Below are 55,676 nucleotides of genomic sequence, written 5' to 3' on the forward strand. Positions count from 1 at the left end.
GCTGTGGGGCAACGCCGTCGAGGAGGTGCTGCGGTACGACCCGCCGGTCCTGCTGACCGGCCGCGTGGCCACCCGCGCGACCGAGGTCGCCGGCGTGCCGCTGCCGCGCGGGGCGCTGGTCACCACCGTGCTGGCGGGCGCCAACCGCGACCCGCGGGTGTTCGCCGAGCCGGGCGTCTTCGACGTCGCCCGCAGCGGCGCGCGCGACCACGTGACGTTCGGCGCCGGCCGCCACCACTGCCTGGGTGCGTCGCTGGCGCGGATGGAGGGCGAGATCGGGCTGCGCACGATCTTCGACCGGTTCCCCGGCCTGCGCGTGCTGCCCGGCGGCCGGCGCCGGTCGACGCGCATCCTGCGTGGCTACGAGACCCTGCCCGCGGTGCTCGCGCCGTGACCCGGCGGGGCCGTCCACCCACGGGCGTCCTGTCGCGGGAACGGATCCTGCTCGCCGGGCTCGCCCTGGTCGACGAAGAGGGTTTGGACGCGGTCGGCATGCGCAAGCTGGCCCGGCGGCTCGGCGTCGACCCGATGAGCCTGTACAACCACGTCGACGGCAAGGACGCGTTGCTGGACGGGATCGCCGAAGTCCTGCTCGCCGGGGTTCCCGCGCCGCCGGCGAACGCGGGCCTGCGGGAGACGATGTCGGCGCTGGCGCGCGGGTTCCGGGCCGCGCTGCTCGGCCACCCGCGCGCGGCGCCGCTCGTGCTCACCCGCCGGCTCGCGTCGATGACGGCGCTGGGGCCGGTGGAGGCGGTGCTCGCACCGCTGCTCGCGGCGGGTGTGCCGCCCGAGCGCGCGGTGCACGGGCTGCGGGCCGTGCTGGCGTTCCTCATCGGCACGCTGATGCGCGAGGTCGGCGCCGCGCCGACCTTCGGCGGCAGCGCCCGCCGGCTCGCGGACCTGACGGCGTCCGGGCTGCCCGCGGTCGCCGCGGCGGCGCCCTACCTGGCCGTCTGCGACCACGAGGCCGAGTTCGAATTCGGCCTGCGGATCATGCTGGACGCCCTCGGCGAGCCCTAGCGGATCCGCTCGTACAGCGAGGCCATCCGGCGGTCGAGGTCCGCGGCCGTCCTGGCGGCCGCGGCGAGTTCGCCGGCGAAGTCCGGCGGGACGCTGTCGCGGTACTTGTACGACAGCTTGTGCTCCACCGCCGCCCAGAAGTCCATGGCGATGGTGCGCAGCTGCACCTCCACCTTGACCTTTTCCACCCGGTCGGACAGGAAGACCGGGATGCGGACGATGAGGTGCAGGCTCCGGTAGCCGTTCGGCTTCGGCCTGGCGATGTAGTCCTTGGTGCGCAGCAGCTCGACGTCGTCCTGCGCGGTGAGCATGCGGGCAACCTCGTGGACGTCGGAGACGAACGGGCAGACGACCCGGATGCCGGCGATGTCGTCGAGCGCGGCGGCCGCGGAGACCCAGTCGCCGCCCAGCCCCCGGCGGCGCACCTTTTCCTTGATGGCCTCCGGCCGCTTCACCCGGCTCGTGATGTGCTCGATCGGGTCGTGGCGGTGGACGAAGTCGAATTCTTCGGAGAGGATCCGCAGCTTCGTCATCAGCTCTTCGATGGCGAACTTGTACATCAGGAGGAAGCGCGGGAGCTGCCCGGCGACGGCGAGCTCGTCGGCCGCCTCGCGCAGATCCTCGGCCGCCGGGTCGGTGGTCACTGAAGCCTCGTGCTGTCGTCGGACAAGTTGGCGGGCGCCAGCGTACTGCGCACCACCGGGTCAACGAACGGCGACGGGCCGGAGTTCCCGCCGGTCACCGGTTCGGGTGGGGCGGGGTGGCTCGGGTGCTCGCCCGAGCCGGGCCCGGACCGGGGCGTGGGGCCGCCGGTCCGGGGTCCGGTGCCGCTCAGTGTCCTGCCGGTGCCTTTCCGGCTGCCGCCACCGCGGCGGCTACGCACTGCGTCGCGGCCGCGCCGGCTGCGTCGGCTTTCTCGGCGGCCTTGTTCTGGGCCTTGTCGTCGGCCTTCTGCTCGGCCTTGTCGTTCTTGGCCTTCTGCTGGCCCTGAGCCTTCTGGTTCTCGGCCTTCTGGTTCTCGGCCTTCTGCTTCTCCTCGGCGGCCATGCCCTGCTGCTGCGCGACGGCCGCGGAATCGGCCTGGGCCACGCAGTTCAGGATGCCCGCGCAGTCCTGCGCGGAGAGGACGATCCGGCCGGAGCCCTGCTGCTCGCCCGCCATGCCGTTCTGCTTCGCCGCATCCTTCTGGGCGGCCTTGCCGTTGGCGTCGTTCTCCGCCGCCATGCCGTTCTGCGCCGCCATGCCGTTCTGCGCCGCCATGCCGTTCTGGTCCGCGTTGTTCTTGCCGGCCTTGCCGTTCTGGTCTGCGGCGCTCATGCCGTTGTGCTCGGCCATGCCCTGCTGACCGGCCATGCCGTTCTGGTCGGCCATGCCGTTTTCCTCGGCCTTGCCGTTCTGGTTCGCCATGGCGTTGGCGTCGGCCACACCGGCGGCCTGGGCCAGGCACTTCTGGACCACCTCGCAGGCCTGGACGGCCGCGGCGTCCTGGTCGGCGGCGTTCTTCCCGCCGGCCATGCCGTTCTCGTCGGCCGCGCCCTTCTTCGCCGCCTTCTTGTCGGCCGCACGGTTCTCGGCCGCCGCGCCCTTCTGGCCCGCCATGCCGTTTTCGTCGGCGGCCATGCCGTTCTCCGCCGCCATACCGTTCTCGCCGGCGGCGCCGCTGCCCATCGCCATGCCGTTCTCATCAGCCATGCCGTTTTCGCCGGCCGCGCCGTTGTCCGCCTTGCCCTTCTGCGCGGCCTTGCCCTTGCCGCCGGCCGCGTCCTCCGCCTTGGCGTCCTGGCCGGCCGCCGCGATCGCCGCGCACTGGGTTGCCACGTCGTTCGCCGCCACCTGGTTGGCGCAGCCGGATTCTGCTCGCTGCCGCTCGATCTGGTCGACCACCGGCCGGCGGTCCGCCATCCGGGCTGCCGACTGGGCGTCCGGTGCCGCGCGCTGGCTGGCGATGAACGTCAGGTTGTTCCGCAGTGCCGTGTCCAGCGCGCCACACCCGCCCGTGGCCGCGTTGCCCGCCGGGCTGGTCAGCGCGATCGCCGCCGCCGTCGCGCCCGCTACGCCCACCAGTGCGGCGAGTCCGATCGTCGCCGGTTTGCGGTGTCGTCCTGTCGTGCGCACCTGGGGCATCAGCCCCTCCTTTCGGTCGCCACCTCACCACGGCACACGGGCAAACCGGCGAAGTGGTTCATCGTCCACTATGGACGGAAAAGGTGGGACAGCCGGTAGTCGACGAGAGCGAAGGCCGATTCGACGGTGTAAGCTCCGCCGAGGATCCCGGTCACGAGGCCGGCCGCCATCATGGCGAGCGCGCCCGCCTCCGCGGCCGCGTCCAGCGCCGGGTCGACGCGCTTTTGCCGCTGCGCCAGGCGGATCCGGTCCGTCAGGCCCCGGATCAGGTGCGGCAGCAACGCTTCTTCGTCCGGGTGCGGGCCGCCGCGGGTGACGTCGGCGGCGAAGTACGCGATCTGCACCGCGGCCAGCAGCCGGCCGCGGTCGCCGGACGGCAGCACCGCGGCCAGGTACGCGCGCACCACTTCGCGTTCGTCGCCGGTCGCCAGTGCGCGGCCGACCTCCGCGGTCGCCCGTTCGACGCTCAGCTCCACCACCCGCCGCCAGGCGAACCGCAGCATGTCGTCCTTGGCCGGGAAGTAGTACTGGACCAGGTTCATCGAGATCCCGGCCTCGGCGGCCACCGCACGCAGCGTCACCGCCGGCAGGCCGCGCTGGGCGGCGATCCGGAACAGCGCTTCCGCGATCTCGCGGCGGCGCTGCTGGTGATCGACCCGTTTCGGCACGGCACCACTCTGCCACACTGTGTTATCGTGCATCTGCACCATGAAACCTGGGGAGGGTTCATGATCGGCAGGTTCAGGAACACCCGCAGCGAAGAGCGCTACCTCGCCGCCTACGACGAAATCGCGGCCCGCTGGCCCGTGCCGGTGCGAGACCTGGACGTCGAAACGCGTTACGGGCCGACCCGCGTCCGCGCGAGCGGCGACACCGGACCGCCGATCGTGCTGCTGCCCGGCCTGATGGGCACGTCGCTGTCCTGGTACCCGCACGTCGCGGACCTGGCCGCCCGGCACCGCGTGTTCGCCGTCGACACCCTCGGCGAACCCGGGCGCTCCCGCCAGACCCGGCCGATGCCCGCGGCCGGCGACTGCGCGGCCTGGCTCGCCGACGTCCTCGACGGCCTCGGGCCCGGGGAGGTCCTGCTGGCCGGGGTTTCGCGGGGCGCGTGGCTGGCCCTCACCCTGGCCGCCCGCACGCCCGGCCGGATCACGGGCGTGGTCGCCTTCGAACCGCCCGGCTTCGCGCCGACCGGACGGCGCTTCCTCGTCTGGAGCGTGCGGGAGGTCGCGACCTGGTTCGCCCCCCGCCCCGGCGCGGCGGTCCGGCGCACCCTGCGCCCGCTGCTGTTCGGCGGCGTGAAGTTCCGCGCGCACCACCCGGCGGAGTACCTGTTCACCGACGAGGAGCTGCGCGGGATCGCCGTCCCCGTCCGGCTGGTGCTGGGCGAGCGCAGCGTGATCCATTCCGCGCGCGAAGTCGAACAGCGGGTGAGAGCGCTCAACCCGCTGTTCGACGTCGAAATCGTGCCGCGCGCGACCCACGCCCTGCCGTTGCAGCGGCCGGAGCTGGTCACCGCGCGGATCCTGGCCGGCTAGCCGAAGTCCGCCAGCTGCGGCACCGCCGGGGCCATCCCCTCGATCCACGCCGCGGGCGAACCCGTGGTCGGGGTGACGATCACCGCCTGCACGCCGAGTTTCGCGTACGCCGCCATCGAACGGACGAAGTCGTCGCGGGTTTCCGGGGTCGGGCGCGGGTTGTTGGCCAGGATCGTCTTGCGGATCGCGGCGTAGTCGCGGCCGACGTCGTCGCAGTGGCGGCGCAGCACGTCCAGCTTGTGCTCGACGTCCTCCGGCGAGCTGCCGAAGAGGTTGCACGCGTCGCCGTACTGGGCGACCAGCCGCAGCGTCTTGCGTTCCCCGGAACCGCCGATGAGCACCTTCGGCCGGCTGATGGGCTGCGGCGAGCACAGCGTCTCGGCCAGCCGGTAGTGCTTGCCCTCGAACGGGCCGTTGTCCGCCGGGTCCCACATCTGCGCGCAGATCCGCAGCGTCTCCTCGAGCCGCTCGAACCGCTCGGCGATCGGCGGGAACGGCACGCCCATCCCCTGGTGCTCGCGCTCGAACCACGCGGCCCCGATACCGAGCGCGGCCCGGCCGCCCGAAAGGACGTCGAGCGTGGTGACGATCTTCGCCAGCAGCCCGGGGTGCCGGTAGGTCACGCCGGTGACGAGCAGGCCGAGCTCGATGCGGGACGTGTGCGCGGCGAGGAAGCCGAGCGTCGTGTAGCCCTCCAGCATGTTCGCCTCGGCGGGCAGGCCGGTCGGCTCGATCTGGAAGTAGTGGTCCATGAAGGACAGCCAGGTCGCACCGGCTTCCTCCGCCGCGGCGCCCACGCGGGCGAGCTCGCCCGCGATGGCGGGCGTTCCGCCGTCGATGTCGAAGATGGGCAGGTGGAAGCCGAGTTCCATGGGAACGCACTCCTGACGTGGTCGGTGTGCCTTCACGCTAGGACCTGGAGTGCGCTCCAGCGCAAGCCTCAGCCCACGGCCGCGGCGAGGAACTCCGCCACCTCGCGCTCGGAGACCGGCCCCTCGGTCACCGGCACCCCCGCCGCCCGCAGGCCGGCCGCGAGTTCGGCCGACTTCCGGCCGCCGTTCCCGAGCAGGAACGGCGGTGCGCCGGGGCCCACGTGGGTCAGTGGGCTCGCCGCGCGCAGCACCGACGGCGAGCGGCCCAGCGCCATGAGCACCGACGCGCGGGTGAGCGGATCCAGGCCCGCCAGGCCGAAATCCGCGGGGGCCGACAGCGCGGCCACCGCGCGGACCGTGCTGTCCTGCCCGCGGAACTGGCCGGTGTCCTGGCCACGCGCGAGGCCGAGCAGCGCCGCCAGGGTGCCGCCGGTGCCGGTACCCGCCACCGCGATCCGGGCCGGGTCCAGCGCCAGCGCCGCCGCGTTGGCCTTGAGGAACCGGACCGCGCACCGGGCGTCCTCGAGCGGGGCCGGCCACCGCGCCGCCGGCGCGAGCCGGAAGTCGATCACGGCGACCGCGAACCCGCGGGCCGTCAGCTCGTCGCGCAACGGGCCCAGCCGCGAGCCGGCGAGCAGCGCGCCGGGCCCGGTGGGCTTGCGGTTGCCGAGGACGAGCCCGCCGCCGTGCAGGAGGAGCACCACCGGGGCCGGTGGCCCGTCCTGGCTGCGCCGGTAGACGTCCATGGCCAGCGGGACCCCGTCGCCGCGGCAGTATTCGACCGTGCCGGGGCCGGGGGCGAGCAACGTCGACGCGGCGGGCCCGGTGCTGCTGTCGCCGGCCGCGACGGCGCCCGCCACGCCGGTCGCGAGCACCGCCACGAGCAGGGGGAACAGCACGATCCACGCCGTCACCCGGCGCGCCGTGGACGGCCACGGGTGCGCCCGGCGCCGGGCCACGACGAGGAACCCGAACAACGCGACGACCTGCAGCGCGGCGGCCACGTAGTCGGTGAAACCCACCACTGTGTCCGCCGGCTGCCACGGGTCGAACCGCGTCAGCAGCCCGAGCGGACGGCTGAGCACCCACAGGGCGAGCGCCCCGGCCACCGCGAGCGCGCCGAAGTGCGCCGTCTTGCGCGTCGGCCACCCGAGCACGGCGACGGCGGCGACGATCCCGACGGCCGCCACCGCGCCGAACAACATCGCGTACAGCTGCCAGACCCGCCACAGCGCGGGCAGCGCGGCCGCTGCGGTCACGGCACCGCCGAGGGCGGCGAATACGGCCGTGACCAGCAGCGGACCGCGGCGCAGCGCCGTCGGCGGGGTCGGCGGCGGGCGGCGCGTGCCGGGATACCCGTCGACGACCTTCATGCCGCCAGTGTCACCCTCGCCGGGCGAACGCGCACCCTACTTGCGGGCCGCCGTGTAGTTCCGGAACAGCAGGTAGGTGTCGAGGATGTCGGACGACGCGCTCTGGACCGACCGGTAGATCCCCCACTTGGGCCGCACGTAGTCGCCCTGGTCGGGGAGGTTCACGTTGCTCATGCTGCCCTGCGCGGCGACCGGCGCGCTCGCTCCGGTTCCGTTGCGGATGACGCACGCCGCCTTGCCCTTCGAGCCCGGTGTGAACGTCCACTCGATGGTGATCCACTTGTCCCGCAGCGGCGCCAGATCGGTGACCGCGATGCTCGGCGAACCCGAGTTGGCGTACGCGCGCGCGTTGAGCTGTTCCTTGCTGCCGCTGCGGGTCAGGTCGAGCGTGACCCACGGGCCGCCGTTGGTCGACGGCGTCTTCGTCTGGAAGATGTGGGTGAACTTGCTGGTGCCGTGCAGGGAGCCGGGGATGTACATCTCGTAGGAGAGCGTCCATGTCTCGCCGTTGTGCATCTTCAGCGTGGTGCCGTTCTGCACCATGCCCTTGGACTCGGTGCGCTGGCGGTCCCCACCGCCGGTGGTGTCGCGGTCGTCCTTCCAGATGTTGAACCGGTAGTGGTCGCCTTCGACGACGACGTACTTGCGGTCGGGGTGGTGGTTGCCGCGGTCGGCCTCGATCCCTTCGAAGGCCTTCAGGCCGTCGGTGGCGGGGTCCGGGTGCCACAGCGGGGCGGCGTGGGCGGGCAGGGCGGTGCCCAGCACGAGCGGGACGGCGAGAGCGGAGACGGCGAGCGAGCGCAAGGCCGTCCGGCGGGGAAATACGGGCATCGTCGGTGTGTCCTTCCTGGCCAGTGGTTCGGCAGGGGTGCACATCGGCCGGCGGACGGGCCCGAAAACCGGGCTGGACATCCGATGTCTTGCGTTATGAAGCTAGAAGAGACAGCGCTTTCTGTCAACGCCAACCCAGTTGCCGCAGTGGTTGGCCAACAATTCATCGGACCGCGGTACGTTCGCGGGCATGGAGTACTTCCACGCCCGCGACGGCCGGGAACTCGCCTACCGCACCCTCGGCAGCGGGCGGCCCCTGGTGCTCTTCCACGGCTTCACCGGCTCGGGCCGCGACTGGCTCGGCCCGGCGGTGGCCCTCGCCGACCACGGGCACCGGGTGATCATCCCGGACCTGCGCGGCCACGGGGCGAGCGCCGCCCCGCACGATCCGGCGGCGTACCCGCCCGACGTCTTGGCCGACGACGGCTTCGCCCTGCTCGGCCAGCTCGGCCTCGACGACTACGACCTGGGCGGGTATTCGTTCGGCGGCCGGGTGGTGCTGCGCCTCCTCGCCCGCGGCGCCCGCCCGGGCCGTGCGGTCGTGGCGGGCCAGGGCCTCGACGCCGTCCAGCGGGCGACGTCCCGGACGGGCGTCTACCACGCCGCCCTCACCACGCTGATCGACGGCGGCCCCGTGGCGCCCGGCTCACCGGCGTACTGGATCCGGCAGGCCGGCGGCGACCCGGTGGCGTTGCGGCACGTCCTCGGCACCCACGTGCCGACGCCGGGCCTGCACCGGATCACGACGCCCACCCTGGTCGTCACCGGCGACGAGGACCACGGCCACCCCACGGCCGAAGCCCTCGCCGCGGCGCTGCCGAACGGCCGGTTCACGCGGGTGCCGGGAGCCCACCACACGGCGATGCACAGCCCGGAGCTGACCGCCGCGATGGTGGAGTTCCTGGCTCAGGCGTAGCAGCCGGCCAGCGCGCCGAAGGCCGCCTTCGGCTCCCACGGGACGCCCGGGTACGTCTCCCCCGAACCTTCTTCGAGCACCTTGACCACGCCCCAGCTCGCCATGTCCAGGTCGGCGCGGGGATCGGCCCGGTGCACCAGGCCGTAGCAGACGAACGTGCAGGCGAAAGCCGCGTCGACGCCCTCCGCCTCGAAGATCTCCACCAGTTCGCGGAGGTAGGTCGCCTGTTCCTGTTCGTCGCGGACGTACTCGCCGTTGAGCCGGACCGGGACGCCGCCTTCGTACTCGAGGATCTCGCCGCAGCGGGCCCCCAGGTCCGCCGCACCCCGGTAGGGCGTCACGCCGAACTCCGTGATCGCCACCGGCTTGCCCGCCGCGACCAGGTTCCGGACGCCCTCGCGGTAGAGGTGCGCGACCTCCTTCGAGCGGTGCGCGTCCACCGAGACGATGTCGAAGGGCGCCCAGTCGACGCGCTCCAGGGGAATCGCCGCGTAGGTGATCCGGCCACCGAACCGGGCCCGGACCACCTCGGCCGCGCGGGCCAGGAAACCGTTGACCCGCTCCGGCAGGCCGGCCACGAGCTCCCGGGACGCCAGCAGGTTTTCCAGCCGTTCGGGCAGACTGTCGCCCGGCAGGAAGCCCGCGCAGAACAGGCTCAGTTCCGCGCCGGTGACGAACACGACCTCCGCGCCCGTCTCGCGGAGGCGTTCGGCGCGGGAAGCGCCGTCGGCGAGCAGGGCCAGGACCTCGTCCGGGGTGCGGTCCCACGGGAACGGCGAGAACCAGACCTCCAGCCCGAGCGCGGCCGCCTCGCGGGCGGCGAACTCGATCCGGTCGAGGTCGGTGCCGATCAGCCGGACCGCCGTGCAGTGCAGCTCGTCGCGGATGATCGCCAGCTCGCGGCGCACGAGGTCCGGGTCGAACGGGCGGTTGACGCGCCCGTCGAGCTCGAAACCCGTGTCGTAGCCGATGCCCTTGGCTCGCACTTCTGCCTCCCAGATTTAAGGTACGGACCGTACCGTACCGTACCTCGCTAGGATGGTTCCATGGCGACACCGAAGACCCGGCGCCGGGGCACCGAGCTGGAAGAGGCGATCCTGCGCGCGGCGGCCGCCGAACTCGCCGAAGCCGGCTACCCGGGCCTGACCATGGAACGGGTCGCGCAGCGCGCCGGCACCAACAAGAACGCGATCTACCGCCGCTGGCCGAACCGGGCCGCGCTCGGCGTCGCCGCCTACCGCCACCTCGCCGAAGACACCATGAAGCCGCCCGACACCGGCAACCTCCGCGAGGACGCGCTGACGTTGCTGCGGGCGATCAACTGCGGCCAGACGTCGCCCGCCGCGCGGGCCCTCCGCAGCCTCCTCACCGGCGTCGGCGACGAACCCGGACTCCGGGAGCAGCTGCACGAACAGGCCGCCGCCGGGGGCGCCGCCGCGTGGCTCACCCTCGTCGGCCGGGCGGTGGAGCGGGGCGAAGCCCGGCCGGAAGCCCGGCAACCACGCGTCGCCACGGTCGCCCTTGTGCTGCTGCACAACGAATACCTGGCCCACGGATTGACCACTGTGGACGACGCCGTGCTCGTCGGGATCGTCGACGAGGTCTACCTGCCGCTGGTGCGGGCATGACGCCGCGGTTCGATCGCCACGCCGGGCTCGCCGCCGCGCTGGCGGAAGCCGGCGACGACCTCCTGGCCGCGGCCCGCCCGCTCGGCACCGGCATCGGCGGGTCGTCCTGGCTGCTGCGGGTGGCCGGCGAGCCCGTCTTCGTCAAGCGGGTGGCGCTCACCGACGTCGAACGGGCGAACCCCCGCTCGACGGCCGACCTGTACGGGCTTCCCCCGTGGTGGCACTACGGCGTCGGTTCCGCGGGCGGCGGCGCCTGGCGCGAGCTGGAAGCGCACCTCATGACGACGGCGTGGGTCCTCGGCGGCGAGTGCGGGAACTTCCCGCTCCTGCACCACTGGCGGATCCTGCCCGGCCTGCCCCGCCCCAGCGCCGACATCGAGGCCGACGTGGCGTTCTGGCACGGCGACGCCGGGGTGCGGCGCCGGCTGGAAGCGCTGGCCGGCGCCACCGCCGACCTCGTGCTGTTCCTCGAGTACCTGCCGCACGACCTCGCCGGGTGGCCGGGCGACGACCTGCCGCTCGAAGAGGACCTCCGGCACATCACCGGATTCCTGGCCACGAAAGGCGTCCAGCACTTCGACGCGCACTTCGCCAACATCGTCACCGACGGCGAACGCCTCTACCTCACCGACTTCGGCCTGACGGTGGCCCCGGGCTTCGACCTCTCGGACGCCGAAGCGGAGTTCCTCGCCGAGCACGACGGCCACGACCGGGCCTACGTGCTGACCCACCTGGTCAACCGGCACGTCCGCGGCCTGCGCACGTGGCCGGATCCCCGCACCCGCAACGACTTCGTCCGCGCCTGCGCCGCCGGGGAGGTACCGGACCAGGCACCCGTGCTCCGCCGGTACGCGCCACTGGCCGCCGTCGTCAACGACTTCTACTTCGCGCTGCACACCGAGAGCCGGAAGACGCCGTACCCGCGGGACGCGATCGCCGAGCGGCTCGCCCGCCATCCAGAAGGCTCTTGACCACCGGACCACGCCGACCTAGAGTCAGCGTACCCCGGGTCATGTTAACGTTAACATGCGCCGGTCCCCGACGTGCCCCGAAGGAACCGACAACGATGAAGTTGTTCTCCCCACGCCGTTTCGGCGTCGTGCTGGCCGTCGCGGCCGCACTCGTCCCCCTCGGCAGCGCCGGCGCCGGTGCGGCGCCCTCCGGCGCGGGCCTCCGCGACGCCGCGAGCACGCTTTCCGTGCCCGGCATCGACGACGTCCGCGGCAACCTCACCCTGCCGGCGAGCGGCCCGGACGGCACGAACGTCGCCTGGACGTCGTCCGCGCCGTCGGTGATCACCCCGACCGGCGAGGTCACCCGGCCGCCGGCCGGCGCGGCCCCCGCGAAGGTCGTCCTGACCGCGAAGGTCAGCCTCGGCCGCGAAAGCACCACGCGGCGGTTCACCGCGACCGTCGTCCCCAAGCCGGTCCAGGAACCCTTGGCCGGCTACAGCTTCTTCTACTTCACCGGCGAAGGCACCTCCAACGGCGAGCAGATCTACTCGGCGCTGAGCAAGGGCAACGACCCGCTGAACTGGACCGAGCTCAACAACGGCCAGCCGGTGCTCAAGTCCAGCCTCGGCGAGCTGGGCGTGCGCGACCCGTTCATCCTGCGCTCCCCCGACGGCGACAAGTTCTACCTGCTGGCCACCGACCTGCGCATCTACGCCGGCCGCGGCTGGGACGCCGCCCAGCGCACCGGCAGCCGGTCGATCATGGTCTGGGAGTCGACCGACCTGGCGCACTGGTCGCGCCAGCGCAGCGTCCAGGTGTCGCCGCCGACCGCGGGCAACACGTGGGCGCCGGAAGCGTTCTGGGACGCCAAGCGCGGCACGTACGTCGTCTACTGGGCCTCGAAGCTGTACGCGGAGAACGACCCGAACCACCTCGGCGACAGCTACAACCGGATGATGTACGCGACCACGCGCGACTTCGTCACCTTCAGCGCGCCGCAGGTCTGGATCGACCCGGGCTACTCGGTGATCGACTCGACGGTCATCAAGGACCAGGACACCTACTACCGGTTCACCAAGGACGAGCGGAACAACACCTCCTCGACGCCGTGCAGCAAGTTCATCACCGAGGAGAAGGCCACCGACCTGCTCGACCCGCACTACGGCTTCGTCGCCGACTGCATCGGCAAGGCCACCGCGACCGGCCCGGGCCTGTCCGCGGGCGAGGGGCCCACCGGGTTCAAGTCCAACACCGAGAACAAGTGGTACCTGTTCATCGACGAGTTCGGCGGCCGCGGCTACGTCCCGTTCGAGACCACCGACCTGAACTCGGGCAAGTGGACGATGTCGGCCGGGGCGCACCTGCCCGCGTCCCCGCGGCACGGCACCGTCCTGCCGGTCACCCAGGCCGAGATGAACCGGCTCAGCGCGCCCCCGGCACCGGCCAAGGCCGACGCGAAGGGCCTGGTCGCGCACTGGCCGCTCGACGCGAAGTCGGGCCCGGTCGCGACCGACTCGACCGGGCACGGCTACGACGGCGCCCTCGCCGGTGACGTCTCCTGGGCCGGCGGCGCGCTCGCGTTCGGCGGCAAGAACGGGCACGTCCAGCTGCCGGACAACCTGCTCACCGGCGCGTCGGCGGCGACCGTGTCGGCCGACGTCCTGGTCGATCCGAACCAGCAGACGCCGTACTTCCTCTGGGGCCTGGGCAACACGGCGAAGGACGGCACCGGCAACGGCTATCTCTTCACCACCGGCGGGACCGCGAGCGGCGGCTTCCGCGGCGCCATCGCGACCGGCAACTGGACCACCGAGCAGGCGGTGGACTCCGGCGGCGGGCTGCCGCGCGGGGTGTGGAAGAACGTGACCCTCACCGTCGGAAACGGCGTCGAGGTGCTCTACCTGGACGGCGTCGAAGTGGGCCGCAACGCGAACGCCACGATCAAGCCGTCGGACCTCGGCGGCGGCGTCACGGCGGCGAACTACCTCGGCCGCTCGACCTACGCGAGCGACAGGACCCTGACCGGCAAGATGAAGGACGTGCGGCTCTACAACCGGGCGCTGTCCGGGGCCGAGGTCGCCACGCTGCCCTCGAACCGCACCGCGATCCGCTCGGTGCAGCTCGACGCGCTCAAGACGCCGGCCGTCATCGACTCCGGCGCCGGGACGGTCGTGCTGCCGGTCAAGCCGGGCACCGACCTGCGCCGGCTCGCGCCGCGGTTCGGCCTCGCGCCGGGTGCGACGATCAAGCCGGACAAGCCGGTGGATCTGAGCTCGCCGAGGCAGTTCACGGTGACCGGCGCCGGCGGCGACCGTCGGGTGTGGACGGTCGAGGCGCACGAGACCCGCAGCCCGGTGCTGCCCGGATACCACGCCGACCCGAACATCGTCGCGTTCGGCGACACCTACTACCTCTACCCGACCACCGACGGCTTCGACGGCTGGAGCGGCACGAAGTTCTCGGCGTGGTCGTCGAAGAACCTCGTGGACTGGCAGGACGAGGGCGTCATCCTCGACCTCGGCAAGGACGTGAGCTGGGCGGACAAGAACGCCTGGGCCCCGACGATCGCCCAGCGCGGCGGGAAGTACTACTTCTACTTCTGCGCCGAGGCGAAGATCGGCGTCGCGGTGAGCGACTCCCCCACCGGGCCGTTCACCGACTCCGGCAAGCCGCTGATCGCGAAGAACCCCGACGGCGGCCAGGCCATCGACCCGGCGGTGTTCCTCGACCACACCGGGAAGCCGTACCTGTACTGGGGCAACGGCAACGCCTACGTCGTGCCGCTCGACGACGACATGGTGTCCTACGACCCGGCGAAGATCACCCGTCTGACCGGCCTGGACGACTTCCGCGAGGGGTTGTTCATGATGGAGCGCAAGGGCACCTACTACCTCAGCTGGTCCATCGACGACACCCGCAGCCCGGACTACCGCGTCGGCTACGCCACCGCGCCGAGCCCCACCGGGCCGTTCACCAACCGCGGCGTCATCCTGAGCAAGGACGCCCACCTCGGCGTCCTCGGCACCGGGCACAGCTCGATGCTGCAGGTCCCGGGCACCGACGACTGGTACCTGGCCTACCACCGCTTCGGCATCCCGGGCGGCGACGGCACCCACCGCGAGACGACGATCGACAAGCTGACGTTCCGCCGTGACGGCACGATCGCCCCGGTCGTCCCGACGCTGGAAAGCGTGCGGCCGCAGCGGATCCCGTGGCACTGCGGGCGGGTGCACGCTCTCTGAGGCACCACTCGAAGCGGTGAGACGGAGATCACGAACGGCGGGTGTTTGCCCCGATGAGGGCCGGGTAAACCTCCGCCGTTCGGGTTGCTTCGACCGCTTTCCGCCTCAGGAGTCGTTTGATGACCAGCGTCCTGACCGACAACCTCGGGAATTCGCGTCCGGTCCCCCGGCCGCGCCCGCGTCCGGTCACGTCCGACACGCTCGCGGAGCTCGGCCGCCTCGCGGCGCTGGCCGAGCTCGCCCGGCGCTCCTCGCCGTCCCTGATGCACCACGCGATCCTCGCCGGCACGTCCCCCGCCACGGTGGCGGCGGCCGCGAAGATCGACGTGTCCGAAGCGCACATCCGCTGGCACGAATGGGCCGACACGGCGGTCGGCCGCGACGAGTACCTGCGCGTCCACGCCGCCTTCGCCAAAGCCGTCGTCGCCCGCCACGAGGCGGTGGAGGAAGACCCGTGCCCGTGACCACCGAAGAGACGACCCTGGCCGACCTGGCCGCGCTCGGCGACGCGGCCACCGAGCTGCTGGCGGAGCTCACCGAGCAGCTGGCGACCGCGGCTTCACGGCGCTGAGGGGAGCCGGCTTCACCCGGCCAGTTCGGGCAGGGCCAGGGTGTGGTTCGTGTGCCGGACCTTGGCGTCGAGGTACCGCAGGTTGTCCGGGGTCGCGTGCACGCCGGTGGGCACCGTCCCGGCGACCGTGACGCCCCGCTCGCGCAGCTGCCGGACCTTGTCGGGGTTGTTGGTCAGCAGGTCCACCTCGGTGACGCCGAGCGCGGCGAGCATCTGGGCCGCCGCGGTGTAGTCGCGGGCGTCCTCGGGCAGTCCCAGCGCGGTGTTGGCCTGGTAGGTGTCGAGCCCGGCGTCCTGCAGGGCGTAGGCGTCCAGCTTCGCGTAGAGGCCGATGCCCCGGCCCTCCTGGCGCAGGTAGAGCAGGACGCCGCCGGCGCCGTCGATCCGCTCCACGGCCTCGCGCAGCTGCGGCCCGCAGTCGCAGCGGGCGGACCCGAACACGTCGCCGGTCAGGCACTCCGAGTGCAGGCGCACCAGCGGCCGGACCGGGTCGCCGAACACCAGGGCGAGGTGCTCGGCGCCGTCCACCAGCCCGTCGAAGGTGACGACCTCGGCCGAGGCGGCGTAGCCGTCGGCGAAGCGCAGCGGGACGCGGACGCGGGTGCGGACGGTGGCGGCGGGGATCATGGCGACTCCAGTGCGTTCAAATTTGAACCTTGATCGCACCGTACCCCTTGAGTTCGAATTTGAACAACAGGTACCGTTGTGACATGGGTCGTCCGCGGTGGCTGAACGCCGAGGAGAAACGCGCCTGGAACGCGTTCCTCGGCACCTACGAGCTGCTCAACCGGCGGCTGGACCAGCAGCTGAAGCAGGACTCCGGGATTTCCCACCTGCAGTACGTGATCCTCGCCCGGCTCAACGCCGCCCCGGACCGCGAGCTGCGGATGGCCGAGCTGGCGTGCGCGGTGTCGAACTCCAAGAGCGGGCTGACCTACCAGATCGGCCAGCTGGAACGGGCCGGCCTGGTGCGCCGCCGCGCCTGCGAGAGCGATCCCCGCGCCGTGTACGCCGTGCTCACCGACGAAGGCGTGGCCCAGCTCGAGCAGGCCGCACCCGGGCACGTGGGCCTGGTCCGCGAGCTGCTCATCGACGTCCTGACACCAGACCAGCTGCACGCGCTGGCCGACGGGCTCGGTGAGGTGAACCGCCGCATGCTCGCCGCCGGCGAACCCACCACCGACTGCCGCTGAGTGACCTGCGTCACTTCCGCCGCCGATCCCGGAACCCGGCCCGCCCCGCTCGAGAACAGCCGATGACACCGGCTGGACCGAAAGGCGGGCGATGACCCCGGAAGAACCCGATTCCGACGACGACGCGAGCGTGATCGCGCGGTCGCGGCACGAGCCCAGCTTGTTCGCGGTCATCTTCGACCGCCACTCGCGGCACATCCACCGCTACCTGGCCCGGCGCCTCGGCCCGACGACCGCGGACGACGTCCTGGCGGACACGTTCCTGATCGCCTTCGACAAGCGCGCGAAGTTCGATCCGGCCCGGTCCGACGCCCGGCCGTGGCTCTACGGCATCGCCACGAACCTCGTCTCGCGGCAGCGGCGGGCGGAAGCGCGCGAGCTGAAGCTCCGGCTGGCCGTCGGACCGCCGCCCGCCGACGAAGGGCACGCCGACCGGGTCGCCGACCAGGTCAGCGCCCAAGCCCTCGGCACCCGGCTCGACCGGGCGCTGGCCGCCCTGCGGCCCCGCGAACGGGACGTCCTGCTGCTCGTCGCCGCGGAGGGCCTGGGCTACCAGGAAGTCGCCGAAGCGCTCGGCGTCCCCGTCGGCACCGTCAAATCCCGGCTCAACCGGGCTCGCGGCCGCGTCCGCGCCGAGCTCGGCGCCTTCGACCTCGTGAAGGAGACCTCGCGTCATGGATGACCTGGACCTGATCCGCTCCCGCGCCGAAACCGTCGGCTTCGCGCCGGCGGAGCGCCTCGCCCCGGCCCGCGAGCGGCTCTTGGCCGCCGCCCGCGGCGAGCGACGGCACCGGCCGCACCGCTGGTTCTGGCTCGCCGGCGCCTCGATCGGCCTGGCCGCGGCGATCACCGCCGTCGTCGCGCTGGCCCCCGCCGACCAGGTCGGCGGAATCGGAGCCGGCGTCGCGCACGCCGACCCGGTCAAGGTGCTCACCGCGGCGGCGAGCACCGCGCTGAAGGAGCCGGGAAAGCCGCCGCGCCCCGACCAGTTCCTGTACGTGAAGACCGAGCAGCCGGACCACCACTTCCGCGAAGTCTGGTTTTCGGTCGACGGGACCCGCGACGGCCTGATCGGCACCACCAAGATCGGTGGCTGCCGCGACGGCAAGGCGCCGAACTACGGCACGAACGACCCGCGGAAGGAAGGGATGCTCGAGGACTGCACGCCCAAGCCGGTCTACCGGACGGATCTGCCGACGACGGCCGACGCGATGCTGGCCTACCTCGATGCCCAGCCCGGCAACCAGAAGGACAACGTCAACGCCATGGGCAAGAGCGTCTTCGGCCTCGCCTACGAGCAGGTCCTCCAACCGGCGTCCTACGCGGCGCTGTTCGAGGCGGCGGCGAAGGTGCCGGGCCTGACGGCACTGGACCACGTCACCGACGGCGCCGGCCGTCCTGGTGTCGGGATCACCTGGCCGAATCCCCCTGGCTCGGGACCGGACGCCAAGCCGCTGGTGATCGTCTTCGACGCCACCACCTACCAGTTCCTGGGCACGACCGACAGTGCGGTGACGGTGAAGACCTACGTCGACGAAGTGGGTCAGCGCCCCTGACCGGCGCGGACGCGAAAGCTGCCCGGTTCTCGCAACCATTCCGGGCTCCGGCCCGTGCATTAGAGGTGTGAGGACTTCTTCGGATCGACGACGGCGGTTCCGGACGCGAGCGGTGGTGGTCGCCGCGCTGGCCGGAGCCGGTCTCGCGTTCGCCCACGCCGCCGCCGGCCTGGGTGTCACGGACCGCATCCTGGCCGCGGCGTCCGGCGGGCACAGCCTGCCGGACACCGCGGCCCTGGCGCAGGCCCCGGCGCCGGTGGCCACGTCGGCCCGGCCGGCCCCGAACCCGATCCTGCCGTTCAACGCGAAGCTGACGTCCGACGACATCCCCGTCCCCGGCGGCGGGGTGCGCAGCGGCGCCTGCAGCGGCTCGCTGGTCGCGCGGCAGTGGGTCGTCACCGCCGGGCACTGCTTCCACGACCTGAAGGACACCCGGATCGGCGGGCGGCCGCCGTACACGATGACCGTCACCGTCGGCCGGCTGAAGGACACCGACCCCGGCGGGTACACGAGCGAGGTCGTCGACGTCCGGCAGTCGCCGGTGAACGACCTGGCGGTGGCCAAGCTCCGCAGCCCGATCGACGACATCGCCCCGGTGGCGCTGGCCACCACCCGGCCGCCGGTCGGGACGCAGCTCCAGTTCGCCGGCTGGGGTTCGCTCTCGGCGACCGTGCTCGGCCCGTCCGACCACCTCAAGCGCGGGCGGTTCACCGTGTCGGGCATCGGCCAGGCGACCCTGGAGGCCCAGCCGGTCGGCAAGCGCACGGTCGAGAACGGCCCGTGCCCCGAAGACTCGGGCGGCCCGTTCTTCCTCTCCGACGACGACGCCACCGCGACGCTGGTGGCCATCGTCAACACCGGGCCGCCGTGCCCGCAGCCCGGGCCCGAGACGATCGCCAGGGTGGACGTGGTGGCGGACTGGATCCGGGAGCAGACCGGCTGAGTCACCGCGGCCGCAGCGCGGCCAGCTCCTCGGTGATCAGCAGGTCCGGGTCGAACTTCATCCCGGCGAAGTGGCCGGCCAGCTCGAGTGAGAGCACGCCGTGCAGGCGGGTCCAGAAGGACAGCGCGCGGTGCAGGACCGCGGACGGCGCGGGGTCGTCCCCCGCCCACCCGCGATGGGTTTCGAGGTGCGTGTCGAACGGCGTCGGCGGCTCGTCGCCGGCGTCCGCGGCACAGGCCTCGATCAGCACCGCCATCACCTCGGACGAGATCGCGGTGGTGTCGCCGGGCGCGTGGTAGCCGGGCACCGGCGTGCCGTAGACGAGGAAGTACCGCTGCGGGTCGCGGCGCGCCCAGCCGCCGATGGCGGTCGCCAGCTCGAGCAGGCCCGCGCCGGCGTCCCGCGCCGCGCGGACGGTGTCGGCGAGGCTGCGGTAGGCGTCGCGGACGAGGGCGGTGATCAGCTCGTCGCGGCTCCCGAAGTACCGGTACAGCGCCGGGCCGCTCATCCCGACCTGCTTGGCGATCGCGTTGAGCGAGAGCGCGGGCACCCCGGCCTCGGCGATCTGTTCCCACGCGTGGCGCTTGATCTCCTCGCGCACCTGGGCTCGATAACGCTCTCGGGGGCTCTCGCTCGTCACCGTTAGAGGCTATCACTTTTCCTATTGACACTCACTCCGATGCGGTTATAGCTTCTAACTATCAGAACAGGAGCTCACGAAACGGAGGGCATCATGCTCAGCACCCGGCTTCGACCCGCGCTGCTCGCGCTTTCGGTCACCGCGGGGCTCATGACCACCGCGGCCTCGGCCGAGGCCGCGGTGCCGACCGCACTCGGCTGCCGGGGTGCCGGCATCGATCCGGCCGCGCAGCTGCACCACCGGACCGAGACGGTCGTCAAGGCGCCGGCGGCCTCGGTCTGGCGGCTGCACACCGACGTGGCCGGCTGGCCCGCCTGGCAGCAGGCCGTCACCGGCGCGAACCGGCTCGACGCCGGTCCGCTGCGGCCGGGTTCGCGGTTCCGCTGGACCACCCCGGCGCCGCCCACCCCCACCACACCGGCGACCACGCTGGTCATCACCTCGACGGTCGAGCAGGTGCAGCCGGGCCGGTGCGTCCGCTGGACCGGGCCCGCGGTCGGCGACGGGCTGCGCATCGACCGCGGCGTGCACGTCTGGACGTTCACGCCGGTGCGCGGCGGCGTGCTCGTCCGCACCGAGGAGAGCTGGACGGGCGCGCAGATCGAGGCCGACCCCGCCACCGCCCTCCGCTACCTGGCGGGCGGGCTCGACGCCTGGCTCGCCGACCTCAAGACCACCGCCGAAGCCCGCGGAAAGGAAACCCGATGACGGTCACCGCCCCGCCCCGCACCTCGACGGCCGTGCTGGTCGCGGCCTGGGCCGTCCCGGTCATGGTGGCCGGCCAGTTCGCCCTGCTCTCCGGCGTGCCGATCGCCGTCGTGCTGCTCGGGTCCCGCCGCCGCCGGTGGGGCGCGGCCCTCGCCGCGGTCTACGCCACCGCCCTGACGCTGTGGCTGGCCGGGCCGGGCGACGCGCCGAGCCTGTCGAAGTACCTGAGTCCGGTGGCCACCGCGCTGTTCACCGCCGCCGGTGTCGTGGTGGCGGTCGCCCTCAGCCGGCGTGCTCGATGACGAACGCGGTGAGGAAGCCGAGCGTGGCGAGCAGGCCGGTGTAGAGCTCGGTGCGTTCGAACGCCTCGGGGATCATGGTGTCGGCGATCATGGCGAGGATCGCGCCCGCGGCCACCGCCGTGATGGCGGCGACGGTCGCGGGCGAGGCCGTCCGCAGCAGCAGGTTCCCGGCGAGGGCCGCGACCCCGCTGGCGACCGCGATCCCGCTCCAGACGCCGAAGACGTACCGCGCGCCGCGGCCGGCCGTCTTCATCCCGGCGGCGCTGGACAGCCCTTCGGGGACGTTCGAGATGAACACGGCCGCGAGCACGGTGACGCCGACGCCACCGCCCCCGAGCAGGGACACACCGAGCACGACGGATTCCGGGACCCCGTCGAGCAGGGCACCGACGGCGATGGCGGCCCCGCTGCCCGCGGTGTCCTGTTCGGACGGTTGCTGCCCGCCCGAGCGCTTGCGGTGCCGGGCACCGCGACGGGCGAGGAACACGTTGATCAGGACGTAGCAGGCGGCGCCGCCGAGGAAGCCGCCCGCGGTCGGCCAGAGCCCGCCGGACCGCTGGGCCTCGTCGACGAGGTCGAAGGCCAGCGCGGAGATCAGCACCCCGGCCCCGAAGGCCATGATCCCGGCGACCACCCGCCGCGGCACCCGCACCCACCAGGCCACCGCGGCGCCGAGCACGAGCGCGATCCCGCCGACGAGCCCCCAGAAGCCCGCCTCCACCCACTGCGGCACGAGCAGCCACCTTCCGCCGGATTCCTTCCGCGAAGGGACTACCCAGGATGGACGGCGCCAACCCGGACGGGCGTCTCGATGTGCGGTCCTCGTGCGGTTCGTGGGCCCGGCGGCATCGCCGAGCCGAGGCCGGTGTGGCACGCGTCACGGAATGCGCGGCGATCTTCGGCGCTACACACAAGGGAACCCGTTCGTCCACAAGGGAGGGCCATGTCCGCCACCACCACCCCGGAAGAGTCCGTCGCCGTGCCCGAGCTGGAGGACTTCGACTTCCCGCTCACCGACGGCGCCGCCTGCCGCATCGACGACCCGGACTGCGAAGCCTGCCAGTGAGACCCGGCTCCGGCCACCCCGCGTGGCCGGAGCCGGCAGCTAAACGTGCATGGCCAGCCACAACGCCATCCAGGCGAGGCACGCCAGCGCGCCACCGACCCCGAAGGCGAGCAACACGCGGCGCAGCGCCGCGACGACGCCGGCCCGGCCCGTCATTTCGGTGATTCCCGCTTCAGCCATGGCCACCAGGTGCCCGCGTACCGGGCCGCCAAACATCCGGCGGCCCGCCCGGGAGCACGATGGCGTGGCCGCTCGATTTGCAACGTGGCATGCCACGTTGCAAGGGGTACGCTGCGCCGGTGAACCCGAAACTGCGTGACGTGGCCGCGCACGCCGGTGTCTCGGTGCGCACGGTCTCCAACGTGGTCAACGGGTTCCGGTACGTGGCCCCGGCGACCCGGGAGCGCGTGCAGGCGAGCATCGACGCGCTCGGCTACCGGCCCAACCTGGCCGCGCGCACCCTGCGCCGCGGCCGGACCGGGCTGGTGGCGCTGGTGGTCCCCGAGATCGACTCGCCGTACTTCGCCGAGCTGGCCGCGCGGACCGTGCGGATCGCCGGCGCCCGGGGCCTGACCGTGCTCATCGACCAGACCGACGGCGACGCCGAGCGCGAAACGGAACTGCTGCACGGCCGGCGCAGCCAGCTGGTCGACGGCGTGCTGTTCAGCCCGTGGGCGGTGGCCCCGGCGGAGCTGGCCGCGCGCACCGACCCCGTCCCGCTGGTGCTGCTCGGCGAGCACGACGGCACCGCCGGCGTCGACCACGTCGCCATCGACAACGTCGCCGCCGCGCGCGAGGCGACCCGGCACCTGCTGGCTTCGGGCCGCCGCCGCGTGGCGGCGCTGGGCATCCAGCCAAGCTCGCTGAACGCGACGGCGCGGCAGCGGGTCGCCGGCTACCGGCAGGCGCTGGCCGAGGCGGGCCTGCCCGCCGAGCCGGAGCTGGAGGTGCCGGTGCGGCGCCTGCACCGGGCCGACGGCCACCGGGCGATGCTGCACCTGCTGGACCTGCCCCGGCCGCCCGACGCGGTCTTCTGCTTCACCGACGAACTGGCCCTCGGCGCGCTGCGGGCCGCCGCCGACCGGCGGGTCGCGGTGCCGGAATCCCTGGCGCTGGCCGGGTTCGACGACATCGAAGACGGCCGCTACAGCGTGCCGGCCCTCACGACGGTGTCGCCGGACAAGGACCGCATCGCCGAGCTCGCCCTCGACCGCCTGGCGCGGCAGGCGGCCGCCCCGGAACCCCCGCGGTCGATCGTCGCGCCCCACCGCCTGGAAGTCCGCGGGACGAGCTGAGCGCCGAGACGCCACCGCTTCACCACCCGGCCACCGCCACCCGGTCGCGGCCGGCCTTCTTGCCCGCGTACAGCGCGTCGTCGGCCGCGCGGATCATTTCGTCGAGACCGGCGCGCGGCTCCGCGGGGTGCAGCGCCGCGCCGATCGTCGCCGACAGCCGCACCGGCTCGCCCGTCGGCGCCGTGATGCGCAGGGCCCGGATCCGGAGGCGGATCCGCTCGGCGATCGCGCGGACCTCGGCCTCGTCGACGTCGGGCAGCAGCACCGCGAACTCCTCGCCCCCGTAGCGGCCGACCGTGTCGCCGCGCCGGACGGCGCGGGTGAGCACGGTGGCGACCTCGGCGAGGACGTCGTCGCCGACCGGGTGGCCGTGGGTGTCGTTGATGCGCTTGAACCAGTCGAGGTCGATCATCAGCACGCCGATCCGGCCGCGGGTGCGCTCGAGCGCGTGCTCGGCCTGTTCGTGCCAGGCGATCGCGTTGAGCAGGCCGGTGCGCTGGTCGGTGCGGGCGGCGAGCTTGAACTGGTCGAGCTGGACGCACTGGTGCAGCGCGAACGTCGGGATGATCATCAGCAGCGCGGCGGGCGGCCACCACAGCAGGGCGAGCGCGACGAACACGCCCAGCGCCAGCTGGCTGACCTCCAGCAGGTTGTCCGACGCGCTCCCGAGCAGCCGGCGGGGGTGCTCGACGGTGACCGTCCAGGCGATGACGGTGCCGACGAGCCCGGTGTTGACCGCCCACTGCACCGCGGCCGCGGCGACCACGGCGACCAGGTCGGCCCAGCCGGGCCGCGCACCCGAGGCGAGGCGCTCGTGGACGCCGGTCGAGCCCAGCACGGCGGCCGCGGCGGCCGCGGCCAGCGCGAGCGTGGCGGCGGTGAACACCGTGCGGTGCGGTGGCCGGACCGGGTCGAACCGGTTGACCAGCACCCAGCGGTGGACGTAGATCAGCGCCACCAGCACCAGTTCGAGCACCAGGGGCACCGCGATCACCCCGGCGAAGATCCAGACGCTGCAGAGGTCGACGTACGGCGTGCCCGCGCGGTCGCGGCGCCGCCGCTCGATCAGGTGCGACGCGTGCAGGTGGGGCAGGGCCGCGGCGGCCAGCCAGCCCGCCGTCACCCACTGCTCCGGTGTCGGTGCTTCGCGCGCCGCGAGCACGAGCACGCCGATCGCCGCCAGGTCCACGCCCAGGACGAGGACCCGCACCCGGCCCGGCAACGCCCACAGTTTCCAGCCCGACGGCGCTCGGCCTCCGCCGGTGTCCACGCTTTCCCCCATCGCAGCGCCTCCCCCGCGCCGGTGATCCCCCGATCGCCCAGGGTAGTCGCGTCACGGCCGGATGTCAGGCGTTTCCCGCCATCGCGACCCGACCGGGCGGCCTGAGACCATTCCGGGTATCCGGCACCGGACGAACCGCACGGAAGGGGCGAGCCGATGAGCGACAAGGGCTGGTGAAACCTCGAACCCACTCCCCTGCCACCGGGAAGGAGCGCCGCGATGAGCGACAAAGGCTGGTGACGAACCTCAGGCCTCGGCCGGGAGCGCGGCCGAAACGGCGTCCGGGCGGCGGCGTGCCCAGGCCGCGGCCGCGGCGAGCGCGACCAGCGCTCCCGCGGTCCCCGCCCAGGCGATCGCCGCCGCCGGCCCGACCAGCTGGGCGAGGACGCCGCCGGCCACGATCCCGAGCCCTTGCCCGGCGACCATGCCGGTCCGCGCGAAGCCGAGGGTCCGCCCGCGCACCCGCGGCGGGGAGAGCTGGACGAACGTCGCGCCCGCGGTGACCTGGTAGGCCGAGCACAGCCCCGACACGAACAGCAGCGCCAGTGCCGCACCCAGGGTCGGCCGGCCCCAGAAGGCCATCAGCGGCGCCGACGTCCCGACCGCCAGCACGCCGAGCGCGCGCACCCGCACCGGCCGGGCGACCCGCCGCAGCAGCAGCGCGCCGGCGACCGCGCCCGCCGGTTCCGCGGCGAGGAGCACCCCGATCCATTCGCCGCCGACCCCGGTCTGGTGAGCGAACGGGACCGCGAGCCCCTCGGGGACGACGGTGAACAACGCGAGCCAGCCGAGCCACACCAGGGTGGCCAGCCGCCGGTCCCGGCCGACGGCCACCGCGCCCGCCCCGATCCGGCGCCACGACCGCCGCCACCACGTCGCCCCGCCTTCGCCGTCCGCGGCCGGCGGCCGGTGCCGTCCGAGGCCGGCGCGGATCAGCAGCGCGGAAGCGGCGAACGTGGCGGCGTCGACGCCCAGTGCGACGTGGGCGCCGAACCCGGTGACCACGAACGCGGCCGCGGCGAACCCGAGCACCAGGCACAGCTGCGCCGTCACCTGCTGCACCGTCTGCCCCGCCTCGTACCGGCTGCCCAGCAGCTCGGGCAGCACGGCGCCCTGCGCGGCCGAGAACGGCGCTTCGGCCAGCTGCACCAGCACGAGCAGTACGGCCATCAGCGGCAAGGGCACCGCGGGCACGGCCATCACCGCGACCAGCGCGGCCCGGATCGCGTCGCAGGTCACCATCACCCGGCGCCGCGGGTACCGGTCGGCCAGCCACGACAGCAGCGCGCCGGACACGAGGGCGGGCAGCATCGACAGCGCGTACGTCGCCGCGCTCAGCGCCGCCGAACCGGTGCGCTCGAAGACCAGTATCGACAAGGCGACCCGGGCCAGCTGATCGCCGGCCACCGACAGCAGGCCCGCCAGCCAGAGCAGGCGGAACCCTCGTACCGCGAACGCGGACCGCGTCGCACCCATCCCCCACCCCCAGGCCGGCACCTGTCACGCAGAGCGTTGCCCAAGACGCTCACGGTAGCGCGCGGGCGGCCCGGGCACCACGGGACCGCGCCCGGCGGCCACTCCGGCTCGCCCGCTCACCGCGGGAAACCGTGCCGCCGAAGAGTTCGCGGCCCGCGCGGACCACGGCCGGCCGGCCGGATCCCGCACCGTGTCGTCCCTTCAATCACAGGTGATGCCCCTTCAATCACGCGTGATGCCCGCTCAATCACGTTCGAAGCCTCTCCCCGCCCGGCCGGCCGGGGTGCGGAAGGGGGCATCACGCGTGATCAGAGGGGCATCACCCGTGATTGAGGAGGCAGCACGCGTGATTGGAGGGACGACACGGTGCGGACCTAGACTCGGCGCATGGGTGCCCGTTCCCGCCGGAGTGCCGGAAACCTCCCGGCCGAGCTGACCAGCTTCGTCGGCAGGCGGCACGAGCTGGGCGAAGCGAAACGCCTGCTGGCCACGGCCAGGCTGGTCACGCTGACCGGGGCCGGCGGCGTCGGCAAGACGCGGCTGGCGCTGCGGGTCGCGGCCGACGTGCGCCGGGCGTTCCCGGACGGTGTGTGGCTGGTCGAGCTGGCCGACGTCGGGGATCCGCACCTGGTCCCGGCCACCGTGGCGACGGCGTTCGGCCTGCGCGGGACCAGCGACCAGGCCGCCGGGCTCGCCGAGTACCTCGAAGACAAACAGCTGCTGCTGGTGCTGGACAACTGCGAGCACGTCGCCGACGAGTGCGCGAGGCTGGTCGCCAAGCTGCTCGCGGTCTCCGGCGGGCTCCGGGTCCTGGCCACCAGCCGGCACACGCTGCACGTCGAGGGCGAGCACCTCCTGCACGTCGAGCCGCTGCCGGTGCCCGAAGCCGGCGAACCCGGCGGCGGCCCGGTCGAAGCGGTCACGCTGTTCGCCGATCGCGCGGCGGCCGTCTCGCCCGGCTTCGAGCTCACCCCGGACAACCGCCCGGCGGTGAGCCGGATCTGCCGCCGGCTGGAAGGCATCCCGCTGGCCATCGAGCTGGCCGCCGTCCGCGTGCGCGTGCTGTCGGCCGACCAGGTCCTCGAACGCCTCGACGACCGGCTCGGCCTGCTCACCTCCCGCCCGGCCGCGGTGCCGCCCCGCCGCCGGACCCTCGAAGCGGCGATCGGCTGGAGCTTCGAGCTGTGCACGCCCGCGGAGCAGCGGCTGTGGGCGCAGGCGTCGGTGTTCCCCGGCGGGTTCGACCTCGACGCCGCCGAGCACGTCTGCGTGCTCGCGGAAGACGCCGGCAGCACGCTGGACGTCCTCACGGGCCTGGTCGACAAATCGGTCGTCCGGCGGCAGAACGGCACCTTCGGGCGGCACGCCTGGTACCGCATGCTGGAGACCGTCCGCGAGTACGGCGGCGCCCGGCTGGCCGACGGCGACGCCGAGGCCGAGGTGCGGGCCCGGCAAGCCGGGTACTACGCGGACCTGGCGCGGCGCTACCGGGCCGAGGGGTTCGGCCCCCGGCAGTCCGAGTGGCTCGGCCGGCTGCGCCGCGAGCACGCCAACCTCCGGGCGGTGCTGGAACACTGCCTGTCCGGCCCGGGGCAGGCGAGCCAGGCGCTCGACATCGCGGCTTCGCTGTGGAACTTCTGGTACGGCGGCGGCCTCGTCCCGGAAGGCTGCCGATACCTGCGGCGCGGCCTCGAACTGTGCCGTGAGCGCACCCTGGTCCGGGCCCGCGGGCTGTACGCGATGGCGTTCCTGGCGATCCAGACCGGCGCGCCGCACGCCGAACTGCTGGCGGAGCTGGGCGAACTCGCCGTCGAGTTCGACGACGAACGGCTCCGGGCCGGCCACACGGAGTGCGCCGGCATGGCCACCTTCTTCGGCGGCGATCTGACCGGTGGGACCGAACTGCTGGAGCGGGCGCTGGCCGGGTACCGCACGGCAGGCGACGCGCTGCTGGTGTTCGACACGCTGATCCTGCTGGCCGCCGCGCGCTTCTTCCTCGGTGACCCGCAGGGCGCCGTCGCCGCGGAGGAAGCACTCGCCCTGACCGACCGGCACGAGGCGCGCTGGTCACGGGGCTACGCGCTGTGGGCCGTCGCGATCCACCGCTGGCGCGCCGGAGAACCCCGGCAGGCCGCGGACCTGCTGCGCGAAGCCGTCGCGCTGCGGCTGCCGGACCGGACGCTGCTCGCCTTCCTCGTCGAGGCGCTCGCGTGGTGCCACTCGGCCGAAGGCGAGCACGAGCGGGCGGCCCGGCTGCTCGGCGGTGCCGACGCGGTCTGGCGGCTCAGCGGCGCCCGCGTCGGGGAAATGCGCCCCTACGAGGCGGTCGACGAGCAGTGCGCGGCGCCGGCCCGCAAGGCGCTCGGGGACGACGTCTTCGACGCGGCGTTCGCCGAGGCGGCCGGCGCCGGCCTCGACGAGGTCGTCCGGTACGCGCTGCGGGAGCGGCCCGCCCCGCGCGTGGCGGGCAAGGCGGCCGAGCCGGGCGGGCTGACCCGGCGGCAGCGGGAGATCGCCGAGCTGGTGGCCCGCGGGATGAGCAACAAGGAGATCGCGGCCGCCCTGGTCCTCAGCGGACGGACCGTCGAAGGGCACGTCGAGAACATCCTGGTGCGGCTCGGCCTCACCTCGCGCACCCAGGTCGCTTCGTGGCTGGCGGGCCAACCCGGGCAACCCGCGTAGCGATCCGGGTAGTTTCCCCGGTCCCTCGTGGTCCTGTTCGGACGATCCTCTTCCCCGTCACCACCACCGTTCGGAGGAGGACGAGTGTCCATCGACTCGGCGCCGCAGACCTGCCCCCGGTGCCGGCGCCCGACGGTCCTCATGTCCCACCCGTGGGGCCGCCAATGGGTGCACCTCGGCACTTGGCGGCCGCAATGCGGCAATCCACCCTGGACGGTCTACTCGGCGGGAAACCGGGCCCGCTAGGGCAATTCGGACCAGCCGGGCGACGCGACGCCACCTCGCGCCACCCGGCCGAGCGTGGCGGGGCCGTGCCTGCCCCTCCCCCAAGACGGCACGGCCCCCCACGCTCACTCCAGCCGGCCGAGGCGGTGGCGCCGGATCAGCTGCCGGGTGATCACCGTGCGCTGGATTTCGTTCGTCCCCTCGCCGACGATCATCAGCGGCGCGTCCCGGAAGTACCGTTCGACGTCGAATTCGGTCGAATAGCCGTAGCCGCCGTGGATGCGGACCGCGTTCAGGGCGACCTCCATCGCCGTCTCGGAAGCGAAGAGCTTCGCCATCCCCGCTTCGAGGTCCGCGCGCTCGCCGGAGTCGTAGCGGCGGGCGGCGTGGTGGACCAGCTGCCGAGCCGCCTCCAGCTTGGTGGCCATGTCGGCGAGGTGGTTGCCGACCGACTGGTGCTGCCAGATCGGCTTCCCGAAGGTCTCGCGTTCCTGGGCGTAGCGCAGCGAATCCTCCAGCGCGGCCCGGCCGACGCCGAGGGCGCGGGCGGCGACCTGGATGCGGCCGATCTCCAGCCCGCGCATCATCTGCGCGAACCCGCGGCCCTCTTCCCCGCCCAGCAGCGCGGTCACCGGCACGCGGAACTCCACAAAGGACAGTTCACAGCTCTCCACACCCTTGTAGCCGAGCTTCGGCAGGTCGCGCGCGACTTCGAAGCCGGGCCCGTGCTCGGCGAGCAGGATGCTGATGCCCGCGTGCGCGGGCACCGCGCGCGGGTCGGTCTTGCACAGCAGGGCGACCAGCCGCGACCGGCGGGCGTTGGTGATCCACGTCTTCGCGCCGTCGACCACGTAGGACTCCCCGTCGCGGCGGGCGGTGGTGCGCAGGGCCTGCAGGTCGGAGCCGCCGCCGGGTTCGGTCAGCGCCATGGTCGCCCGGACCTCGCCGGTGGCCATCCGCGGCAGGTGGCGCTCCTGCTGCTCGGGGGTGCCGTAGGCGGCGAGGAGCTTCGCGACGACGGTGTGGCCGCCCATCGCGCCGGCGAGGCTCATCCACCCCCGCGCCAGTTCCTCGGTGACCTCGGCGAAGCAACGGGCCGAGACCGGCGTGCCGCCCCACGCCTCGGGGACGGCCAGCCCGAACACGCCGAGCTCCTTCATGCGCTCGACGAGCGCCTCCGGGTACGTGTCGGTGTGGTCCAGTTCCCGCGCCACCGGCCGGACTTCGCGGTCGACGAAGTCCCGCACCACCGCGACGATCGCGGCCTCCTCCTCGGTCAGCCCGTCCATCCGCTGTCCTCTCGCTCGGCTCGCGCCCCCATCATGACGCTCTTTTCCATCAAACCCGTTTGATGTATCGTCCGGGGATGGCCGCCCAGCCGCCCGCGTTCGTCCGCCTGGCCGCCCACCCGCTGCGGTGGTCGCTGCTGACCGCGCTCGCCGGCGGCGACCTGCGGGTGCGGGAACTGGTGGCACAGGTCGGCGAGCCGCAGAACCTGGTCTCCTACCACCTGCGGCTGCTGCGCGGCGGCGGCCTCGTGACGGCCACCCGCAGCACCTTCGACGGCCGCGACAGCTACTACCACCTGGATCTCGACCGCTGCGCGAGCGCGCTCGCCGAAACCGGCGCGGCCCTGCACCCCGCCCTGCGTCCCGAGGTTCCGCCGCCCGGACGGGTCGCCGTGCTGTTCGTCTGCACCGGCAACAGCGCCCGCTCCCCGATCGCCGAAGCCCTGCTGCGCCGGAGAACCGCCGGGCGGGTGACGGTGACGAGCGCGGGCAGCCACCCGAAGGCCGCGCTGCACCCCCGCGCGGTCCGGGTGCTCGCCGACGAGTTCGGCATCGACGTCACCGGGCAGCGGCCGCGGCACCTGGACACCGTCGCCGGAGCGCGGTTCGACCACGTCATCACGGTGTGCGACAAGGTCCGCGAGGTCTGCCCGGAGTTCCCGCACCACCCGCGCCGCCGCCACTGGAGCATCCCCGACCCGACCGCGGACTCGATGGCCGCGACGGCTTCACAGCTCGACACGCGCATCCGGCACCTGCTGCCGGAACTGGTACCCGGCAAGGAGGCCCGGTCATGAGTGAGCAGTACGCCAGCGTCCGGTACATCGTCGACGACGTCCAGGCCGCACTCGGCTTCTACACGACCCACCTGGGCTTCACGGTCCGGATGAGCGCGGCACCGGCGTTCGCCGACGTCACCCGCGGCCCGCTGCGCCTGCTGCTGTCCGGCCCGGCGAGCTCCGGCGCCCGTGCCACCCCGGCCGATTCCGCCGCCGCCGGGCGCAACCGCATCCACCTCGTCGTCGCCGACCTCGACGCCGAGATCACCCGGCTGACCGAGGCCGGGGTGACCTTCCGCAGCGAGGCGGTGTCCGGCCCGGGCGGGCGGCAGGTGCTGCTGGCCGACCCCGCCGGGAACCTCGTGGAGCTGTTCCAGCCCGCGCACTAGGCTGCCGCGGGTGCCGCAGACGCGCCTCGACCTCGCCCGGATCCAGGCCGCCCGCCGGGTGATCGACCCGGTCTTCCTCGACACCCCGCGCTACCGCTGCGAGGCACTGGAGCCGGTGCTCGGGTGCGCGGTGAGCATCAAACTGGAGACGGCGAACCCGGTGCGCAGCTTCAAGGGCCGCGGCACCGAAGTGGTCGCGAGCGGCCTCACCGGGGCGGTGGTGTGCGCCAGCGCGGGCAACCTCGGCCAAGCGCTCGCCTGGTCCGGGCGCGGCCGCGGGCTGGACGTCACCGTGGTCGCTTCGCGGCACGCGACGGCGGCCAAGCTGGACCGCATCCGCGCGCTCGGCGCCCGGCTGGAACTGGTGGACGGCGACCACGAACTGGCCCGCGAGCGCGCCGTCGCCATCGCCCGCCGCGACGGCATCCGGCTGGTCGAGGACAGCCTGGACCTCGAAACGTGCGAGGGTGCGGCGACCATCGGCCTGGAACTGGTGGCCGGACCGCCGTTCGACGTCGTCCTGATCGCCCTCGGCGGCGGAGCGCTGGCGACCGGGGTGGGGCACGTGGTGCGGTCGGAGGCCCCCGGCACCGAGGTGGTCTGCGTCCAACCCGCCGGTGCCCCGGCGATGACGCGTTCCTGGCACGCGCGGCGCGTGATCACCACCGGCCCGACGAACACGATCGCCGACGGCGTGGCCGGGCGGCGGCCGATCCCGGAGGTCCTGGCCGACCTCCTCGTCGTCGCCGACGACGCCGTCCTGGTCACGGAGGCGTCGATCGTCGCCGGGATGCGGCTGCTGCTGGAGCACGCCGGGCTGGTCGTCGAACCGTCGGCGGCGCTCGGGATCGCGGCGATCCTCGAGAACCGGGACCGGTTCGCCGGCCGCCACGTGGTGACGATCGTCTGCGGCGGCAACGTGGACCTGACGGCGTACCGCGCCTGGGTCGGCTGACCCCCGCCGGAAATTACCAAAGGTAAGTTCTGCCGCCTTCTTGACTTTACCAATGGTCAGGGAGGAAGGTACTGGCCACCTGATTCGTCTAGACCAATCGGCGCTCCCCGCGGACGGCATCCCCAGGAGGAGACCCATGTCCATCCGGACCACCACAGCAGCCTTGACGAGCATCGCGACCGCGGCCGCGACCGCCCTGATCCTCTCCGGCGGGGCCGACGCCAGCCCGGCGACGGCCGCCGCCGGTTGCGGTGTGCTCTTCGACGACTTCCACTACGCCTCGCCCACCGACGGCGCGTTCGGCAGTGCCGGGTGGACCACGCGCAACGACGTCGGCAGCCCCGGCGTGCCCGGTGCGCGGTGGCTGACGAGCAACGTCAGCTTCCCGGCCGTGAACGGCGAACGCGTCGCCCAGCTCACCGCCACCACCGACGGCAGCGCCGCCGGCACCACGCACGCCGAGCTCTACCAGAACCAGCTGCGCTTCTTCGAAGGCACGTACGCCAGCCGCGTCCGCTTCACCGACGCGCCGGACAGCGGCCCGGACGGCGACCACGTCAACGAAACCTACTTCACGATCTCCCCGCTGCGGTACGACCGCGACCCGCTCTACAGCGAGCTGGACTTCTCCGAATACCTGCCCAACGGCGGCTGGGGCGGCCCGCAGGCGAACTACCAGACCAGCTGGTACACCTACTGGAACAACCCGACGTGGGACGGCCTGCGCACGTCCACCGCGCAGAACCGCAGCTTCGCCGGCTGGCACGACGTCGTCACCCAGGTCTCCGGCGGGCACGTGAAGTACTACATCGACGGCGTGCTCACCGCCGACCACACCACCGACGCCCAGGGCGACCCGGTGTACCCGCGCACGCCGATGTCCATCAACTACAACATGTGGTTCATCGACACCGCCGGGCACGCGAGCGGCAACAGCGTCTACACCGAACAGGTCGACTGGACCTACTACGCGGGCAACCAGGTCGTTTCCCCGGCCGACGCCGTCGCGCAGGCCGGCCAGTACCGCTCCGCCGGAACGTCCCATGTGGACACCGTCACCGGCTGCACCACCCCGACCAGCCCGCCGCCGACCACCACCACCACCACCACCACCACCCCCACCACGCCGACGACGCCCACCACCCCGACCCAGCCCGCGAACTGCTCCGCGGCAGCGGAATGGGACTGGGGCACGGTGTACCTGGAGGGCCAGCGGGTGAAGCACAACGGCCACCTGTGGCAGGCGAACTGGTGGACCCAGGGTTCCGAGCCCGGGCTCACCGCCCAGTGGCGCGACCTCGGCCCCTGCTGACCCGGGAGTTCCCCCATGCGCAGAAGCACCCTCGCCGCCGCACTGGCCGTCGCCGCCGTGACCGCCACCGCCTGCGGCACCGGCTCCCCCGCTCCCGCCGCCCGCGGCGGCACGCTCACCGTCTGGCTGATGAACGGCGACCTCGGCGACAAGGCCACCGCGGCGATCAACGCCGCGTTCGAGAAGGCCACCGGCGCCAAGGTCACCGTGCAGATCCAGGAATGGGACAACATCAACACGAAGATCAGCACGGCGCTGGCCCAGGACAGCACACCGGACGTCATCGAGATCGGCAACACCGACGTCCCGCTGTTCGCCGCCAACGGCGCGCTGGGCGACCTGACCCCGCACCGCGACGAGCTCGCCGCGGGCCAGACCTGGCTGCCCGGACTGGCCGGACCGGCCACAGTGGACGGAAAGCTGTACGCCGCGCCGCTGTTCGCCGGCAACCGCGCGGTGATCTACGACAAGCAGGTCTGGGCCGACGCCGGGGTCACCGAGCCGCCGAAGACCTTCCCGGAGCTCACCGCGGCCCTGGACAAGATCAAGGCGAAGCACCCGGCGCCGGACTACTCGGTCTTCCACTTCCCCGGCCGGTACTGGTTCGGCGCGCTGCAGTTCGTCTGGGACGCCGGCGGGCAGCTGGCCACGCAGCAGGACGGGAAGTGGACCGGCGCACTGGAAAGCCCCGAGGCGCTCAAGGGACTGCAGGCGTGGAAGGACTTCCAGAACGCCTACTCGGCCCCCGCGTCGCGCAACGTCGACACGAAGGCCCCGGACCAGGCCGCGATCTTCTCCTCCGGCGGCGCGGCGGCCATCCTCGACACGAGCGTCAACACCGTGCTCAAGAACAAGCCGGAGCTGAAGGACCGGCTGGGCACGTTCCCGTTCCCGAGCGCCACCCCCGGGAAGACGCAGCCGGTGTTCCTCGGCGGCTCGGACCTCGCCGTCGCCGCCAAGAGCCGCAACCCCGACCTCGCGCTCGCCTACCTCAAGGCGGCGACGGACCCGGCCGTGCAGCGCGACGCCGTCGCCGGCATCGACGGCTGGACACCGATTTCGACCGAGCTGATCGACCGGATCACGCCGTCGCTGCCACCGCTCAACGCGGCCTTCGCCACCGCGGCGAAGACCAGCGTCGCCACCCCGGCCGCCCCCGGCTGGGCGACCATCGAAAGCGACAAGTCCATCAACGGTTTCTTCGCCGACATCGCCACCGGACGCCGGCCGGTCGCCGACGCGGCCCGGGAGTTCGACGCCCACCTCACCGAGGCGCTGGGCGCCCGCTGACCGGCGGGGTGGCCCGGCCGACCGCCGTCCCCGCCGGGCCACCCCGCCCCTGTCCCGCGAAGGAGTCCCCGTGCTGCTGGAAAAGGCGCGCGTCCGGGAACGAACGCGACGCCGTTCCCTGCTCCCCTACGGCCTGCTCCTGCCCGCCGCCGCGCTGCTCGGGCTGGTGCTCGGCTACCCGCTCGTCCGGCTGGTCGTGATCTCGCTGCAGGAGTACGGTCTGCGGTCGCTGTTCACCGGCAAGACGGGCTTCGCCGGACTGGACAACTACGCCGCGGTGCTGGCGGACCCCCAGCTGCTGCCGGTCCTCGCGCGCAGTGCCGGGTTCTGCGCCGCGCTGGTGACCGGCACGCTCGTGGTCGGGTTCGGCGTCGCCCTGCTGCTGCGCCGCCTGGGCCGCCGGATGCGCACGGCGGTCACGCTGTGTCTGATCACGGCGTGGGCGCTGCCGAACGTGGCGTCCACCCTGGTCTGGCAGTGGCTCTTCCAGCCCGGCTACGGCGTGGTGAACTGGCTGCTGACCCGGCTCGGCTTCGGGGATCTCACCCAGCGCGACTGGACGACGAGCCCGACGTCGGCGTTCACCCTCGTCTGGCTGCTCGTCGTGTGGCAGTCCGTGCCGTTCGTCGCGCTCACGCTCCACGCGGGCCTTTCGCAGATCCCCCGCTCCTACTACGAAGCCGCCGAGCTCGACGGCGCCGGGCCGTGGCGGGTGCACCGCACCATCACCCTCCCGTTCCTGCAGCCGATCCTCGGTCTGGTCACGATCCTGTCGGTGATCTGGGACTTCACCGTCTTCAACCAGATCTGGATCCTGACCCAGGGCGGCCCGGCCGGCGGCACGACGACGCTGGGCATCTGGACGTTCACCCGTGCCTTCAGCCGCAACGACTTCGGCCAGGGCGCGGCCATCGCCGTCGTCTCGGTCGCGCTGCTCGCCGCCCTCACCGCCGGGTACGTGCGGCGGCTCGTCCGCTCCGGGGAGGACCTGTGATCCGGCGGTTCGGCCGCAACGCGGTCGCGGCGGTCTTCTGCCTCGTGTGGATCTTCCCGGTCTACTGGATGGTGCTCACCGCGTTCAAGCCGACGGGCCGGATCCTGCAGCCCACGCCGGAGTTCCTGCCCGTCGACGTCACGCTGGACAACTTCGCCGGCGCGCTCGCCAAGCCCGGGTTCGTCCAAGACCTCCTCAACAGCGTCGTGGTGGTCGTCGCGGTCGTCGTCCTGTCCGTCGTGGTCGCGTTCCTGGCCGCGACGGCGTTGACCCGCTTCCGGTTCTTCGGCCGCCGCAGCTTCCTCGTCGGCGTGCTGGTGCTGCAGATGGTGCCGGTTCCCGCGCTGGTCATCCCGCTGTTCCTCGGCCTCAAGAGCGCGCACCTGCTCGACACGCTGCCGGGGCTGATCCTGACCTACGTGGCGCTCGTGCTGCCGTTCACGATCTGGACGCTGCGCGGCTTCCTGCACGGGATCCCGGTCGAACTGGAGGAAGCCGCGCTGGTCGACGGCGCGACGCGCGGCCGCGTCATGCGTTCGGTCCTGCTGCCGCTCGTGCTGCCCGGGCTGATCGCGACCAGCGTGTTCGCCTTCATCACCGCGTGGAACGACTTCCTGTTCGCCTACGTGATCATGAAGGACAGTTCGGGGTACACGCTGCCGGTCTGGCTGGTCTCGTTCAGCACCAGCACGGGCACCGACTACGGCGGCCTCATCGCCGCGTCGACGCTGTTCGCGCTGCCCGTCGTCGTCTTCTTCGCGCTCGTGCAGCGCCACCTGGTCGAAGGCATGACCGCGGGCGCGGTGAAGGGCTGATGCTCGTCCCCCGCCCCGCGCGGCTGACCCGCCGCGCCGGTTCCTGCGTGCCCACCGGGATCCTGGCCGGCCCCGGCACCCGCGGCCCGGCCCGGCTGCTCGCCGCCTACACCGGCCTCCCGCTGGTCCACAACGGAGTGTCCATCCGGCTCGCGCTCCGGCCGGGGCTCGGCCCGGAGGAGTACACCCTGGAGGTCTCGCCCGAGCGGGCGCTGCTCACCGCGTCCACCGAAGCGGGCCTGCTCGCCGGGGTGCAGACGATCCGCCAGCTGGCCCCGCGGCTGCCGTGCCTGGTGATCCGCGACGCACCCCGGCTGCCGTGGCGCGGCGTGCTGCTCGACGTCGCCCGCCACTTCATGCCCCTGGAGTTCCTGCGCGAGTTCGTCGACCTGCTGGCCCTGCACAAGTACAACGTCCTGCAGCTGCACCTCACCGACGACCAGGGCTGGCGGATCGAGATCGGCGGCCGGCCCCGGCTCACCGAAGTCGGCGCGTGGCGCGCGGAGTCGATGATCGGGCCCGCGGGCAGCGGGGTCTTCGACGGTGTCCCGCACGGCGGGTTCTACACGCAGCGGGAGCTGCGCGAGCTGGCCGGTTTCGCCGCCGAGCGCGGGGTGCGGATCGTGCCGGAGATCGACCTGCCCGGCCACGTGCGCGCGGCGCTGGCCGCCTACCCGGAGCTGGGCAACCGGCCTTCGGTGGCGCTGCCGGTGTGGACGGAGTGGGGCATCAGCCCGGACATCCTCGGCGTCCACGACGGCGCCTTCGCCTTCTGCCGGGACGTGCTGGCGCAGGTCGCCGAGGTGTTCCCTTCGCCCTACCTGCACATCGGCGGCGACGAATGCCCGACGACGCAGTGGGAGACCAGCCCGGTCGCGCGGCGGAAGGCGGCCGAGCTCGGGGTGCGCCCCGCCGAGCTGCACCCGTGGTTCCTGGGCCGGCTGCACGACGTCGTCGCCGCCCTCGGCCGCCGGGCGGTGTGCTGGGACGAGACCGGGCACGCGGCGGGCCGGCTGCCGGCGGACCTGGTCGTGACGGCCTGGCGCGACGCCGCCCACGGCGCGCTCGCCGTCGCCCGCGGCCACCAGGTCGTCATGGCACCGCACACGTCGACCTACTTCGACTACCCCCAGAGCGAAGAGCCCGGCGAGCCGCCGCGCGGGCCCGTGACCACGCTGGAGGACGTCTACCGCTTCGACCCGCTGGAAGGCGGGCTGCCGGTCAGCGACGGGACCGCGCCCGGGGTGCTCGGCACGCAGGCCCAGCTGTGGACCGAGCACGCGCCGACCCCGGACCACGTGCGGCACCTGGCGTTCCCGCGGCTGTGCGCGCTGGCCGAACGGGCGTGGTCGCCGCCCGGCCGCGGTTATGCTGACTTCCACCAGCGCCTGGCCGGCCACCTCGCCCGGCTGCGGGCGCTGGGTGCCCTGCCGAAGGAGCGCGTCCGGTTCGCCGGCGCGCTCGGAGTACCCGGGAAGACGGTGCCTTGACCGGTGTGACATCCGGGGCTTCGCCCCAGGCCGGGGACCCGGCGGACCGCCCGCCCACGGTGAAGCGCGACCGCGTCCGGCGGCACCTGCTGAAGGTGATCGAGAACGCCGGCCCGGGCACCGGCCTCGCCTCGGAACGGGACCTGGCCGCGGAGCTGGGCGTTTCGCGCCCGACGGTCCGGGCCGCGATCGACGAGCTGACCCGCACCGGGCTGCTGGTGCGCCAACGCGGCCGCGGCACGTTCACCAGCCCGCAGAAGGTCACCCAGGAGCTGGCGACCGGGCTCGCGGTGCCGCCCGCGGAAGGCCACTGGACCAGCCGGGTGGTCGCGTTCGCGGTGTCCCCGGCCCCGCGGGCGACGGCCGGCGAGCTGGAGCTCGAGCCGGGCACGCCGGTGCTGCGCGTGACCCGCGTCCGGCACGTCGACGACGAGCCGATCGCGATCGAAAACCTGGCCCTGCCGGCGTCCCTGGTGCCGGGGCTGTCGCCGGCGGACCTCGAAACGGGCAATTTCTACCGCCTGCTGCGGGAACGCTTCGGGATCACGGTGCAGGACGCGGTCCAGACGATCGAGCCGGCGGTCACCGACCCCGGCCAGGCCGAGCTGCTGGAGATCGCGGTGTACGCGCCGATCCTGCACATCGAGCGCCTCACCCGCGACACGACGGGCCGGGCGGTGGAACTGACCCGCTCGGTCTACCGCGGCGACCGCTACCGCATCACGTCGAAACTCCGCTTCGACGCCGAATCCGGCTAGCAACCCGCGGCTCCGGCTCCCGCCCCAAGCGCCCCGATGTGGCCTTCGGTGCGCCGCACGCACCCAAGGCCGCCTTCGGTGCGTGCGGCGCAGCCAAGGTCGCCTTGGGTGCGCCACACACAACCAAGGCCGCTTTGGGTGCGCCAGACGCAACCGAGGCCGCCTTCGGTGCGCCAGACGCAACCAAGGCCGCCTTGGGGCGCTTTCGGGCGTCAGGCGAGGGCGGCGAGCAGTTCGCGCTCGCGGCGTGCGCTGAGGCCCGCGCGCCGCTCGCGGTCGAGGCCCTGCTCGCGTTCCCAATTCAGCGTGTCCGCCAGCAGCTCCGCGCGGGGCCGGTGGCGCAGCCCCGCCGCGTGCGCCGCGGAGCCGGCGCGGGCCGACCAGCCCTCCCAGCCCGGCTCGACCAGCCACATCGCCAGCGAGTCCGGCCCCATGTACTCGGCCACGCCCCGGTCGAGCAGCCACCGCGCCCCCGCCGTGACCACCGGGCCCGTGTGCCCGCCGGCCGCGCGGGACAGCTCGATCCACTCCCCGAACGGCACCACCGGGCCGACCGCGTCGTACGTGCCCGTGGTGCCCCTCTCCGCCGCGTCGAGCAGCCAGGCGGTGAGGTCGCGCACGTCGATCACCTGCGTCGGCACTTCCGGCGTGTCCGGCACCAGCATCGGCCCTCGCGGGTCGCGAGCCGCGCGGGCGACCCAGTAGCCGGAGCGCCCGGTGTGGTCGCCCGGGCCGCCGATGAGCCCGGCTCGCGCGACGAGGAGGCGCTCGCCCACCGCCGCCGTCGACGCCTGCTCGCTCGCCACCTTCGCTTCGCCGTACAGCGAGCGATCGACCTCGGTCCGGTCCGTCGGGGCGAGCAGGGCGGCGGACTCGTCCGCACCCGGGGTGGCGTGCGAGGCGTAGACGTTGCCGGACGAGACGTACACCCAGTGGCCGGCCTTGCCGCCCAGCGCGTCGAGTGCGCCGCGGACGAAACCCGGCTGCCACGACACCTCCACGACCGCGTCCCACACGCGGTCGAGCAGGGGCGCGTACGCCGACGGATCGCGCCGGTCGGCGGCGACCAGCTTCGCGCCCTCCGCGGCTTCTCCGCTTTCGCCCCGCGCGAGGCAGGTCACCCGGTGGCCGCGGCCGATCGCCTGCCGGGACAGCTCCCGGGCCACCCACGCCGTCCCGCCCAGCACCAAGATCTCCACCCCGGCACCCAACCACCAAGATCACCCTCCTGGCCAGCGGATTCGCTCACAGCGAATGACGAGGGCTTCCGGTGAATAAATCATCGGCAATGGCGGGAAACGCGATTTCTTAGCCTGCCCTCGTTACCCGAACGAGTGAATGCGGACAGCGTCCGGGTGACGGCCCACCCGGAACCCGCTCGTCAGAACCGACTCCCACCACGGCAAACGGCGCGGGAACTGCGCTGTTCGCATCGCCTTTTCGGCGCCCGGGTGAGAGCGCTTCAAACGCACTGCCGGTGCGGCATAGGATTTTCCTTCGGCCAGGAAAACGATTCCTGCCCATTCCACCCCTTTCCCGAATCGAGGACCAACCATGCGAAGACGCATGCTGGGGGCGGTCCTGCCCCTGGTGCTCGCCGCGGCCGCCACCGCGCCGCTGCCCGCGGCCGCCGACCCCGCCCCGGCGGTCTCGGCGCTGACCAAGTCCGTGCAGGGCACCGGTTCCCCGGCGGCGCACGGCGCGACCCCGACCTGGGTCGTCGGCTACGAAGACCACGCGACCACCACCGGCGCCGCCACGATCACCGACGCCGTCGGGGCCGGGCAGGCCTACCAGCCCGGTTCGCTGCACGTCCCGCCCGGCTGGACGCCGGAGTGGTCCACCGACGGCAGCACGTTCACCGGTACCGAACCCGCTTCCGGCGTCACCGCGGTCCGCGCGACGAACCCCGCCGCCGGTCCGGACTCGACCCGGCTGAGCGGCGCGCTCACCCCGCCCGTGCAGGCGGTGACCACCGCGACCGGCGGCGACGGCTACTCGCCGATCCTGTACCGCACGCCGTCCGGCGCGCTGCAGGCCTGGAACATCTACCACCACCTGGGGACCACGTCGCCGAAGGTGGTCTGCACCGACCTCGCCACCGGGACGCGGTGCCCGGGCGGCCCGTGGCCGAAGGTGCTCAACACCGCGCCCGGCCCGCTCGGCACCCTGGGGGCCGGGGACATCGCCACCACCCTCATCGAGCAGTACGTGCGCGACCCCGCCGCGCCCGCGAAGGTCTACTACCCGGCGCTCACGGCGTCGTCGGCCGGCGTCGGGTGCCTCGACATGGCCGCCGCCGCCAACTGCGGGTACTGGCCGCTGGCCACGCTCGGCGGGTCGCCGCCGGTGAACAGCATGGCGGGCCTCGTGGAGAGCGGCGGCAACCTGTACGGCCTACTCAGCACCGGGGCGGTGACCTGCTGGACCATCGCCACGCAGAGCGCCTGCGGCGGCCAGCCGTACGCGCCGGTCGTGCCGGCGGTCAACCAGCCCTACGTCTACGGCGGCATGACCGTGGTGGCGGGCAAGGTGTTCGCGTCGACGTCCGGCCCGGGCGCCGCGCTCCAGCCGGCACTGGGCTGCTTCGACCCGGCAACGGCCACGGCGTGCGCCGGCTGGGCCTCGTCGCGGCCCACCGGCCCGGCGGGCAACTACACGTACAACGCCTACACGGCCTTCAGCACCGCCGGCGCCCCGGTGGGAGCGTGCTCGTCCACGACCGGCGGCACCAACGCCACGACGTGCTACGCGCTGGACGGTTCCGCGCTGCCGGCCCCGCCGGGCGCGGCGGCGCTGACCGGCGGGATCTACGTCTTCAACCCGGAGGTCGTCACCGACCCGAACGGCCACGTGCGCAGCTACCTGGCCATCTGGAACGGCGGCGTGGCGGGCGCGGCGGTGTGCCACGACTGGACGACCGGGGCGGCGTGCGCCGGCCTGCCCGCCCGGATCACCCACCCGAGCGCGGCCGGGGGCAACACCCGGGACTACGGGTACGCCTACGACGCGCCGTCGGGCTGCCTGATCGGCCTGGGCGACGCGGGCGTGCTGTTCTCGATGGACCCGGCCACCGGGGCGACCCCGTGTGTCCGCTCCGGCGGACAGGTGACCCTGCGTCCGGGTGACTTCTACTGCGACGGCGGAAGCCACGTGCAGGGCTACACCTCCGCGCGGCTGACGGGCGTCGACCCGGCGAACGTCGACTTCGCGGCGTCGCGGGTGACCGTCGTCGACCAGGACAACGCGGTGGTGCCGACCCCGGGCTTCGCCCCGGACGGCTCGGTCGACCTGACCGGCGTCTCGGTGGCGGCGCACCCGTCGATCACCGTGACGACGACGCTGGTGCTGCACAGCGCGGCGGGCTTCAGCGGCTCGCTGGTGGTCGACTTCGCCGGCGACGCACCGCAGCTCTGCTTCCGCACGGCGATTTCGGCGGACTGCGCGGTGACGTCGGTGGCGAACACGGCGACGGGCACGGACTCGACGGGCTCGTTCACCTCCAACACGGTGACGCTCCCGGTCGCCCCGGGCGCGTCGTGCACCCCGAAGGTCACCGTGGAGAAGGAGATCTGCACGGCGGTCCACCCGGACAACTGCGGGCCGGGCGGCGCCGGACCGTGGGCGAAACAGGCTCCGGTGGGCCTGCTCGGGGTGCTCGTCGCGTCGGCGTACTGGCGGATCACGGTGACCGACGATGGTCCGGTGGGGATCACGTCCGCGCAGGTGGTGGACACCGTGGAGCCGTCGTGCCAGACGGGTCCGTTCACCCTGGCGGCCGGCCAGTCGAAGCAGGTGTACTGCACGACGTTCGCGCTGCTGAACCTGTTCCCCATCACCAACAAGGCGAAGGTCGGCTACGTGCCGGTGAACGTCCCGCCGGGCACACCGCCGTCCACAACGGACTGGTCGGCGGCCAAGGCCTGTTCGCTGCTGTGCGGTCTGTAGGGAGGTGAAAGCACCGGCCCGCGGGGACGTCCCCCGCGGGCCGGCTCACACCGTGACGGGCTCGGCGGCCTTCGGCGAGACCGCCGGGGCCATCAGGACCGCGCACAGCGGCACCGCCATCGCGATCGCCGCCAGCACGAACACCGGGAACAGGAAGGAGAACACCTCCGCGCCCGCCGGGTCGGGGGCGCTGGGGTCCATGTTCATCCGGACCGCCGCCATGCCCGTGTAGTGCATGCCGGTCACCGCCGCACCCATCACGAAGCCGGCCAGCAGCCGCAGCGAGAGCCGGTCGAGGAAGACCGCGAACCACAGCGCCGCCGTCGCCGCCACCACCGCGATCACCACCGAGAGCGCCACCAGGCCGCCGTCGTAGCCGAAGTCGCCTTTCACCCGCAGCGCCGACATCCCCGTGTAGTGCATGACGTTCACCGCCAGGCCGGTGATGACGCCGCCGAGGGCGAGGCGCCACCAGCCGAACTTCGCGCGGCCGCCCACCACCACGAGCCCGGCGAACACGGCGGACACCGAAAGGATCGCCGACAGGACCGTGCGGAAGATGTCGTAGCGGACGGGCATGCCCGGGGTGCTGAAGCCGAGCATCGCCACGAAGTGCATCAGCCAGATGCCGACGCCGCCGATCGAGACCGCCGCCAGCACCAGCCACCGCACGCGGTGCCGGGGATCGGCCGCGTGCCGGGCCTGGACCGCGCACGCCAGCCCGAGCGCGCAGCCGACGACCGACGTCAGGTACGCGAGCACGAGCAGCCAGTGCCCCAGCGCGAAATGCTCCATGGCGAAGTCCTCTCTACAGGTCGCGCAGCCCGTGCAGCACGCGTTCCATCAGGTCGTGGCGCTCGTCCCAGGTGGCGGTGTCCGACAGCGTGTCGCGGACGATCACCAGGTTGTCCTGCATCAGGTCCGACACGAGCACGCGGACCACGCCGAGCGGCACGGCCAGCAGCGCGGCGATCTCCATCAGCGACCGCGGCCGGACGCACAGCTCGAGGACCTCCGCCGCGCTGGAGGTCCGGTAGCCGGCCTCGGCGCGGCCGTCGGCGGTGGTCTCGACCAGCGCCTCGACGGCGATCTCGACCGCCGGGGCCGTCCGGCCCTCCGTCCACGCGTAGGGGCGGGCCAGCGCCGGGCGGCGGCGCGGCTCGTCCCCGGGCGCGTCGTCGATCACCGGTGGTCCTGGGCCACCGGTATCTCGCGCGCGGGCACGTCGACCTTCCGCCCCACCCGCTCGACCAGCATCGTCATCTCGTAGCCGACCAGCCCGATGTCGCAGCCGGTCGAAGCGAGCACGACGAGGTTCGAGCCGTCGCCGACGCTCATCAGCAGCAGGAACCCCTGCTCCATCTCGATCACCGACTGCACGACCCGGCCGGCGGTGAACAGCTCGGCGGTGCCCAGCGACAGGCTGGACAGCCCGGCCGCGATGGCCGCGAGCTGGTCACCGCGTTCCCGCGGAAGCTCATCGTCGCCGGCCACGAGCAGGCCGTCGGCGGAGACGAGCACGGCGTGCGCGACGCCCGAGACGTCCTGGACGAACCCGTTGACCAGCCAGTTCAGCGTGGCGGACCGTTCGGGCGGCGCGGGCAGCGTCCCGCTGAGGGAGCGGCTCGCCTGCTCGGTGGCGGAGCGCCGGGGGTGCAGTTCCGTCATCGCGGATCCACTTCGTCCTTTCCGGATTGTTCGGCACGCGCGGCGGTCTCCAGCCGGGCGGCGCGCATGCCCTGGTAATGCCGCGAGAGGCTGCTGCGCACGGCGGCGGCGTCGCGGAACGTGCCGCCGGTCTGTTCGCGCACGCGCGGAACGACGGCACCGGGGGCGAGCTGGGCACCGGGCCGCCGGGTGGGCAGCCCGGCATCGGTGAGGTGCTGCGCGGCCGGGGCCTGGAGAGCGCTTTCGGCGGCTTGCCGGGTGCGGTCGGCCGGGGTGTCCCAGTCCCCGGCAGAGGTGGGTTCGGCGGCGGGCGACGGCGCGGCGGGTCGCGCGGCCGGGGTTTCCGCGGCGGTTTCCGCCGGGATCGCCCGGTGGGCTCCGGAAGCCTCGCCGTCCGGCTCGGTGCCGCGATCGGCCGTCACCGCGGGCGCCTCGGCCACCGGCCACCGCACCGGTTCCGCCGTTCCGTTCCGCTTCACCACCGGCTTGGCCACCGGCTCGGTGAACCAGCTCGTCACCACCTGCTCGAAGATCGGCGTCGAGGCCTGGGCCGGCACCACGGGCGGCCGCGGCCGGCCGTTGCGGCCCGCCGGGACCAGGCGGCCGGCGCCGATCGGGCGGGCCAGGTCCGCGATCACCAGTGCGCCCGGGACGTGGACGCTCGCCGTCACCCCCGCGTGGCGGGCCGCCGTTCCCGTGGCGCGCAACCGGACCGTCACCCCGTGCAGGGCCGCCAGCCTGCCGACCACGAACAGCCCCATCCGGCGGGTCGTCTCCGGGCCGACCGTCCCGGCCGCCGCGAGCCGGTCGTTCACCGTGGCGAGCTCTTCCGGCGTCATGCCCAGCCCCTGGTCGACCACCTCGATGAGCAGCCCGCCGTCGGCGCCGCGGTCGGCCGTCAGGGCCACCTTGTGCTCCGGTGGCGAGAAGCGCGTCGCGTTCTCCAGCAGCTCCGCGAGGATGTGCACCACGTCCGCCGCCGCCTCGGGCTGGACCGAACTGCGCGGCGCGTTGCCCAGCGCGACCCGCCGGTAGTCCTTGACCTCCGAGGTCGCCGCGCGCAGGAGGTCGCGCGTCGGCACCGGTTCGCGGCCGTGGCGGACCGGGCGGCCGCCCGCCAGGACGTGCAGGTTTTCGCCGTTGCGGCGCAGCCGGGTGGCGATGTGGTCGATGCGGAACAGCTCGTCGAGCCGGCCCGGGTCCTGCTCCCCCGACTCGAGGTCTTCGATGATCGTCAGCTGCTGCTCCACCAGCGACTGGCTCCGCCGCGACAGCGTCATGAACATCTCGCTGACCTGCTTGCGCAGCTCGGCCTGCTCAACGGCGAGCCGGACCGCCTGGCGGTGCATGTCGTCGAACGCCCGCGCCAGCTGCCCGATCTCCTCGTCGGTCCGGACCCCCGAGCCGGGCACCGCCCGCCAGTCGACGTCGTGGCCTTCGCGGATCCGCCGGACCGTCTCCGGCAGCTGGTCGTTCGCCGCGCGCAGGGCCTCCGCGCGCAGCCGGCGCACCGGCGTGACCAGCGACCGCACCACCAGCAGCGCGATCGCGAGCGCGCCGAGCAGCGAACCGAGCACCAGGGCCGTGTCGCGCAGCGAGTCCGCGCGGGCCCGGTCGGCCGCGGCCGAGACGTCGTCCGCGAGCTTCGCCGCGACGTCGTTCAGCACGGCCGTCACGCCGGCGGTCTCGGCGGTGATCGAGGGGACGAACGACGCCGGCGACGCGCCCGGTTCCTGCAGCGTGTCGAGGCGGGCGTCGGCGGACGCCGTCGCGGTCTTGAAGCGGGTCAGGAACTGGCCCGGGAGCTGGTGTTCGGCCTGCTCGCCGAGCACTTCCTCCTCCGCGGCCGTCTGCACGACCGCCGGGCGCAGCGAGGCGTCGTCCGGGCTGTTCCGCGCGGCCCGCGCGTAGGTCTCCTCGGTGGCCAGCTCGGCCCGCAGGTGTACCAGCAGCCGGGCGTTTTCCGCACCGGCCGTGGTTTCGGCGCCGGCGTCGGCCGGGACGAACTGGGGCACGAGGTCGCCGAGGGTGCTGATGATGTCGTTGTAGCCGGCGGCTTTCGAACGGACATCGCCGCCGCCGGCGCCGGCCGCGCGGATCCCGGCGAGCTTGCCGAGCGCGGTGTTCAGCGCCCGGCCGGTGTCGCCGGGCAGCGGCGCGAACCCGGCGTCGCGCTGGACCGCGGCCACCTTCGCGTCGACGGCCGCGGTCAGCGTGTCCGGTGCCCCGGCCGGGACCGCGACCGCGGTGACCATCTCCTCGCCCAGCGACGCGGTCAGGTCGATCGTGTCGCGCAGCACCGGCAACCGGTCGCGGGCCGCACTGAGCGCGGTCGCCCGGTCGAGCTCGCCCTGGATCCGGATTTCCGCGAGCGCCACCGCGACCAGGACCGGCAGCAGCAGGACAACGCTGATCTTGGTGCGGACGCTCCAGTGCGCCGGCCACCACGCGGCGTCCGCCGGGCGGCGGAGCGTGGCTCTGCTTTCGTGCATGGCGGAACAGCTCGATTCCCGGCCGCGCGGACGGCCGACGTCGAGTTCGGACAGGTCGAAGGGCCCCAGGGAAGACGTGGCGTTGATCAGGCCGACCAGCAGAACACATCACGTGCCGCGTCCTTGTCAACCCTGCGCGGCGGCGTTTCGAAACGCGAGGTTCGAATTATTTCCGCGGCTCACGGATCGTGTTCCGACGGTCGCTGGTTGCACACCGTTCAACCACATTCGCGCAGCTCCCAGGCCTACCGATCAGTAAGCAAGCCGGGCTTCGCACTGACGGCAGAATTACCGACAACGGCCACCGGGGCGAATTCGGCCATTGTTCGAATGGTGGGTTATTAATTCCCGCCGCGCCCACGTGGACGTCCCGGGCGCGGGGTGCGGCAGAATCCTCGCCGTGACCGATGTGGACGTGGCCGCCGGCGCGGCCGCCGGGCCGGGCAAGCGGGTCGGCTGGGTGGAGCTGTACTTCGACCTGGTCTTCGTGTTCGCGGTGGGTCAGGTGGCGCACAGCATCGTGACGGACCCGCACTGGGCCCGCATCGCCGGCGCGCTGGGGCTGTTCGCCACGCTGTGGTGGACCTGGATCGGCTTCGCCGTGCTCTACAACCGCCGAGGCGACGACAGCCGCGCGGCCGACCGGCTGTTCGTGCTGGCGGGCACCATCCCGTGCGCGATCGCCGCCACCCAGGTGCACCACGTCTTCGAAGGGCACCCCGCGGTCTTCGCGGCGGCGATGGCCGGCGTCCGCGTGCTCCTGGCGGCCGCCCACCGGTGGCCGGCGCGGCCCGGGCTCGACCAGCGCCGGATCAGCACGGGGTACGCGGTTTCCGCGGTCCTGTTCGGGGTCTCGGCGGTGGTGCCGGGCGGCTGGGGGATCTGGGCGTTCGCGCTGCTCCAGGAAGCCGGGTTCCTGCTGCTGGGCGGACGGCGCCGGCACCGGGGCGAGCCGCGGGAGCGGCCCACCCGGGAGACCCGGTGGCGGGCGATGTTCGACGGGCCGCGCGACCCGAACCTCGCGGTCGACGCCGGCCACCTCGCCGAACGCTTCGGGCTGTTCATGATCCTGCTGCTCGGCGAGCTGGTGATCACCGTCGGCACCGCCGCGCTCGAACGCCCGGCCGACGACTTCGCCTACTGGGCGGCCATGGCCGGCGGGCTGGTGCTCGCCGGCGCGCTGTGGTGGCTGTACTTCACCTCGGCCGCGGAGCTGTCCGAGAAGATGCTCGATCTCTCCGGCGGCAACCCCATGCTCGCCTATTCGCTGTACGCGGGCGGCCACCTGACGCCGGCGTTCGCGCTGCTGCTCGTCGCGGCCGGGCTGAACCTTTCGCTGCACGACGCCCCGCCGTCCGCGGCGGCCTGGCTGCTCACCGCGGGCCTGACGGTCTACATCGCCGGCACCCGCGTGTTCTCGGCCGACCCCGGCCGCTGGTGGCAGCGGGCCGCCAGGGTCGCCGCCCTGGTGGTCACGGTGAACCTCGCCCACCTCGGGCGCATCCTGCCTGCCCCCGCGGTGGTCGTGGTGGTCGCGGTCTGGGGCGTCGGCATGACGGCGGTCAGCTCGGTCGTGCGCCGCCGGGCCATCGAGAGCCTCGGCGACAACCCGCTGGCCTACCTGCGCAGCCGCAACGCCCCGGCGCGCTGAACCCGCCCAGCGCCGCCACTCCCCCTAGCTGGTGAGGATCTGCGGCGAGAGCACCTTGAGCATCGCGTTCGTCCACTTCAGCTGCCGCAGCGTCTGCGGGTGGCAGCGGCTCGCCAGTTCGAGCAGCTCCGCCTCCTTCGCCGCCTGCGCGCCCTGCGCCAGCAGCTCCCAGTCGAGCGACACGCCCGCCGCGCGGCGGTGCAGGCGGCACAGGTCCGCCAGCAGGAGCAGGCCCGGCTCCGGGCGGCGGCCGCCCAGCTCGGACAGCGCCGTCCGCAACGGCTCCAGCGGGCCGGGGCCGGGCACCTCCTCGTCGAGGTCAAGGCCGTGCGCCCGGCCGGCCCGGGCGATGTCGCGCACGTGCGCCGCCGACCAGCCCGCCAGGTCGCGGGCGAGGTGGTGGATCTCGTGCTCGGCGTGGTGGCGGTCGGACGCCTTCCGCAGCTCCTTCGCCATCGCCGTTTCGGCACGGTGCAGTTCCCGCAGCACGAGGTCCAGCTTCACCGGGCGACCTCCTCGTCGACGACCGCGGGCACCGGCGCGACGGACGGCGCGCTCGCCGGGCCCACCCGGCGCAGCGCGGCCGCGGCCGTCTTGAACAGCGGCTGCTTGGACACCGGGTCCCAGTCGGTGAAGGTCAGCTCGTTGGCCGCCCGGTCGCCGTCCTTGCCCGCCGGGTGCTCGACGTCCCAGTAGCCGTAGTGGAACGGCAGGAACAGCACGCCGTCACGGATGCCGCCGATGCGGACGCGGGCGCGGACCGCCCCTCGCGGTGTCGAGACCTCCGCGAAGTCGCCTTCGGCGAGGCCGGCGGCCGCGGCGTCGCGTTCGGACACCTCGAGCCACACCTCCGGCGCGGCCGCGCGCAGCTCCGGCGCGCGGCCGGTCTTCGTCCGGGTGTGGAAGTGGTGGATCGTCCGGCCGGTGATCAGGTGGAACGGGTGATCGTCGTCCGGCGTTTCGTGCGGCGGGAGGTACTCGGCCGCCTTGAGCATGGCCTTGCCGTCCGGGTTCATCGCCCGGTACTCGGCGGGCTCCATCGGAGCGCCGGTGACGAGGTCGCGGCCGTAGCTTTCGCAGTGGTCCGGCCGGGCGAAGAACTTCCCGTCGGCGTACAGCCGTTCCGTCCCCTCAGGACGGTCCGAAGTGCACGGCCACTGGATGCCGCCGACCGCACGCAGCTTCGCGTAGCTCAGGCCGCTGTAGTCGCACGGCCGCCCCGCCGACGCGCGCTTCCACGCTTCGAAGGCGGTTTCGGCGTCGTGCCACTGCGGGAACGGCTCGCCGTCGTTGCCCCGGAAGTCCATCCGCCGCGCGTAGTCGAGGAAGACGTCCAGGTCGGGCCGTGCCTGCCCGGGCGGGTCGACGGCCTTCTCCGACAGGTGCACCGTGCGGTCGGCGTTGGTGAACGTGCCGGTCTTCTCGCCCCAGATCGCCGCGGGCAGCACGACGTCGGCGAACTCGGTCGTCTCGGTGCGGAACGCGTCCTGCACGACGAGGAACAGCCGCGACGAGTCCAAAATGGAGCGTATCCGGTGCAGCTCGGGCAGGGAGACGGCCGGGTTGGTGGCCGACACCCACAGGAACCGCAGGGTGCCGGTTTCGGCGTACCGCAGCATCTGCATCAGGTGCGTCGGCGGCCCGTAGTGCGGGATCTTGCCCGTGTCGACGTTCCACAGCGCCGCCAGCTCGGCCACGTGCTCGTCGTTCGCCCAGTTGCGGAACCCGGTCAGGTCACCGTCGGCCCCGCATTCGCGCGTGTTCTCCGCGGTCGGCTGGCCGTTCATCTGCAGCACGCCGGCGCCGGGCCGGCCCAGCATGCCCCGCAGCAGCACGAGGTTGTTGACCTGCACCGCGGCCGCGGACGCCTGGTGCGACTGGTAGAAGCCCTGCAGGACCGTGCACAGCAGCCGGTCCGCCGAGCCCAGCAGCCGGGCGGCTTCGCGGATTTCCCCGGCGTCGAGCCCGCAGAGCTCCGCGGCGCGCTCGGGCGGGTAGTCCGCGACCATCGCCGCGAGGTCGTCGTAGCCCACCGTGCAGCGGTCGACGTACTCGCGGTCGACCCGGCCGTGCTCGACGATCTCGTGCAGGATCCCGTTCAGCAGAGCGACGTTGGTCCCGGGCAACGGCGCGAGGTGCAGCGTCGCCGCCCGGGCGACCGGGGTGTCCCGCGGATCGACGCACAGCACCGCGGGCGGGTTCGGCCCGGCGAGCCGGTCGAGTACGCGCGACCACAGGACGGCCTGCGTTTCGGCCATGTTGTGCCCGAAGAGGGCGATGACGTCGGCGTGGTCGACGTCGGTGTAGGACGCCGGCTGGCCGTCGCAGCCGAAGGACTCCTTCAGCGCGGCGGCCGCGGTCGCCGTGCAGAGCCGGGTGTTGCCGTCGAGGTGGTTGGTGCCCAGCCCGCCGCGGGCGATCGCGGCGAGCGTGTAGTACTCCTCGGCGAACAGCTGGCCGCTGGTGTAGAAGCCGAGCGCACCCGGACCTCGCTCGTCGAGCAGTTCTCTGCTGCGCCGGACGACCAGGTCCATCGCCTCGTCCCAGCTCGCTTCGGCGAGCTCGCCGTTCCGGCGCACCAGCGGCGTGGTCAGCCGGTCCGGCGACGCGTTGGCCTGCCAGGCGAAGAGGTCCTTCGGGTCGAGGCGGCCGTGGTTGACGCGGTCGCCGGCGCGGCCGCGGACCCCGGCGATCCGGCCGTCCTTGACCGCGATGTCGAGGCCGTCGCCGTTCGAGTGCAGCACGGCGGCGCTGGGGACCCAGCGGTCGACGTCCTCCGCGCGCAGGCCGGCGGCGAGGTGGCTGTCCACCCGCACCGGCCACGGCTCCCCCGGTCCGTAGGGCGTCCTGGCCCCCCAGGGCTCGGTGATGCCGTCGCGCTTTCCCACCGCAGACCTCCGATCAGCGCCCGGATACCCGCACGCCTCACGGGCAAACGCAGGCATGATCGCCGGCAAAGCGGGTACGCGCCTTCGTGAGCGACCACGGAAGGAGGCGTCCGCGCCGGTGAAACCCGAGCCCGGGAACGTCGAGGCCGTGGCCCTGCGCGACTACGCCGAGACCGCCGCCGAGCTGCCGCGTGCCGAACCGGCCGAACCGGCGCGGCCCCGGCCCGCCGGGTGCACCAGGCGCTCACCGAAGCGGCATCGCACGCCCTAGGGAGTACTCATGAGCCAGACTGTCGGCGACCACGTCCTCCAGCGCCTGCGCGAGTGGGGTGTGGAGCAGGTCTTCGCCTACCCCGGCGACGGCATCAACGGGCTCGTCGCCTCGTTCGGCAAGGCGGACAACCAGCCCCGCTTCGTGCAGGCCCGGCACGAGGAGATGGCCGCGTTCGCGGCCGTCGGCTACGCGAAGTTCAGCGGCAAGGTCGGCGTCTGCATGGCCACCTCGGGCCCGGGCGCGATCCACCTGCTCAACGGGCTCTACGACGCGAAGCTCGACCACGTCCCGGTGGTCGCGATCGTCGGGCAGACCGCGCGCAGCGCGATGGGCGGGTCCTACCAGCAGGAAGTCGACTTGCAGGCGCTCTACAAGGATGTCGCGAGCGAATACCTCGTCGAGGTCAACGTCGCCGAGCAGCTGCCGAACGCGCTCGACCGGGCGATCCGGACGGCCGAGTCGTCCCGCTGCCCGACCGCCCTGATCATCCCCGCGGACCTGCAGGAGGAGCCGTACTCGCCGCCGCAGCACGCGTTCAAGCAGGTGCCCTCCAGCCCGCCGGGGACGGCGTGGTCCCGGCCGGTTCCCGCGGACCACGACCTCGACGCGGCGGCCGAAGTCCTCAACGCGGGCGAAAAGGTCGCCATCCTGGTCGGGCAGGGCGCGCGCGGCGCGGCCGAGGAGGTCCGGCAGGTGGCCGAGGTCACCGGGGCCGGTGTCGCGAAGGCGTTGCTGGGCAAGGACGTCCTGCCCGACGACCTGCCGTGGGTGACCGGCTCGATCGGGTTGCTCGGCACCCGGCCGAGCTACGAGCTGATGCGCGACTGCGACACGCTGCTCATCGTCGGCTCGAACTTCCCGTACAGCCAGTTCCTGCCGGACTTCGGCCAGGCGCGCGCGGTGCAGATCGACCTCGACGGGCGGCTCATCGGGCTGCGCTACCCGACCGAGGTCAACCTGGTCGGCGACAGCGCGGCCACGCTGCGGGCGCTGCTGCCGAAGCTGACGGGCAAGCCGGACCGCTCGTGGCGGGAAACGATCGAGAAGAACGTCGCTTCCTGGTGGGAGACCGTCGAAAAGGAAGCCGCCGTCGACGCCGATCCGGTGAACCCGATGGCGATCGTGTCGGAGCTGTCGAAGCGGATCCCCCAGGACGCCATCGTCACCGCGGACTCCGGCTCCTCCACCAACTGGTACGCCCGCAACCTGCGCATCCGCGGGGACATCCGCGGGTCGCTGTCGGGCACGCTGGCCACGATGGGCCCGGGCGTGCCGTACGCCATCGGGGCCAAGTTCGCCCACCCCGACCGGCCGGTGATCGCCCTCGTCGGCGACGGTGCCATGCAGATGAACGGCCTCGCCGAACTGATCACCATCGCCCGCTACCAGCACCTGTGGAGCGACCCGCGCTGCGTGGTCTGCGTCTTCCACAACAACGACCTCAACCAGGTGACGTGGGAGCTGCGCGCCATGGGCGGCGCCCCGAAGTTCGAGGAGTCCCAGACCCTGCCGGACGTCGACTACGCCGGCTTCGCGCTGTCACTCGGGCTGGCCGCGGTCACCGTCGACAAGCCGGACCAGCTGGCCTCGGCCTGGGACACCGTGCTCACCGCGGGCAAGCCGGCGGTGCTGGACGTCCGCTGCGACCCGGACGTGCCGCCGATCCCGCCGCACGCCACCTTCGAGCAGGTGAAGTCGGCCGCGCAGGCGGTCCTCAAGGGCGACCCCGACGCGGTGCACCTCGTCGCCCAGGGCGTCAAGACGAAGCTGCAGGAGTTCCTGCCGGGCGGGAAGGGCCGCACGTCGTGAGCCCGGCCGAAGTCGTCGTCGTGACCGGGGCCAGCGGGGGCATCGGCCGCGCCGTCGCCCGGGCTTTCGGGGCCCGGCAGGCCCGGGTCGCCCTGCTGGCCCGCGGGGAGCAGGGCCTCAAGGCGGCCGCGGACGACGTCACCCGCGCCGGCGGGACGGCCCTGGCCATCCCCACCGACGTCGCCGACTTCGGCCGGGTCGACGCCGCCGCCTCCCGGGTCGAGGCGGAACTCGGCCCGATCGACGTGTGGGTGAACGTGGCGTTCACGTCGGTGTTCGCGCCGTTCGCCGAGATCGGGCCGGAGGAGTTCCGCCGCGTCACCGAGGTGAGCTACCTCGGGTACGTGCACGGCACGATGGCCGCCCTGCGCCGGATGAAGCCGCGCGACCGCGGCACGATCGTGCAGGTCGGTTCGGCGCTGGCGTACCGCGGAATCCCGTTGCAGAGCGCGTATTGCGGCGCGAAGCACGCGGTCCAGGGGTTCAACGAGGCGCTGCGCTGCGAGCTGCTGCACGAGCGCAGCGGCGTCCGCACGACGATGGTGCAGCTGCCGGCGGTCAACACGCCGCAGTTCTCGTGGGTGCGGTCGAAGCTGCCGCACCAGGCTCAGCCGGTGCCGCCGATCTACCAGCCGGAGGTGGCGGCCCGGGCCGTGGTGCACGCGGCCGGCCACCCGCGCCGCCGGGAGTACTGGGTGGGCGGGAGCACGGTCGGGACGCTGCTCGCGAACGCCGTCGCGCCGGGTGTGCTCGACCGGTACCTCGCCCGGACGGGCTACCGGTCCCAGCAGACCGGGGCGCAGAAGCCGCCGGACCAGCCGGAGAACCTGTGGTCGCCGGCGGATCGCGAGCGGGACTTCGGGGCGCACGGCCGGTTCGACGGGAAGGCGACGCCGAGGAGCGCGCAGCTGTGGGCGAGCCGGCACCACGGCGTCGTCGCCGCGGCCGGGGGTGCGCTGGCGGCGGCACTGGCGGTGTGGCGGCGAGCGCGGGCGTGACCGGGCTCAGGCCGGCCGGGCGCGCCGGAGCTTGACCGGCCGGGGCGCTTCGACTCGGTGACCGAGACTTCCGTCAGCACGTACCCCTCGGGGACGTGCTCCCGGCACTGGCCCGGCTCGTACCCGTGGCTGCCGAGCGAAACCCCGCAGTCTTCGCCCGGGAAGCAGCCGGTCACCGCGATCCGGCCGGCCGCGGCGGACATCGGCCGAAAGGACGAGGCCGCCGCGCCCGAACCGCCCCTTCGGCCGAGGTGACCGGGACCTTTCCTCCCCTAGCTTGATCATCGGGTGCGGAGGAGGGGTCATGAAGTTCACCGCCAAGCGGGTCGTCGTCGCCGTGGCCGTGGCGGGGGTTGCCGTGGTCGGCGTCGGGACCACCGTGATCGCCACCGCCGCCGATCCCGTCTCGCCCGAGATCACCGGCGCCGCGCCCGCCGATGCCGGGCACGGGGACGAAGGCAAGTACACCACCGGGGACTACGTGCTCACCGTGCACGAACTCGACGACGACGGCGAAGGTGTCGGCACCGCCATCGGGCCGCACACCACGTACTACTCGAAAACCCTGCACGGCAACGGAAACCGCCGGCACACGGTCGTCAAGTTCTCGGCCGGGCCGGACGGCGACGGGCCGATCGCCTTCAGCTACCCCGTGCCCGCCGCGGGCCGGGCCGTCGACTGCGTGGCCTCCGGGACCGAGGCCGCGCCGCAGGTTCGGTGCGAGACGAAGTTGCCCGCGAGGTGATCGGCTCGGTACAGTCCGGAGCACGCCGCGTTGCCCCTTCGACCCAAGGAGCACGACGTGCGTACCCTCCTCTGCCTCGCCGCTGTCCTTCTCGTCCTGCCCGTCGGCAGCGCCGAAGCCGCCACGCGGAAATGGCCCGGTGACGCGGCCGTCACCGTCGCCGACCCCGCCGGGGCGCTCGGCGACAACGTCAGCGGGCTCTCCTTCGACGGCCCCGATGTGCTGTGGGCGGTCAAGAACGGCCCGGGCACCCTCTACCGGCTCGTCCGCGACGGCGGCGGCTGGCGGCCCGCCGAAGACCGGCCGCTGCGCTACCGGAACGGCGACGGCGACCCGGACGCCGAAGGGGTCGTGGTCACGCCCGACGGCGTGCTCGTCGCGACCGAGCGCGACAACGACGGCGACGGCAGCCTGCTGGAAGTCCTGCGGTACGCCCCCGGATCGACCACGGGCGAACTCGACGCGGCCGCCGAATGGGACCTCACCGGCGACCTGCCCGCCGTCGACGACAACGGGGGCTTCGAAGGCATCTCCTGGATCCCGGACAGCTTCCTCACCGCCGGCGGCTTCCGCGACGACCGCACCAAGGCCGCCTACGACCCGGCCCGCTACCCCGGCCACGGGACCGGCCTCTACTTCCTCGGCCTCGAGGACACGGGCAAGGTCTACGCCTACGCCCTCGACCGGGCCGGC

General features: G+C 73.2%; 54 protein-coding genes (2 of these 54 cut by a window edge). 33 read left to right on the forward strand and 21 right to left on the reverse strand.

What is annotated here, in order from left to right; genetic code table 11:
* Nucleotides 1-394: the 3' portion of a cytochrome P450 gene (locus ACWEGE_RS32520; RefSeq protein ID WP_449664275.1), read on the forward strand. The gene continues 908 nt to the left of window position 1, outside the view; 394 of the gene's 1,302 nt are visible here — the last part of the coding sequence; its start codon lies off the left edge, out of view; its stop codon occupies nucleotides 392-394.
* Nucleotides 391-1,020: a TetR/AcrR family transcriptional regulator C-terminal domain-containing protein gene (locus ACWEGE_RS32525; RefSeq protein ID WP_449664276.1), complete on the forward strand. Its 630-nt coding sequence runs from the start codon at nucleotides 391-393 to the stop codon at nucleotides 1,018-1,020. The genes ACWEGE_RS32520 and ACWEGE_RS32525 overlap by 4 nt, the downstream gene beginning before the upstream one ends.
* On the opposite strand, the gene ACWEGE_RS32530 is transcribed toward ACWEGE_RS32525, so the two are convergent.
* From ACWEGE_RS32530 to ACWEGE_RS32540, 3 genes are all read right to left on the reverse strand, one after another.
* Nucleotides 1,017-1,664 carry a GTP pyrophosphokinase gene (locus ACWEGE_RS32530; RefSeq protein ID WP_449664277.1) on the reverse strand — a complete coding sequence of 216 codons (648 nt, stop codon included), beginning with the start codon at nucleotides 1,662-1,664 and terminating at the stop codon, nucleotides 1,017-1,019. The two genes, ACWEGE_RS32525 and ACWEGE_RS32530, sit on opposite strands and share 4 nt — an antisense overlap.
* 187 nt (nucleotides 1,665-1,851) lie before the next feature.
* A complete protein-coding gene (locus ACWEGE_RS32535) occupies nucleotides 1,852-3,144 on the reverse strand; it encodes a hypothetical protein (protein WP_449664278.1) in 1,293 nt (430 codons plus the stop codon).
* 68 nt (nucleotides 3,145-3,212) lie between these two features.
* A complete protein-coding gene (locus tag ACWEGE_RS32540) occupies nucleotides 3,213-3,812 on the reverse strand; it encodes a TetR/AcrR family transcriptional regulator (protein WP_449664279.1) in 600 nt (199 codons plus the stop codon).
* A 60-nt stretch (nucleotides 3,813-3,872) separates the two neighbouring features.
* On the opposite strand from ACWEGE_RS32540, the gene ACWEGE_RS32545 reads away from it, so the two are divergent.
* Complete coding sequence (locus ACWEGE_RS32545; RefSeq protein WP_449664280.1) at nucleotides 3,873-4,685, forward strand: alpha/beta fold hydrolase; 813 nt, start codon at nucleotides 3,873-3,875, stop codon at nucleotides 4,683-4,685.
* Here the strand turns inward: ACWEGE_RS32545 and ACWEGE_RS32550 are convergent.
* The 3 genes from ACWEGE_RS32550 to ACWEGE_RS32560 form a co-directional block, all read right to left on the reverse strand.
* On the reverse strand, nucleotides 4,682-5,557 hold the full coding sequence (locus tag ACWEGE_RS32550; RefSeq protein ID WP_449664281.1) for an LLM class F420-dependent oxidoreductase: 876 nt from the start codon (nucleotides 5,555-5,557) through the stop codon (nucleotides 4,682-4,684). The genes ACWEGE_RS32545 and ACWEGE_RS32550 overlap by 4 nt on opposite strands.
* 68 nt (nucleotides 5,558-5,625) lie before the next feature.
* Nucleotides 5,626-6,930, reverse strand: a complete 1,305-nt coding sequence (locus tag ACWEGE_RS32555; protein WP_449664282.1) for an alpha/beta hydrolase fold domain-containing protein — start codon at nucleotides 6,928-6,930, stop codon at nucleotides 5,626-5,628.
* Between the two features lie 36 nt (nucleotides 6,931-6,966).
* Entirely contained in the window at nucleotides 6,967-7,761 is a 795-nt protein-coding gene (locus tag ACWEGE_RS32560) for a hypothetical protein (RefSeq protein ID WP_449664283.1), read from the reverse strand.
* 190 nt (nucleotides 7,762-7,951) lie between these two features.
* Here ACWEGE_RS32560 and ACWEGE_RS32565 point away from each other — a divergent pair, with 190 nt between their 5' ends.
* Nucleotides 7,952-8,677: an alpha/beta fold hydrolase gene (locus tag ACWEGE_RS32565; protein WP_449664284.1), complete on the forward strand. Its 726-nt coding sequence runs from the start codon at nucleotides 7,952-7,954 to the stop codon at nucleotides 8,675-8,677.
* On the opposite strand, the gene ACWEGE_RS32570 is transcribed toward ACWEGE_RS32565, so the two are convergent.
* The gene (locus ACWEGE_RS32570; RefSeq protein WP_449664285.1) at nucleotides 8,668-9,663 is read right to left on the reverse strand and encodes a hypothetical protein; all 996 of its coding nucleotides are present in this window, start codon (nucleotides 9,661-9,663) and stop codon (nucleotides 8,668-8,670) included. The two genes, ACWEGE_RS32565 and ACWEGE_RS32570, sit on opposite strands and share 10 nt — an antisense overlap.
* Before the next feature lie 60 nt (nucleotides 9,664-9,723).
* Between ACWEGE_RS32570 and ACWEGE_RS32575 the strand changes: the two genes are divergently transcribed.
* From ACWEGE_RS32575 to ACWEGE_RS32590, 4 genes are all read left to right on the forward strand, one after another.
* Nucleotides 9,724-10,305, forward strand: coding sequence for a TetR/AcrR family transcriptional regulator (locus tag ACWEGE_RS32575; RefSeq protein WP_449664286.1), 582 nt, complete (start codon nucleotides 9,724-9,726; stop codon nucleotides 10,303-10,305).
* On the forward strand, nucleotides 10,302-11,276 hold the full coding sequence (locus ACWEGE_RS32580) for a hypothetical protein (RefSeq protein WP_449664287.1): 975 nt from the start codon (nucleotides 10,302-10,304) through the stop codon (nucleotides 11,274-11,276). Before ACWEGE_RS32575 ends, ACWEGE_RS32580 begins: the two co-directional genes overlap by 4 nt.
* Nucleotides 11,277-11,371: 95 nt before the next feature.
* Nucleotides 11,372-14,500 (forward strand): family 43 glycosylhydrolase, encoded by a 3,129-nt coding sequence (locus ACWEGE_RS32585; protein ID WP_449664288.1) that lies wholly within the window; start codon nucleotides 11,372-11,374, stop codon nucleotides 14,498-14,500.
* 119 nt (nucleotides 14,501-14,619) lie between these two features.
* Entirely contained in the window at nucleotides 14,620-14,964 is a 345-nt protein-coding gene (locus tag ACWEGE_RS32590) for a hypothetical protein (RefSeq protein WP_449664289.1), read from the forward strand.
* A 119-nt stretch (nucleotides 14,965-15,083) separates the two neighbouring features.
* On the opposite strand, the gene ACWEGE_RS32595 is transcribed toward ACWEGE_RS32590, so the two are convergent.
* A complete protein-coding gene (locus ACWEGE_RS32595; protein ID WP_449664290.1) occupies nucleotides 15,084-15,698 on the reverse strand; it encodes a GTP cyclohydrolase II in 615 nt (204 codons plus the stop codon).
* 83 nt (nucleotides 15,699-15,781) lie between these two features.
* Between ACWEGE_RS32595 and ACWEGE_RS32600 the strand changes: the two genes are divergently transcribed.
* The 4 genes from ACWEGE_RS32600 to ACWEGE_RS32615 all read left to right on the forward strand — a co-directional run bounded on the left by ACWEGE_RS32600 (nucleotide 15,782) and on the right by ACWEGE_RS32615 (nucleotide 18,763).
* Complete coding sequence (locus tag ACWEGE_RS32600) at nucleotides 15,782-16,264, forward strand: MarR family winged helix-turn-helix transcriptional regulator (RefSeq protein WP_449664291.1); 483 nt, start codon at nucleotides 15,782-15,784, stop codon at nucleotides 16,262-16,264.
* A gap of 91 nt (nucleotides 16,265-16,355) precedes the next feature.
* The gene (locus ACWEGE_RS32605; protein ID WP_449664292.1) at nucleotides 16,356-16,946 is read left to right on the forward strand and encodes an RNA polymerase sigma factor; all 591 of its coding nucleotides are present in this window, start codon (nucleotides 16,356-16,358) and stop codon (nucleotides 16,944-16,946) included.
* On the forward strand, nucleotides 16,939-17,820 hold the full coding sequence (locus tag ACWEGE_RS32610; protein WP_449664293.1) for a CU044_5270 family protein: 882 nt from the start codon (nucleotides 16,939-16,941) through the stop codon (nucleotides 17,818-17,820). Before ACWEGE_RS32605 ends, ACWEGE_RS32610 begins: the two co-directional genes overlap by 8 nt.
* A 67-nt stretch (nucleotides 17,821-17,887) precedes the next feature.
* Nucleotides 17,888-18,763, forward strand: a complete 876-nt coding sequence (locus tag ACWEGE_RS32615) for a S1 family peptidase (RefSeq protein WP_449664294.1) — start codon at nucleotides 17,888-17,890, stop codon at nucleotides 18,761-18,763.
* A gap of 1 nt (nucleotide 18,764) precedes the next feature.
* Here ACWEGE_RS32615 and ACWEGE_RS32620 read toward each other — a convergent pair whose 3' ends face one another.
* Nucleotides 18,765-19,403 (reverse strand): TetR/AcrR family transcriptional regulator, encoded by a 639-nt coding sequence (locus ACWEGE_RS32620; protein WP_449664295.1) that lies wholly within the window; start codon nucleotides 19,401-19,403, stop codon nucleotides 18,765-18,767.
* Between the two features lie 93 nt (nucleotides 19,404-19,496).
* Here ACWEGE_RS32620 and ACWEGE_RS32625 point away from each other — a divergent pair, with 93 nt between their 5' ends.
* Nucleotides 19,497-20,111 carry an SRPBCC family protein gene (locus tag ACWEGE_RS32625; RefSeq protein ID WP_449664296.1) on the forward strand — a complete coding sequence of 205 codons (615 nt, stop codon included), beginning with the start codon at nucleotides 19,497-19,499 and terminating at the stop codon, nucleotides 20,109-20,111.
* Entirely contained in the window at nucleotides 20,108-20,413 is a 306-nt protein-coding gene (locus tag ACWEGE_RS32630) for a hypothetical protein (protein ID WP_449664297.1), read from the forward strand. Before ACWEGE_RS32625 ends, ACWEGE_RS32630 begins: the two co-directional genes overlap by 4 nt.
* Here the strand turns inward: ACWEGE_RS32630 and ACWEGE_RS32635 are convergent.
* Nucleotides 20,394-21,146 carry a ZIP family metal transporter gene (locus ACWEGE_RS32635; protein ID WP_449664298.1) on the reverse strand — a complete coding sequence of 251 codons (753 nt, stop codon included), beginning with the start codon at nucleotides 21,144-21,146 and terminating at the stop codon, nucleotides 20,394-20,396. The genes ACWEGE_RS32630 and ACWEGE_RS32635 overlap by 20 nt on opposite strands.
* Nucleotides 21,147-21,356: 210 nt before the next feature.
* On the opposite strand from ACWEGE_RS32635, the gene ACWEGE_RS32640 reads away from it, so the two are divergent.
* Nucleotides 21,357-21,479, forward strand: a complete 123-nt coding sequence (locus tag ACWEGE_RS32640) for a hypothetical protein (protein ID WP_255410490.1) — start codon at nucleotides 21,357-21,359, stop codon at nucleotides 21,477-21,479.
* A gap of 39 nt (nucleotides 21,480-21,518) precedes the next feature.
* On the opposite strand, the gene ACWEGE_RS32645 is transcribed toward ACWEGE_RS32640, so the two are convergent.
* On the reverse strand, nucleotides 21,519-21,659 hold the full coding sequence (locus ACWEGE_RS32645; RefSeq protein ID WP_191306731.1) for a hypothetical protein: 141 nt from the start codon (nucleotides 21,657-21,659) through the stop codon (nucleotides 21,519-21,521).
* Nucleotides 21,660-21,778: 119 nt separating this feature from the next.
* Between ACWEGE_RS32645 and ACWEGE_RS32650 the strand changes: the two genes are divergently transcribed.
* Entirely contained in the window at nucleotides 21,779-22,774 is a 996-nt protein-coding gene (locus ACWEGE_RS32650; RefSeq protein ID WP_449664299.1) for a LacI family DNA-binding transcriptional regulator, read from the forward strand.
* A 19-nt stretch (nucleotides 22,775-22,793) separates the two neighbouring features.
* Here the strand turns inward: ACWEGE_RS32650 and ACWEGE_RS32655 are convergent, their stop codons facing one another.
* Nucleotides 22,794-24,056: a diguanylate cyclase domain-containing protein gene (locus ACWEGE_RS32655; RefSeq protein WP_449664300.1), complete on the reverse strand. Its 1,263-nt coding sequence runs from the start codon at nucleotides 24,054-24,056 to the stop codon at nucleotides 22,794-22,796.
* A gap of 246 nt (nucleotides 24,057-24,302) precedes the next feature.
* Nucleotides 24,303-25,532 carry an MFS transporter gene (locus ACWEGE_RS32660; RefSeq protein ID WP_449664301.1) on the reverse strand — a complete coding sequence of 410 codons (1,230 nt, stop codon included), beginning with the start codon at nucleotides 25,530-25,532 and terminating at the stop codon, nucleotides 24,303-24,305.
* 387 nt (nucleotides 25,533-25,919) lie between these two features.
* Between ACWEGE_RS32660 and ACWEGE_RS32665 the strand changes: the two genes are divergently transcribed.
* Nucleotides 25,920-28,214 (forward strand): ATP-binding protein, encoded by a 2,295-nt coding sequence (locus ACWEGE_RS32665; RefSeq protein WP_449664302.1) that lies wholly within the window; start codon nucleotides 25,920-25,922, stop codon nucleotides 28,212-28,214.
* A gap of 350 nt (nucleotides 28,215-28,564) precedes the next feature.
* Here the strand turns inward: ACWEGE_RS32665 and ACWEGE_RS32670 are convergent, their stop codons facing one another.
* Entirely contained in the window at nucleotides 28,565-29,728 is a 1,164-nt protein-coding gene (locus ACWEGE_RS32670; RefSeq protein ID WP_449664303.1) for an acyl-CoA dehydrogenase family protein, read from the reverse strand.
* A 77-nt stretch (nucleotides 29,729-29,805) separates the two neighbouring features.
* On the opposite strand from ACWEGE_RS32670, the gene ACWEGE_RS32675 reads away from it, so the two are divergent.
* From ACWEGE_RS32675 to ACWEGE_RS32715, 9 genes are all read left to right on the forward strand, one after another.
* Nucleotides 29,806-30,525: an arsenate reductase/protein-tyrosine-phosphatase family protein gene (locus tag ACWEGE_RS32675; RefSeq protein WP_449664304.1), complete on the forward strand. Its 720-nt coding sequence runs from the start codon at nucleotides 29,806-29,808 to the stop codon at nucleotides 30,523-30,525.
* Nucleotides 30,522-30,896: a VOC family protein gene (locus ACWEGE_RS32680; RefSeq protein WP_449664305.1), complete on the forward strand. Its 375-nt coding sequence runs from the start codon at nucleotides 30,522-30,524 to the stop codon at nucleotides 30,894-30,896. Before ACWEGE_RS32675 ends, ACWEGE_RS32680 begins: the two co-directional genes overlap by 4 nt.
* A 10-nt stretch (nucleotides 30,897-30,906) precedes the next feature.
* Complete coding sequence (locus tag ACWEGE_RS32685) at nucleotides 30,907-31,851, forward strand: threonine ammonia-lyase (protein ID WP_449664306.1); 945 nt, start codon at nucleotides 30,907-30,909, stop codon at nucleotides 31,849-31,851.
* A 136-nt stretch (nucleotides 31,852-31,987) separates the two neighbouring features.
* Complete coding sequence (locus ACWEGE_RS32690) at nucleotides 31,988-33,163, forward strand: carbohydrate-binding protein (RefSeq protein WP_449664307.1); 1,176 nt, start codon at nucleotides 31,988-31,990, stop codon at nucleotides 33,161-33,163.
* 15 nt (nucleotides 33,164-33,178) lie between these two features.
* Nucleotides 33,179-34,453, forward strand: a complete 1,275-nt coding sequence (locus ACWEGE_RS32695) for an extracellular solute-binding protein (RefSeq protein ID WP_449664308.1) — start codon at nucleotides 33,179-33,181, stop codon at nucleotides 34,451-34,453.
* 70 nt (nucleotides 34,454-34,523) lie between these two features.
* On the forward strand, nucleotides 34,524-35,447 hold the full coding sequence (locus ACWEGE_RS32700; RefSeq protein ID WP_449664309.1) for a carbohydrate ABC transporter permease: 924 nt from the start codon (nucleotides 34,524-34,526) through the stop codon (nucleotides 35,445-35,447).
* Nucleotides 35,444-36,262, forward strand: a complete 819-nt coding sequence (locus ACWEGE_RS32705) for a carbohydrate ABC transporter permease (protein WP_449664310.1) — start codon at nucleotides 35,444-35,446, stop codon at nucleotides 36,260-36,262. Before ACWEGE_RS32700 ends, ACWEGE_RS32705 begins: the two co-directional genes overlap by 4 nt.
* Nucleotides 36,262-37,752, forward strand: coding sequence for a beta-N-acetylhexosaminidase (locus ACWEGE_RS32710; protein ID WP_449664311.1), 1,491 nt, complete (start codon nucleotides 36,262-36,264; stop codon nucleotides 37,750-37,752). The genes ACWEGE_RS32705 and ACWEGE_RS32710 overlap by 1 nt, the downstream gene beginning before the upstream one ends.
* A 5-nt stretch (nucleotides 37,753-37,757) precedes the next feature.
* Nucleotides 37,758-38,510: a GntR family transcriptional regulator gene (locus ACWEGE_RS32715; protein ID WP_449664359.1), complete on the forward strand. Its 753-nt coding sequence runs from the start codon at nucleotides 37,758-37,760 to the stop codon at nucleotides 38,508-38,510.
* Between the two features lie 212 nt (nucleotides 38,511-38,722).
* On the opposite strand, the gene ACWEGE_RS32720 is transcribed toward ACWEGE_RS32715, so the two are convergent.
* On the reverse strand, nucleotides 38,723-39,709 hold the full coding sequence (locus ACWEGE_RS32720; protein WP_449664312.1) for an epimerase: 987 nt from the start codon (nucleotides 39,707-39,709) through the stop codon (nucleotides 38,723-38,725).
* A 355-nt stretch (nucleotides 39,710-40,064) separates the two neighbouring features.
* On the opposite strand from ACWEGE_RS32720, the gene ACWEGE_RS32725 reads away from it, so the two are divergent.
* Nucleotides 40,065-42,458, forward strand: a complete 2,394-nt coding sequence (locus ACWEGE_RS32725; RefSeq protein ID WP_449664313.1) for a DUF7617 domain-containing protein — start codon at nucleotides 40,065-40,067, stop codon at nucleotides 42,456-42,458.
* Nucleotides 42,459-42,503: 45 nt separating this feature from the next.
* Here ACWEGE_RS32725 and ACWEGE_RS32730 read toward each other — a convergent pair whose 3' ends face one another.
* From ACWEGE_RS32730 to ACWEGE_RS32745, 4 genes are read right to left on the reverse strand one after another with little or no spacing between them, the layout of a single operon-like run.
* Nucleotides 42,504-43,253: an MHYT domain-containing protein gene (locus ACWEGE_RS32730; RefSeq protein WP_449664314.1), complete on the reverse strand. Its 750-nt coding sequence runs from the start codon at nucleotides 43,251-43,253 to the stop codon at nucleotides 42,504-42,506.
* A 13-nt stretch (nucleotides 43,254-43,266) separates the two neighbouring features.
* Nucleotides 43,267-43,644 (reverse strand): DUF742 domain-containing protein, encoded by a 378-nt coding sequence (locus tag ACWEGE_RS32735; protein ID WP_449664315.1) that lies wholly within the window; start codon nucleotides 43,642-43,644, stop codon nucleotides 43,267-43,269.
* Entirely contained in the window at nucleotides 43,641-44,126 is a 486-nt protein-coding gene (locus ACWEGE_RS32740; RefSeq protein ID WP_449664316.1) for a roadblock/LC7 domain-containing protein, read from the reverse strand. Before ACWEGE_RS32740 ends, ACWEGE_RS32735 begins: the two co-directional genes overlap by 4 nt.
* Nucleotides 44,123-46,618, reverse strand: a complete 2,496-nt coding sequence (locus ACWEGE_RS32745) for a sensor histidine kinase (protein ID WP_449664317.1) — start codon at nucleotides 46,616-46,618, stop codon at nucleotides 44,123-44,125. The genes ACWEGE_RS32740 and ACWEGE_RS32745 overlap by 4 nt, the downstream gene beginning before the upstream one ends.
* 400 nt (nucleotides 46,619-47,018) lie before the next feature.
* On the opposite strand from ACWEGE_RS32745, the gene ACWEGE_RS32750 reads away from it, so the two are divergent.
* Nucleotides 47,019-48,269, forward strand: coding sequence for a low temperature requirement protein A (locus ACWEGE_RS32750; protein ID WP_449664318.1), 1,251 nt, complete (start codon nucleotides 47,019-47,021; stop codon nucleotides 48,267-48,269).
* Nucleotides 48,270-48,293: 24 nt separating this feature from the next.
* Here ACWEGE_RS32750 and ACWEGE_RS32755 read toward each other — a convergent pair whose 3' ends face one another.
* Nucleotides 48,294-48,773, reverse strand: coding sequence for a hypothetical protein (locus tag ACWEGE_RS32755; protein ID WP_449664319.1), 480 nt, complete (start codon nucleotides 48,771-48,773; stop codon nucleotides 48,294-48,296).
* Entirely contained in the window at nucleotides 48,770-51,157 is a 2,388-nt protein-coding gene (locus ACWEGE_RS32760; protein ID WP_449664320.1) for a molybdopterin oxidoreductase family protein, read from the reverse strand. Before ACWEGE_RS32760 ends, ACWEGE_RS32755 begins: the two co-directional genes overlap by 4 nt.
* Nucleotides 51,158-51,275: 118 nt before the next feature.
* Between ACWEGE_RS32760 and ACWEGE_RS32765 the strand changes: the two genes are divergently transcribed.
* The 5 genes from ACWEGE_RS32765 to ACWEGE_RS32785 form a co-directional block, all read left to right on the forward strand.
* Nucleotides 51,276-51,428, forward strand: coding sequence for a hypothetical protein (locus tag ACWEGE_RS32765; RefSeq protein ID WP_449664321.1), 153 nt, complete (start codon nucleotides 51,276-51,278; stop codon nucleotides 51,426-51,428).
* Between the two features lie 9 nt (nucleotides 51,429-51,437).
* Nucleotides 51,438-53,240 carry a thiamine pyrophosphate-requiring protein gene (locus ACWEGE_RS32770; protein ID WP_449664322.1) on the forward strand — a complete coding sequence of 601 codons (1,803 nt, stop codon included), beginning with the start codon at nucleotides 51,438-51,440 and terminating at the stop codon, nucleotides 53,238-53,240.
* Nucleotides 53,237-54,238 carry an SDR family oxidoreductase gene (locus ACWEGE_RS32775; protein WP_449664323.1) on the forward strand — a complete coding sequence of 334 codons (1,002 nt, stop codon included), beginning with the start codon at nucleotides 53,237-53,239 and terminating at the stop codon, nucleotides 54,236-54,238. The genes ACWEGE_RS32770 and ACWEGE_RS32775 overlap by 4 nt, the downstream gene beginning before the upstream one ends.
* A 304-nt stretch (nucleotides 54,239-54,542) precedes the next feature.
* Nucleotides 54,543-54,983 (forward strand): hypothetical protein, encoded by a 441-nt coding sequence (locus ACWEGE_RS32780; protein WP_449664324.1) that lies wholly within the window; start codon nucleotides 54,543-54,545, stop codon nucleotides 54,981-54,983.
* Nucleotides 54,984-55,040: 57 nt separating this feature from the next.
* Nucleotides 55,041-55,676: the 5' portion of an esterase-like activity of phytase family protein gene (locus ACWEGE_RS32785; RefSeq protein ID WP_449664325.1), read on the forward strand. The gene runs 312 nt beyond the window's last position; only the first 636 of its 948 coding nucleotides appear in the window; it begins with the start codon at nucleotides 55,041-55,043; its stop codon lies off the right edge, out of view.

It is taken from the genome of Amycolatopsis sp. NPDC004747 (genome assembly GCF_053601335.1).

Excerpts from the sequence above, each read along its gene's own strand:
- ACWEGE_RS32535 (WP_449664278.1), bottom strand. The coding sequence starts at position 3,144 with ATGCCCCAGGTGCGCACGACAGGACGACACCGCAAACCGGCGACGATC.
- ACWEGE_RS32780 (WP_449664324.1), top strand. The coding sequence starts at position 54,543 with ATGAAGTTCACCGCCAAGCGGGTCGTCGTCGCCGTGGCCGTGGCGGGG.
- ACWEGE_RS32565 (WP_449664284.1), top strand. The coding sequence starts at position 7,952 with ATGGAGTACTTCCACGCCCGCGACGGCCGGGAACTCGCCTACCGCACC.
- ACWEGE_RS32645 (WP_191306731.1), bottom strand. The coding sequence starts at position 21,659 with ATGGCTGAAGCGGGAATCACCGAAATGACGGGCCGGGCCGGCGTCGTC.
- ACWEGE_RS32625 (WP_449664296.1), top strand. The coding sequence starts at position 19,497 with ATGCTCAGCACCCGGCTTCGACCCGCGCTGCTCGCGCTTTCGGTCACC.
- ACWEGE_RS32585 (WP_449664288.1), top strand. The coding sequence starts at position 11,372 with ATGAAGTTGTTCTCCCCACGCCGTTTCGGCGTCGTGCTGGCCGTCGCG.
- ACWEGE_RS32590 (WP_449664289.1), top strand. The coding sequence starts at position 14,620 with ATGACCAGCGTCCTGACCGACAACCTCGGGAATTCGCGTCCGGTCCCC.
- ACWEGE_RS32555 (WP_449664282.1), bottom strand. The coding sequence starts at position 6,930 with ATGAAGGTCGTCGACGGGTATCCCGGCACGCGCCGCCCGCCGCCGACC.
- ACWEGE_RS32730 (WP_449664314.1), bottom strand. The coding sequence starts at position 43,253 with ATGGAGCATTTCGCGCTGGGGCACTGGCTGCTCGTGCTCGCGTACCTG.
- ACWEGE_RS32665 (WP_449664302.1), top strand. The coding sequence starts at position 25,920 with ATGGGTGCCCGTTCCCGCCGGAGTGCCGGAAACCTCCCGGCCGAGCTG.
- ACWEGE_RS32605 (WP_449664292.1), top strand. The coding sequence starts at position 16,356 with ATGACCCCGGAAGAACCCGATTCCGACGACGACGCGAGCGTGATCGCG.
- ACWEGE_RS32660 (WP_449664301.1), bottom strand. The coding sequence starts at position 25,532 with ATGGGTGCGACGCGGTCCGCGTTCGCGGTACGAGGGTTCCGCCTGCTC.
- ACWEGE_RS32770 (WP_449664322.1), top strand. The coding sequence starts at position 51,438 with ATGAGCCAGACTGTCGGCGACCACGTCCTCCAGCGCCTGCGCGAGTGG.
- ACWEGE_RS32640 (WP_255410490.1), top strand. The coding sequence starts at position 21,357 with ATGTCCGCCACCACCACCCCGGAAGAGTCCGTCGCCGTGCCCGAGCTG.
- ACWEGE_RS32560 (WP_449664283.1), bottom strand. The coding sequence starts at position 7,761 with ATGCCCGTATTTCCCCGCCGGACGGCCTTGCGCTCGCTCGCCGTCTCC.
- ACWEGE_RS32550 (WP_449664281.1), bottom strand. The coding sequence starts at position 5,557 with ATGGAACTCGGCTTCCACCTGCCCATCTTCGACATCGACGGCGGAACG.
- ACWEGE_RS32575 (WP_449664286.1), top strand. The coding sequence starts at position 9,724 with ATGGCGACACCGAAGACCCGGCGCCGGGGCACCGAGCTGGAAGAGGCG.
- ACWEGE_RS32630 (WP_449664297.1), top strand. The coding sequence starts at position 20,108 with ATGACGGTCACCGCCCCGCCCCGCACCTCGACGGCCGTGCTGGTCGCG.
- ACWEGE_RS32740 (WP_449664316.1), bottom strand. The coding sequence starts at position 44,126 with ATGACGGAACTGCACCCCCGGCGCTCCGCCACCGAGCAGGCGAGCCGC.
- ACWEGE_RS32675 (WP_449664304.1), top strand. The coding sequence starts at position 29,806 with ATGGCCGCCCAGCCGCCCGCGTTCGTCCGCCTGGCCGCCCACCCGCTG.
- ACWEGE_RS32690 (WP_449664307.1), top strand. The coding sequence starts at position 31,988 with ATGTCCATCCGGACCACCACAGCAGCCTTGACGAGCATCGCGACCGCG.
- ACWEGE_RS32695 (WP_449664308.1), top strand. The coding sequence starts at position 33,179 with ATGCGCAGAAGCACCCTCGCCGCCGCACTGGCCGTCGCCGCCGTGACC.
- ACWEGE_RS32710 (WP_449664311.1), top strand. The coding sequence starts at position 36,262 with ATGCTCGTCCCCCGCCCCGCGCGGCTGACCCGCCGCGCCGGTTCCTGC.
- ACWEGE_RS32595 (WP_449664290.1), bottom strand. The coding sequence starts at position 15,698 with ATGATCCCCGCCGCCACCGTCCGCACCCGCGTCCGCGTCCCGCTGCGC.
- ACWEGE_RS32580 (WP_449664287.1), top strand. The coding sequence starts at position 10,302 with ATGACGCCGCGGTTCGATCGCCACGCCGGGCTCGCCGCCGCGCTGGCG.
- ACWEGE_RS32745 (WP_449664317.1), bottom strand. The coding sequence starts at position 46,618 with ATGCACGAAAGCAGAGCCACGCTCCGCCGCCCGGCGGACGCCGCGTGG.
- ACWEGE_RS32610 (WP_449664293.1), top strand. The coding sequence starts at position 16,939 with ATGGATGACCTGGACCTGATCCGCTCCCGCGCCGAAACCGTCGGCTTC.
- ACWEGE_RS32725 (WP_449664313.1), top strand. The coding sequence starts at position 40,065 with ATGCGAAGACGCATGCTGGGGGCGGTCCTGCCCCTGGTGCTCGCCGCG.
- ACWEGE_RS32600 (WP_449664291.1), top strand. The coding sequence starts at position 15,782 with ATGGGTCGTCCGCGGTGGCTGAACGCCGAGGAGAAACGCGCCTGGAAC.
- ACWEGE_RS32545 (WP_449664280.1), top strand. The coding sequence starts at position 3,873 with ATGATCGGCAGGTTCAGGAACACCCGCAGCGAAGAGCGCTACCTCGCC.
- ACWEGE_RS32670 (WP_449664303.1), bottom strand. The coding sequence starts at position 29,728 with ATGGACGGGCTGACCGAGGAGGAGGCCGCGATCGTCGCGGTGGTGCGG.
- ACWEGE_RS32680 (WP_449664305.1), top strand. The coding sequence starts at position 30,522 with ATGAGTGAGCAGTACGCCAGCGTCCGGTACATCGTCGACGACGTCCAG.
- ACWEGE_RS32655 (WP_449664300.1), bottom strand. The coding sequence starts at position 24,056 with ATGGGGGAAAGCGTGGACACCGGCGGAGGCCGAGCGCCGTCGGGCTGG.